The sequence below is a fragment of the Gelidibacter pelagius genome (genome assembly GCF_017581925.1).
Taxonomy (GTDB): Bacteria; Bacteroidota; Bacteroidia; order Flavobacteriales; family Flavobacteriaceae; genus Gelidibacter; species Gelidibacter pelagius.
Window position 1 is genome coordinate 1 of record NZ_JAGEVG010000022.1, and the last position, 57,584, is coordinate 57,584.

51 protein-coding genes, 2 tRNA genes and 1 rRNA gene are annotated in these 57,584 nt (G+C 37.6%); 25 read left to right on the forward strand and 29 right to left on the reverse strand.

Going from position 1 to position 57,584, the window contains the following annotated elements:
• Positions 1-175 precede the first annotated feature (175 nt).
• The 5 genes from J4051_RS16020 to J4051_RS16040 all read left to right on the forward strand — a co-directional run bounded on the left by J4051_RS16020 (position 176) and on the right by J4051_RS16040 (position 2,998).
• A complete protein-coding gene (locus tag J4051_RS16020) occupies positions 176-679 on the forward strand; it encodes a GbsR/MarR family transcriptional regulator (protein ID WP_208234890.1) in 504 nt (167 codons plus the stop codon).
• A gap of 51 nt (positions 680-730) precedes the next feature.
• Positions 731-1,168: a hypothetical protein gene (locus J4051_RS16025; protein WP_208234891.1), complete on the forward strand. Its 438-nt coding sequence runs from the start codon at positions 731-733 to the stop codon at positions 1,166-1,168.
• A gap of 71 nt (positions 1,169-1,239) precedes the next feature.
• Positions 1,240-2,142, forward strand: coding sequence for a TIGR01777 family oxidoreductase (locus J4051_RS16030; RefSeq protein WP_208234892.1), 903 nt, complete (start codon positions 1,240-1,242; stop codon positions 2,140-2,142).
• Positions 2,143-2,183: 41 nt separating this feature from the next.
• Positions 2,184-2,741 carry a sigma-70 family RNA polymerase sigma factor gene (locus J4051_RS16035; RefSeq protein ID WP_208234893.1) on the forward strand — a complete coding sequence of 186 codons (558 nt, stop codon included), beginning with the start codon at positions 2,184-2,186 and terminating at the stop codon, positions 2,739-2,741.
• A 2-nt stretch (positions 2,742-2,743) separates the two neighbouring features.
• A complete protein-coding gene (locus tag J4051_RS16040; RefSeq protein WP_208234894.1) occupies positions 2,744-2,998 on the forward strand; it encodes a hypothetical protein in 255 nt (84 codons plus the stop codon).
• Here the strand turns inward: J4051_RS16040 and J4051_RS16045 are convergent.
• The gene (locus J4051_RS16045; protein ID WP_208234895.1) at positions 2,981-3,811 is read right to left on the reverse strand and encodes a UbiA prenyltransferase family protein; all 831 of its coding nucleotides are present in this window, start codon (positions 3,809-3,811) and stop codon (positions 2,981-2,983) included. The two genes, J4051_RS16040 and J4051_RS16045, sit on opposite strands and share 18 nt — an antisense overlap.
• Before the next feature lie 187 nt (positions 3,812-3,998).
• On the opposite strand from J4051_RS16045, the gene gcvP reads away from it, so the two are divergent.
• Both gcvP and J4051_RS16055 read left to right on the forward strand, forming a co-directional pair.
• Positions 3,999-6,848 carry an aminomethyl-transferring glycine dehydrogenase gene (gene gcvP, locus J4051_RS16050; RefSeq protein ID WP_208234896.1) on the forward strand — a complete coding sequence of 950 codons (2,850 nt, stop codon included), beginning with the start codon at positions 3,999-4,001 and terminating at the stop codon, positions 6,846-6,848.
• Positions 6,849-7,036: 188 nt separating this feature from the next.
• Positions 7,037-8,095 carry a 3-oxoacyl-ACP synthase III family protein gene (locus J4051_RS16055; protein ID WP_208234897.1) on the forward strand — a complete coding sequence of 353 codons (1,059 nt, stop codon included), beginning with the start codon at positions 7,037-7,039 and terminating at the stop codon, positions 8,093-8,095.
• A gap of 4 nt (positions 8,096-8,099) precedes the next feature.
• Here the strand turns inward: J4051_RS16055 and J4051_RS16060 are convergent, their stop codons facing one another.
• The gene (locus J4051_RS16060; protein ID WP_208234898.1) at positions 8,100-10,760 is read right to left on the reverse strand and encodes a T9SS type B sorting domain-containing protein; all 2,661 of its coding nucleotides are present in this window, start codon (positions 10,758-10,760) and stop codon (positions 8,100-8,102) included.
• A gap of 76 nt (positions 10,761-10,836) precedes the next feature.
• Here J4051_RS16060 and J4051_RS16065 point away from each other — a divergent pair, with 76 nt between their 5' ends.
• Together J4051_RS16065 and J4051_RS16070 are read left to right on the forward strand one after the other, a co-directional pair.
• Positions 10,837-11,358, forward strand: a complete 522-nt coding sequence (locus tag J4051_RS16065) for a methyltransferase domain-containing protein (RefSeq protein WP_208234899.1) — start codon at positions 10,837-10,839, stop codon at positions 11,356-11,358.
• 24 nt (positions 11,359-11,382) lie between these two features.
• Complete coding sequence (locus J4051_RS16070) at positions 11,383-12,231, forward strand: glycosyltransferase (RefSeq protein WP_208234900.1); 849 nt, start codon at positions 11,383-11,385, stop codon at positions 12,229-12,231.
• Here the strand turns inward: J4051_RS16070 and J4051_RS16075 are convergent.
• On the reverse strand, positions 12,224-13,027 hold the full coding sequence (locus J4051_RS16075) for a DNA/RNA non-specific endonuclease (protein WP_208234901.1): 804 nt from the start codon (positions 13,025-13,027) through the stop codon (positions 12,224-12,226). The two genes, J4051_RS16070 and J4051_RS16075, sit on opposite strands and share 8 nt — an antisense overlap.
• A 4-nt stretch (positions 13,028-13,031) precedes the next feature.
• Positions 13,032-14,699, reverse strand: a complete 1,668-nt coding sequence (gene pafA / locus J4051_RS16080) for an alkaline phosphatase PafA (RefSeq protein ID WP_208234902.1) — start codon at positions 14,697-14,699, stop codon at positions 13,032-13,034.
• 111 nt (positions 14,700-14,810) lie between these two features.
• Here pafA and J4051_RS16085 point away from each other — a divergent pair, with 111 nt between their 5' ends.
• Positions 14,811-15,548, forward strand: coding sequence for an MlaE family ABC transporter permease (locus J4051_RS16085; RefSeq protein ID WP_129018826.1), 738 nt, complete (start codon positions 14,811-14,813; stop codon positions 15,546-15,548).
• Positions 15,548-16,315 (forward strand): ABC transporter ATP-binding protein, encoded by a 768-nt coding sequence (locus J4051_RS16090; protein ID WP_208234903.1) that lies wholly within the window; start codon positions 15,548-15,550, stop codon positions 16,313-16,315. The genes J4051_RS16085 and J4051_RS16090 overlap by 1 nt, the downstream gene beginning before the upstream one ends.
• A 119-nt stretch (positions 16,316-16,434) precedes the next feature.
• Here the strand turns inward: J4051_RS16090 and J4051_RS16095 are convergent, their stop codons facing one another.
• The 3 genes from J4051_RS16095 to J4051_RS16105 all read right to left on the reverse strand — a co-directional run bounded on the left by J4051_RS16095 (position 16,435) and on the right by J4051_RS16105 (position 19,695).
• Complete coding sequence (locus J4051_RS16095; protein ID WP_208234904.1) at positions 16,435-17,916, reverse strand: DUF389 domain-containing protein; 1,482 nt, start codon at positions 17,914-17,916, stop codon at positions 16,435-16,437.
• Positions 17,909-18,988, reverse strand: a complete 1,080-nt coding sequence (locus J4051_RS16100) for a mannose-1-phosphate guanylyltransferase (protein WP_208234905.1) — start codon at positions 18,986-18,988, stop codon at positions 17,909-17,911. The genes J4051_RS16095 and J4051_RS16100 overlap by 8 nt, the downstream gene beginning before the upstream one ends.
• Before the next feature lie 104 nt (positions 18,989-19,092).
• Positions 19,093-19,695: a SprT-like domain-containing protein gene (locus J4051_RS16105; RefSeq protein WP_208234906.1), complete on the reverse strand. Its 603-nt coding sequence runs from the start codon at positions 19,693-19,695 to the stop codon at positions 19,093-19,095.
• Positions 19,696-19,872: 177 nt separating this feature from the next.
• On the opposite strand from J4051_RS16105, the gene J4051_RS16110 reads away from it, so the two are divergent.
• Positions 19,873-20,781 carry a DnaJ C-terminal domain-containing protein gene (locus J4051_RS16110; protein ID WP_208234907.1) on the forward strand — a complete coding sequence of 303 codons (909 nt, stop codon included), beginning with the start codon at positions 19,873-19,875 and terminating at the stop codon, positions 20,779-20,781.
• Positions 20,778-21,071 carry a chaperone modulator CbpM gene (locus J4051_RS16115; protein WP_208234908.1) on the forward strand — a complete coding sequence of 98 codons (294 nt, stop codon included), beginning with the start codon at positions 20,778-20,780 and terminating at the stop codon, positions 21,069-21,071. Before J4051_RS16110 ends, J4051_RS16115 begins: the two co-directional genes overlap by 4 nt.
• A gap of 125 nt (positions 21,072-21,196) precedes the next feature.
• Here J4051_RS16115 and J4051_RS16120 read toward each other — a convergent pair whose 3' ends face one another.
• Complete coding sequence (locus tag J4051_RS16120) at positions 21,197-21,649, reverse strand: RES family NAD+ phosphorylase (RefSeq protein ID WP_208234909.1); 453 nt, start codon at positions 21,647-21,649, stop codon at positions 21,197-21,199.
• Positions 21,649-22,140, reverse strand: a complete 492-nt coding sequence (gene parS, locus J4051_RS16125; protein ID WP_236027558.1) for a type II RES/Xre toxin-antitoxin system antitoxin — start codon at positions 22,138-22,140, stop codon at positions 21,649-21,651. The genes J4051_RS16120 and parS overlap by 1 nt, the downstream gene beginning before the upstream one ends.
• Before the next feature lie 357 nt (positions 22,141-22,497).
• Here parS and J4051_RS16130 point away from each other — a divergent pair, with 357 nt between their 5' ends.
• From J4051_RS16130 to J4051_RS16140, 3 genes are all read left to right on the forward strand, one after another.
• Positions 22,498-23,085 carry a YceI family protein gene (locus J4051_RS16130; RefSeq protein ID WP_208234911.1) on the forward strand — a complete coding sequence of 196 codons (588 nt, stop codon included), beginning with the start codon at positions 22,498-22,500 and terminating at the stop codon, positions 23,083-23,085.
• A gap of 24 nt (positions 23,086-23,109) precedes the next feature.
• On the forward strand, positions 23,110-24,378 hold the full coding sequence (locus tag J4051_RS16135; protein WP_208234912.1) for a hypothetical protein: 1,269 nt from the start codon (positions 23,110-23,112) through the stop codon (positions 24,376-24,378).
• A gap of 107 nt (positions 24,379-24,485) precedes the next feature.
• Positions 24,486-25,070: a YceI family protein gene (locus tag J4051_RS16140; RefSeq protein ID WP_208234913.1), complete on the forward strand. Its 585-nt coding sequence runs from the start codon at positions 24,486-24,488 to the stop codon at positions 25,068-25,070.
• Between the two features lie 136 nt (positions 25,071-25,206).
• On the opposite strand, the gene J4051_RS16145 is transcribed toward J4051_RS16140, so the two are convergent.
• Entirely contained in the window at positions 25,207-25,581 is a 375-nt protein-coding gene (locus J4051_RS16145) for a DoxX family membrane protein (RefSeq protein WP_208234914.1), read from the reverse strand.
• Between the two features lie 114 nt (positions 25,582-25,695).
• Between J4051_RS16145 and J4051_RS16150 the strand changes: the two genes are divergently transcribed.
• A complete protein-coding gene (locus J4051_RS16150) occupies positions 25,696-26,382 on the forward strand; it encodes an RNA polymerase sigma factor (RefSeq protein WP_208234915.1) in 687 nt (228 codons plus the stop codon).
• A 15-nt stretch (positions 26,383-26,397) separates the two neighbouring features.
• The gene (locus J4051_RS16155; RefSeq protein ID WP_208234916.1) at positions 26,398-26,607 is read left to right on the forward strand and encodes a hypervirulence associated TUDOR domain-containing protein; all 210 of its coding nucleotides are present in this window, start codon (positions 26,398-26,400) and stop codon (positions 26,605-26,607) included.
• A 71-nt stretch (positions 26,608-26,678) separates the two neighbouring features.
• Here J4051_RS16155 and J4051_RS16160 read toward each other — a convergent pair whose 3' ends face one another.
• From J4051_RS16160 to porU, 8 genes are all read right to left on the reverse strand, one after another.
• On the reverse strand, positions 26,679-27,317 hold the full coding sequence (locus J4051_RS16160; RefSeq protein ID WP_208234917.1) for an HAD family hydrolase: 639 nt from the start codon (positions 27,315-27,317) through the stop codon (positions 26,679-26,681).
• A gap of 2 nt (positions 27,318-27,319) precedes the next feature.
• On the reverse strand, positions 27,320-28,003 hold the full coding sequence (locus J4051_RS16165; RefSeq protein WP_208234918.1) for an SDR family NAD(P)-dependent oxidoreductase: 684 nt from the start codon (positions 28,001-28,003) through the stop codon (positions 27,320-27,322).
• The gene (locus J4051_RS16170; RefSeq protein WP_208234919.1) at positions 27,996-28,994 is read right to left on the reverse strand and encodes a M20/M25/M40 family metallo-hydrolase; all 999 of its coding nucleotides are present in this window, start codon (positions 28,992-28,994) and stop codon (positions 27,996-27,998) included. Before J4051_RS16170 ends, J4051_RS16165 begins: the two co-directional genes overlap by 8 nt.
• A 440-nt stretch (positions 28,995-29,434) precedes the next feature.
• Positions 29,435-31,114 carry a pyruvate dehydrogenase complex dihydrolipoamide acetyltransferase gene (locus J4051_RS16175; RefSeq protein WP_208234920.1) on the reverse strand — a complete coding sequence of 560 codons (1,680 nt, stop codon included), beginning with the start codon at positions 31,112-31,114 and terminating at the stop codon, positions 29,435-29,437.
• A 3-nt stretch (positions 31,115-31,117) separates the two neighbouring features.
• Positions 31,118-32,116 (reverse strand): pyruvate dehydrogenase (acetyl-transferring) E1 component subunit alpha, encoded by a 999-nt coding sequence (gene pdhA / locus J4051_RS16180; protein WP_208234921.1) that lies wholly within the window; start codon positions 32,114-32,116, stop codon positions 31,118-31,120.
• A gap of 205 nt (positions 32,117-32,321) precedes the next feature.
• A complete protein-coding gene (cdd, locus tag J4051_RS16185; protein WP_208234922.1) occupies positions 32,322-32,804 on the reverse strand; it encodes a cytidine deaminase in 483 nt (160 codons plus the stop codon).
• A gap of 100 nt (positions 32,805-32,904) precedes the next feature.
• Complete coding sequence (gene porV / locus J4051_RS16190; RefSeq protein ID WP_208234923.1) at positions 32,905-34,107, reverse strand: type IX secretion system outer membrane channel protein PorV; 1,203 nt, start codon at positions 34,105-34,107, stop codon at positions 32,905-32,907.
• A 74-nt stretch (positions 34,108-34,181) separates the two neighbouring features.
• On the reverse strand, positions 34,182-38,042 hold the full coding sequence (gene porU, locus J4051_RS16195) for a type IX secretion system sortase PorU (RefSeq protein ID WP_208234924.1): 3,861 nt from the start codon (positions 38,040-38,042) through the stop codon (positions 34,182-34,184).
• 327 nt (positions 38,043-38,369) lie between these two features.
• Here porU and gldJ point away from each other — a divergent pair, with 327 nt between their 5' ends.
• Positions 38,370-40,040, forward strand: a complete 1,671-nt coding sequence (gene gldJ / locus J4051_RS16200; RefSeq protein ID WP_208234925.1) for a gliding motility lipoprotein GldJ — start codon at positions 38,370-38,372, stop codon at positions 40,038-40,040.
• A 69-nt stretch (positions 40,041-40,109) separates the two neighbouring features.
• A complete protein-coding gene (locus tag J4051_RS16205) occupies positions 40,110-41,393 on the forward strand; it encodes a UDP-N-acetylmuramoyl-tripeptide--D-alanyl-D-alanine ligase (protein WP_208234926.1) in 1,284 nt (427 codons plus the stop codon).
• Between the two features lie 85 nt (positions 41,394-41,478).
• Here the strand turns inward: J4051_RS16205 and J4051_RS16210 are convergent, their stop codons facing one another.
• The 9 genes from J4051_RS16210 to J4051_RS16250 all read right to left on the reverse strand — a co-directional run bounded on the left by J4051_RS16210 (position 41,479) and on the right by J4051_RS16250 (position 48,885).
• A complete protein-coding gene (locus J4051_RS16210; protein WP_208234927.1) occupies positions 41,479-41,622 on the reverse strand; it encodes a hypothetical protein in 144 nt (47 codons plus the stop codon).
• A 150-nt stretch (positions 41,623-41,772) separates the two neighbouring features.
• On the reverse strand, positions 41,773-42,951 hold the full coding sequence (locus J4051_RS16215; RefSeq protein ID WP_208234928.1) for an ATP-grasp domain-containing protein: 1,179 nt from the start codon (positions 42,949-42,951) through the stop codon (positions 41,773-41,775).
• 988 nt (positions 42,952-43,939) lie between these two features.
• Positions 43,940-44,014 (reverse strand) — tRNA-Val (locus J4051_RS16220).
• 41 nt (positions 44,015-44,055) lie between these two features.
• Positions 44,056-44,130, reverse strand: a tRNA-Val gene (locus tag J4051_RS16225).
• Between the two features lie 62 nt (positions 44,131-44,192).
• Positions 44,193-45,413 (reverse strand): bifunctional folylpolyglutamate synthase/dihydrofolate synthase, encoded by a 1,221-nt coding sequence (locus tag J4051_RS16230; protein ID WP_208234929.1) that lies wholly within the window; start codon positions 45,411-45,413, stop codon positions 44,193-44,195.
• Positions 45,414-46,301 carry an energy transducer TonB gene (locus J4051_RS16235; protein ID WP_208234930.1) on the reverse strand — a complete coding sequence of 296 codons (888 nt, stop codon included), beginning with the start codon at positions 46,299-46,301 and terminating at the stop codon, positions 45,414-45,416. It abuts the gene before it with no gap.
• 1 nt (position 46,302) lies between these two features.
• On the reverse strand, positions 46,303-46,695 hold the full coding sequence (locus tag J4051_RS16240) for an ExbD/TolR family protein (protein WP_208234931.1): 393 nt from the start codon (positions 46,693-46,695) through the stop codon (positions 46,303-46,305).
• Between the two features lie 221 nt (positions 46,696-46,916).
• Positions 46,917-47,612: a MotA/TolQ/ExbB proton channel family protein gene (locus tag J4051_RS16245; protein WP_208234932.1), complete on the reverse strand. Its 696-nt coding sequence runs from the start codon at positions 47,610-47,612 to the stop codon at positions 46,917-46,919.
• A 208-nt stretch (positions 47,613-47,820) separates the two neighbouring features.
• Complete coding sequence (locus J4051_RS16250) at positions 47,821-48,885, reverse strand: anhydro-N-acetylmuramic acid kinase (RefSeq protein ID WP_208234933.1); 1,065 nt, start codon at positions 48,883-48,885, stop codon at positions 47,821-47,823.
• A 91-nt stretch (positions 48,886-48,976) separates the two neighbouring features.
• On the opposite strand from J4051_RS16250, the gene J4051_RS16255 reads away from it, so the two are divergent.
• The 5 genes from J4051_RS16255 to J4051_RS16275 all read left to right on the forward strand — a co-directional run bounded on the left by J4051_RS16255 (position 48,977) and on the right by J4051_RS16275 (position 54,842).
• The gene (locus J4051_RS16255; protein ID WP_208234934.1) at positions 48,977-50,119 is read left to right on the forward strand and encodes an acyl-CoA dehydrogenase; all 1,143 of its coding nucleotides are present in this window, start codon (positions 48,977-48,979) and stop codon (positions 50,117-50,119) included.
• A 463-nt stretch (positions 50,120-50,582) separates the two neighbouring features.
• Complete coding sequence (locus J4051_RS16260) at positions 50,583-52,040, forward strand: SUMF1/EgtB/PvdO family nonheme iron enzyme (RefSeq protein ID WP_208234935.1); 1,458 nt, start codon at positions 50,583-50,585, stop codon at positions 52,038-52,040.
• Positions 52,041-52,052: 12 nt separating this feature from the next.
• Entirely contained in the window at positions 52,053-52,907 is an 855-nt protein-coding gene (locus J4051_RS16265; protein WP_208234936.1) for a T9SS type A sorting domain-containing protein, read from the forward strand.
• Between the two features lie 207 nt (positions 52,908-53,114).
• A complete protein-coding gene (locus tag J4051_RS16270; RefSeq protein WP_208234937.1) occupies positions 53,115-53,774 on the forward strand; it encodes a hypothetical protein in 660 nt (219 codons plus the stop codon).
• A 9-nt stretch (positions 53,775-53,783) separates the two neighbouring features.
• Positions 53,784-54,842, forward strand: coding sequence for a T9SS type A sorting domain-containing protein (locus J4051_RS16275; protein ID WP_208234938.1), 1,059 nt, complete (start codon positions 53,784-53,786; stop codon positions 54,840-54,842).
• Between the two features lie 41 nt (positions 54,843-54,883).
• Here J4051_RS16275 and J4051_RS16280 read toward each other — a convergent pair whose 3' ends face one another.
• Both J4051_RS16280 and rrf read right to left on the reverse strand, forming a co-directional pair.
• The gene (locus J4051_RS16280; RefSeq protein WP_208234939.1) at positions 54,884-57,325 is read right to left on the reverse strand and encodes a helix-turn-helix domain-containing protein; all 2,442 of its coding nucleotides are present in this window, start codon (positions 57,323-57,325) and stop codon (positions 54,884-54,886) included.
• A gap of 155 nt (positions 57,326-57,480) precedes the next feature.
• A 5S ribosomal RNA gene (gene rrf, locus J4051_RS16285) occupies positions 57,481-57,584 on the reverse strand; the annotation flags it as partial.

A 57,584-nucleotide genomic window follows, 5' to 3' on the forward strand; every position in this document is an offset into this window, starting at 1 on the left:
CAGAGGAATCCAACGTTTATAGAAAGAATTAACATCCGTGCAGCGACCCTGGAAGGGTCGAACGTTTCAATTTTTATTCATTGCAAGTGCCAATTGTCAATAATCTTTTCACATCAATTATAAAATAAGCTTTCAATAATTATTGAAAGTTTAAAAATTATCATATATTTGTGTCATGGAATATCAAGAAGCAAAAGAAAAATTCATTAGTACCTGGGGAAGCCTCGGTACACTTTGGGGCATTAATAAAGCGATGGCCCAGATTCAAGCCTTACTTTTTATTTCAACAAAGCCTTTGTCCATGGAAGATATTATGGAGCAACTTCAAATATCTCGCGGTAATACCAGTATGAATTTACGTCAACTGATGGATTGGGGAATTGTCACCAAAGAATTAATTCCAGGAGAGCGTAAAGAATATTTTACCACAGAAAAAGATGTACAGGAATTGGCGCGCATTATCGCCAAAGAAAGAAGCAGACGGGAAATCCAGCCCGTCGTAAAAGTGTTAAAGGAGGTCTCGTCGATCAAAGATGATGGCACTGAAAAAACAAAAGAATTGATCAAACAAACCAAGGCCCTTTATGACCTTACCGAAACTGCTGATGCCATGTTAAACAAAATCGTGAACCAACAACAAAACTGGATTACAAAATCTTTGATAAAATTGATCAAATAAAAAAATTTACAATATACTTTCAATAATTTCTGAAAGTTTCAAATAATCGATATGAAGTTAATATTCCGTTTAAATATTCTTGCGATAGGTTTACCAATTCTACTCGGATTAGTGGGAACTATTTTCAATATTTTTCTATTCTACGCACTGCTTTCAACTATGCTTACAGGCTTAATTCAAGTTGTTTTAGGAATTTACCTGTTGTTTATTCAGCCAAAAGACAAACATGTAAAAATATATCTTGCCAGTGTCATCGTCTTCTTTTTATTCTGGATAGTTGTTGGTAACAGTCATTTAGACATGGGCAATTTTATTTTAGCTTTTGTCGCAATCCCTGCTCTATTGGCAATTTATCTTACAATAATCATCTCTAAAAAAATGGATTTACGAGCTCCCCAAAGCAAAGTGGAACAACCTCACTCAACAAAACATATAGAAATAGGTGATAAAAATCAAGAACCTCAGAACAACTCCTCTAAGTATAAATAAAAAATAACCCTTTAGATCAAGAAAAATATCGACGTATTAAAACCCATTGATGGGAATAAAAAGCAGATAAAATGAAAAGCTTAATAATTGCAGGCGGAAGTGGCTTTTTAGGTCAAGTTCTCGAAAACTATTTCATAGAAAAAGGCTATTCGGTAACCATACTAACAAGACATCCTAAAAGAGAAAACAACATCTATTGGAATGCTAAAGACTTAGGAGAATGGACAAAGGTCTTGGAGCATGCAGATATCCTTATTAATTTGACAGGACAATCGGTGGATTGTAGATATACTGAAGCCAATAAAAAACTAATATATGACTCAAGAATAGACGCCACCAATATCTTGGGACAGGCTATCAATTTATGCGAACATCCTCCAAAACTTTGGATGAATGCCTCCACATCCACCATTTATGATCATTCGCTAATAAGAGAAAACGATGAAGAAACGGGTATCATTGGCGATGATTTCTCTATGAATATAGCCAAATCATGGGAACACGCATTTTACGCCATCACCAATACGAGGACTCGAAAAATAGCGCTTCGTACAGCTATCGTAATTGGCAAACATGGCGGTGCGCTTATCCCACTTAAAACATTGACCAAATTTAGATTGGGTGGCACACAAGGCTCAGGCAATCAGAAAGTGAGTTGGATCCATGAAGAGGATTTTGTAAGCGCTGTCGACTTTTTAACTAATCACTCTGAACTTTCAGGAAATTTCAACCTCTGTGTCCCAAAACCAACGGACAATAAGACCCTGATGCTGACCTTAAGAAAAACCATGAGGATCTCTATTGGAATTTCACATCCTGAATGGCTCTTAACTTTCGGAGCAAAACTTATAGGGACTGAAACTGAACTAATTCTCAAAAGCAGAAATGTGATTCCCAAACGTCTATTGGAAAATGGTTTCAAATTTAATTACGAAAACATCCAAAACGCTTTAGTTAATTTGATCAACTATTAAGATTTATTTACTTAATTTTGATATAAATTGCTATAAAACAGATGCCAAATCATCAAATCAACCCTAATAGGTGGATTGAACTTTATTCGGATTATCTCTTTAATTACACGATCAGCCGGGTCAATGACCGCGAAATTGCTAAAGATATCATCCAGGATACTTTTTTCGCCGGCTTAAAGTCTATGAAAAATTTCAAAGGCGAAGCCAGCGAACGTACTTGGCTTATTTCTATCTTAAAACGAAAAATTATCGATTATTATAGAAAAATTAATTCCAAGAAAGGTCAAGCCGAAGTTCGAATGACGTACAATACCGATGAAAACGAAGGGGATTGGCTTGAAGAACGCGTGGAAGACATGACTTATTTAAATGCTCAGGACATTCTTGAAAATACAGAGCTTGGTGATGCCATTTACGATTGTATGAGTAAACTATCAGAAAGACAGGCCACCGTGTTCAAAATGAAGACCATTTTAAATTATGAAACAGAAACGATTTGTAATGAACTCAACATCACTCCGTCTAACTTATGGGTCATTATTCATCGTGCACGTATAGCTTTGGCAGAATGCATGGAGAAAAATTGGTTTAAATCATAGCAATGTTAAGATTATTTATTATTTCAAAAGAAGAAGCATTTCATATTTGTGACAAGTCACAATATCGTGAATCGACCATATGGGAAAAACTCAAACTAAGCTTCAGGTATCTTTGGTGCCGTGCCACACGATTATACGTCAACAGAAACACCAAATTGACAAAGACGCTAAAATCTTCCAACTTAGAATGTTTAGAGTACAGCGAACGTAAACTTATGGAAGACCGTTTAAACGAACAGTTAAAAAACCAAGTGTAAGACCAACCAAACTATCGGTACACTTTCTACCCAAAAAGAACTGTAATAATCGCTCCTTTTTTTATCGGCAAATACTATAAACAGACAGGTTATCAATGTAACCGTCAAGGTTAACACCATCAGTTTCTGGCTCAATTCGTCCTTTAAAAACTCCAGTATCAAAAAAACCATGCCCACCAAAACTCCCATAATCTTTGTGTTTTTGATTCCTATTTTCTGAGGAATCGTAGCCAACTTCAAACTGTCATATTTCAAATCTCTTATTTCAAAAGGCAACATCAAAAGCATGACCAATAAAAATCGTTGAATTGAGGTAAGCCAAACATCCCAACTAAACACCCCATTTTTATCCAATACGGGAAGCAAAACAGTGACTCCAGCCCAGACCATGGCAATCACATACACTTTCAAACCGCCAATGTTTCTAAGGTTTTTTTGCTGATCCACAAAATACCGTTTCGGCAAAAAAGGAATGGCATACAAAAATGTAACCACTCCAAAAACAGCGATATAAACAATCGTTTTAGGCTTTAATTGCCACATAAACCAAAGCATCAAAAGGAAACACACCAATGAAAATACTTGAACAACTTTCAACCATCTTGCCAGTCTCCGATGGTGAAACTTTGCCATTCCAAAATACTTCACAAAATTATAACCCGTAATCGTAGAAAAAAAGACAAAGCAGAACAAAGGCCAATCTGCTGGCAAATGAAGTTCCAACATGGTCACATAAGTCATGGAAAACACAGCCAAGGCCACGTGAATGCTACTATTGATATAAAAATCAAACAAAGGCTTAACCCTCTTCATCTTACAAAAATAAGCATTGTGTTAATAAGACCTTCAATTGGTTAAAAACTTTAGATTTCGTTAACTAAAAATGGCCAATTTTTGCGTAAATTCGCGGTTGTAAAAAAGCACCTCATTTCCATAGAATCACAGGAGCTTATTAATTGAATTTCACGCGCAGGTGTGAATCTAACACAACACTATCTTAATGAATACAAACAGTTTTGCTCTTCGCCATATTGGTCCAGACGAAAGTGACCAAAATTTAATGCTCAAAGCCATTGGAGTGGACAGCTTAGATCAATTGATCTACGAAACAGTTCCCGACAATATCCGATTGAAAAACGGACTGAAGCTCGATCCACCAATGTCTGAGTATGAATACAACAATCATATTCATGAGCTTTCAAAAAAGAATAAAATCTTCAAATCATATATCGGCTTAGGCTACCATCCTACCATTGTTCCTGCGGTTATTCAGCGCAACGTTTTGGAAAATCCAGGTTGGTATACAGCCTATACGCCTTATCAAGCTGAAATTGCACAAGGACGATTGGAAGCGCTCTTAAACTTTCAAACCATGGTCACCGATTTGACCGGTATGGAAATTGCCAATGCCTCTTTACTTGATGAAAGTACAGCGGCCGCAGAAGCCATGAGCCTCCTATTTGCCGTTCGTGAGCGAGATCAAAAGAAAGATAACGTTAATAAGTTTTTTGTTTCTGACGCTATTTTACCACAAACCTTGTCCTTATTACAAACCAGATCTGCACCTATTGGCATTGAGCTGGTCATTGGAAATGAAGATGAATTTAGTTTTTCATCTGAATTTTTCGGTGCGATTTTACAGTATCCGGGAAAAGATGGCTTGGTAAGCGACATCAAATCATTCATAGAAAAAGCAAATGCAAATCAAATAAAAGTAGCGGTCGCTGCGGATATTTTAAGCTTGGTAAAATTGGAAGCTCCAGGTAAATTTGGTGCTGACGTCGTTGTTGGAACGACTCAACGCTTCGGAATTCCTATGGGATATGGAGGTCCACATGCTGCCTATTTTGCCACTAAGGACGAATACAAACGTGATTTGCCAGGTCGTATTATTGGGGTGACCAAAGATATGAATGGGAATAGAGCCTTACGTATGGCCTTACAAACACGTGAGCAACATATTAAACGCGATAGAGCAACGTCTAATATTTGTACCGCACAAGTATTATTAGCGGTTATGGCAGCAATGTACGCGGTTTATCACGGCCCGAAAGGCTTACAGTTTATTGCTTCTAAAGTTCACAATACAGCGTCAAGCGTAGCAAAGGCATTGAACCAATTGGGCTACAAACAAAAAAATGCATCATTTTTTGATACGATTAACATTGAGGCCAATGCCGATGCAATAAAAACCATAGCGGAGCGTCATGAAGTAAATTTCAACTATCCAAATGCAGATACCGTAACGATTTCCATCAACGAAACAACCTCATTAAAAGATGCCAACGAAATCATCGCTATTTTCGCTGAGAACCGCCAAAAAGATACAATTGTCCTAACAGAAATTGAAGCTGCCAATAATATAGATAAAAATTTACAGCGTGAGTCGGAATTTATGACCATGGAGGTGTTCAACAAACACCATTCTGAAACGGAGTTGATGCGATACATCAAAATGTTGGAGCGCAAAGATTTATCATTAAACCATTCCATGATTCCTTTGGGCTCTTGTACAATGAAACTAAACGCTGCCGCAGAAATGCTGCCATTGAGTTGGCCTAATTGGGGCACCGTTCATCCGTTTTGTCCAGTTGAGCAAGCAGAAGGTTATCACATCGTTTTAAAAGCTTTGGAGGACCAACTGACTGAAATCACAGGTTTTGCTGGCACATCCTTGCAACCAAATTCTGGTGCCCAAGGTGAGTTTGCAGGTTTAATGGTAATCAAAGCGTATCATGAATCCCGCAATGAAGGCCATCGTAACATTTGTTTGATACCATCTTCCGCACATGGTACCAATCCTGCAAGCGCAGTGATGGCAGGAATGAAAGTGGTCGTGACTAAATCTACAGAAGAAGGCAATATTGACGTTGACGATTTACGCGAAAAAGCGCTTAAGCATAAAGATAATTTATCGTGTTTGATGGTAACCTATCCATCAACCCATGGTGTTTATGAGTCTGCCATTAAGGAAATCACCCAAATTATTCATGATAACGGCGGTCAAGTCTATATGGATGGCGCCAATATGAACGCTCAAGTCGGCTTGACAAATCCAGGAAACATTGGCGCGGACGTATGTCATCTCAATTTGCACAAAACATTTGCCATTCCACACGGTGGTGGTGGACCAGGTGTTGGTCCAATTTGCGTAGCCGAACAATTAGTGCCGTTTTTACCAGGAAACCCAATCATCAAAACAGGTGGAGAGAAAGCGATCACGGCTATTTCTGGTGCACCTTTTGGTTCTTCATTGGTGTGCTTGATTTCCTATGGTTATATCAAGATGTTAGGTGCTGAAGGATTGACCAAAGCAACCCAAACAGCCATTTTAAATGCCAACTATATCAAGCAACGCTTGCAAGGGCAGTTTGATACTTTATATTCTGGAGAACGCGGACGCGCAGCCCACGAAATGATTGTGGATTGCCGACCTTTTAAAGACAATGGTATTGAAGTTAGCGACATTGCAAAACGCTTGATGGACTATGGATTCCATGCACCAACAGTTTCCTTCCCAGTAGCAGGGACATTGATGATAGAGCCTACCGAAAGTGAAAGCAAGGACGAAATGGATCGCTTTTGTGACGCCATGATTTCGATTAGAAAAGAAATTGACCAAGCCTCCAAAGATGATCCAAATAACGTGCTTAAAAATGCACCCCATACTTTGGCGATGTTGACTTCAGATCAGTGGGATTTTCCATACTCAAGAGAAGCGGCAGCATTTCCGTTGGATTATATCCGAGACAATAAGTTTTGGCCGTCCGTAAGACGTGTAGATGACGCTTATGGCGACAGGAACCTTATATGTACTTGTGCACCAATTGAAGAATATATGGAAGCTTAAATCTAAAATCGGTTAAATCATGACCTAAAGCGCTCCTTTAATTATTAAATGAGCGCTTTTTTATTGATTTTTATTTGTAGCTGCCATATTTTTGATAATTTGGCAAAAATTAACAATAAAGGCCACTATTGGCGACAAACAAAACGAATATTAAGTACATTAGTAAATTGAATAAAATTTCAAATCAAATGGCGATAAAGATTACAGGCACGGGTAGCTACATACCAAGTACGGTTGAGAAGAATGAAAGTTTCGGGCAACACCATTTTCTAAATGCTGATGGCTCCAGTTTGCCCCATCCCAATTCGGTAATCATTGAAAAATTCAAAGCGATTACTGGTATTGACGAACGCCGTTATGCCTATGACCATTTGACCTCTTCGGATCTTGCTTTTTTTGCGGCTGAAAAAGCCATCGCTGATGCCAAAATCGATCCTGAAACTTTGGATTATATCATCATGGCCCATAACTTTGGTGACGTCAAACACAATACCATCCAAACCGATGTGTTGCCATGCTTAGCATCTCGTGTTAAACACAGCTTACGAATCAAAAGCTCCAAATGCGTCGCCTATGACATCCTTTTTGGTTGTCCGGGATGGATTGAAGGGGTTATACAAGCCAATGCCTTTATCAAGGCAGGAATTGCTAAAAAATGTCTGGTTATTGGTTCTGAAACGCTTTCCAGAGTGGTGGACAAGCACGATCGTGATTCCATGATTTATAGCGATGGCGCTGGCGCCACAATAGTCGAGGCGACAGATGATGAAGGTGGGATCTTAGCCCATGAAACCGGGAGCTTTACCTATGATGAAGCTTATTTTTTATATTTTGGAAATTCAAATAACAAAGATTTGTGCGCCGATACCCGATACATCAAAATGGACGGTAGAAAAATCTATGAATTTGCACTTAACAATGTGCCTTTGGCCATGAAAACCTGTTTGGACAAAAGTGGCAAGGACATTAAGGAAGTGAAAAAGATTTTCATCCATCAGGCCAACGAGAAAATGGATGAAGCCATATTAAAGCGTTTTTATAAACTTTATGATACTGAAATTCCTGAAGGCATCATGCCCATGAGCATTCACGAATTGGGAAACAGCTCAGTGGCCACCATTCCCACCTTATTTGATCTGGTCAGAAATAACAAATTAGAAAACCATTCTCTCACCAAAGGCGACATCATCATGTTTGCCAGCGTCGGTGGTGGCATGCATATCAATGCGATAGTTTATCAATATTAAGAAGTCACCTTTTTAATGAAAAATTTGATTTATATTGAAAAGATTGGTCCTCGTTAAGATAATTTATGGTGTACCAATAATCCGTTGAAGGCATGTTATTGCCTTTATAGGTTCCATCCCATTTATTGTCTTCTGGAGTCAGAGTTTTTAATAATTTTCCAAATCTATCATAAATAAATACTTTATAATCACATTTATTCAAACCTGTTTCTAAAAACCAATAGTCGTTATAGCCGTCATTATTAGGAGTGAAAAAAGATTTGGTCTTGAAACAGTTTCGTTCATCTTCAACACAAGCCAATTCTGACGACAATAACGAAGTAATCTGGCAAGTACTTGATTCGGCACCAATAGTAATGTTGCTATATATGCCGGCGCTTAATCCTGAAACTTTAATTGTCCCATCAGAATCTGCTATATAATGATATGAATAGTCTACAGATTCAAAATTGTAAGTTAAGTTATAAGAACTACCTGGAGCTAAATCAGAAATGATCATCATCCCTGTGTTTGTCCCACATACACCCTCATCCCACAACTCAATTGTGGCTGTAAATAGTGGTGATAAAAGATCAACCGAACCAAATAACTTTGAACACTCAGTCAAGGATTCTTCAACTACTAAGTCTGTATAATACCCATGAACCAATCCTGAAACTATGACCTGTCCATTTGCATCAGCAATAAAGGATTTCGTAGTTGTGGATGATTCCAGAGTATAAGCTATATCGTAAGAAAAACCAGCAGACAATCCAGTGATTATTAGTGATCCATCCGTGGAACTACAAGTTGACGGACTTTCAGAGGTCATAGATGGATCAAAGTCCGTTGTCTCGAGAGTCACTTTAGCAACGCTATCTAAACAACCATTGAGGATATCTTCGACCACAATATTTTTATAAAGACCAGCACCAAGTCCGTCCAAAGTTATTTCTCCAATGGAATTTGAAGTTTGTGTAACCGCTTGCTGCACATCTTCAAAATAAGTAATTCTATATTGTCTATTGGCAATAAGTCCTGTGAAAGTTATACTTCCATCTTGGACGACACAACCTGATGGATTTATTGATATCATGTTCATCATTAAATCTGGATCAATAAAATCAATTTGACCCAAATTATCTGAACACCCGGTACTGTTTTCTGTAACGGTTATATCTGAATAAATGCCCGAGCTAAATCCTGTCAGAACCAGCTCTCCTGATGCATCAGAAATCTGAACGATGGAATTCGGAGCCCCATCGTTGTAGGTTATTGTATAGGCCAAGTTATTTGTCAATCCCGAAATAGTCATAGTTCCATCTTGTGAACCACAGCTCGTGGGATTATCAAATGATTCTAAATTAAATGAAGGCTCACCAATGTTTAATACCCAAACAGCTCCTTTTTGATGTCCATTTTCGCTATCACCATAAGCTCCAGAAATAACAGAAAAGCCACAATCATTTGCCCCAATATACGCCACTGACCAACCGAAAAAATCATTATTATTCAAGTTCCCTTCAAAACCATTTAAATTGGCCCCATACTTTTCATAACTATCCACCGTGCCATCGCTATTAAGATTTAAGATATAAAAAGATCCATCATTTGAGTTGGAATAATCCCCATAACCACTGTTCCCGACTAAAATCTCCTTTTTCCCATCCTGATTAATGTCAAAAATCAAATCTATAGATTTACCAAAATGAGCGTTGTCATATAAGCTATCATTAAAACCGCCTTCGGTTTGGCTAATTTTTTGACGTGACTTAACTGTACCATCAGCATTTAAGAACAATATATAAATTGCACCTCTATTACTTCCGCCGTCGTTGTCTCTATAGGCTCCTACAGCTATATCAATTATGCCATCACCATTTAAATCTCCTAAATTGGCTATAGCGCTTCCAAAATAATCACCATTACTAAGTGATCCGAAAAAGTTTCCCGATGTAGAACTAATCTTTTGATAGCTCTTTACAGTAAAATCATGGTTTAAAAACAAAATCCAAATTGCACCTCTTTCAGTGCCGCCATCATCATCTCTTCGTGCTCCAACAGCTATATCCTGTATCCCATCTCCATCTAAGTCCCCTAGAGATTCAACAGCTGACCCAAAAACATCCCATACTCCCAAAACTCCATTAAAACCACCATGCAAACTACTTATTTTTTGATGTGAGAAAACTGTTCCATCAGTATTCAAAGACAAAATGTATACAGCACCATGATGAAAACCACCATCGCCATCATATTCAGCACCCACAGCAATTTCGATTTTACCATCACCATTCATATCGCCTAGAAGCGAAACTGACACACCAAAAATATCTGAATCCTCCAGAATTTCGTTGAATCCCCCTATGCCCTGGGCTATCTTTTGACTGCGTTTAACCGATCCATCCGGGTTTAAAAATAAAATATAAATAGCCCCTTTGTTAAATCCATTCTCATCATCTTGCATGGCCCCAACAGCCACATCCAATACACCATCTCCATCCAAATCCCCAATACCGGTTACCGAATTACCAAACCAATCCTCTGCATTTAAAGCCTCATTAAAATCACCATTGGATTCATTTATTTTTACGAACGAAGAAACTTCATAAACTTGTGAAAAACTGAATTGACCAATAAAGATTACTAATGAAAGTATGAAAAATTGCCTCAATCGGTCAGTCATAATTAGAAATTCAAAAAAACTTAGTTAGTTTGTAAATATAATATTATTGTACCTTTGGCAAGCAAATACACATGAAATGTACGAAGGAAAATTCCCATTTAAAAGATATCGACTGACCTTGGAATTTTTAAAAAACCATATCAATCCATCCGATAAAATTTTAGATTTAGGAGTTGAAAATCCATTTTCTAAAATCATGAGGGATCATGGGTATGACATTAAAAACACAGCTGGCGAAGATTTAGATATCGACACCTCAGCACTTGAAGATTCAGAGTGCGATGTAGTGACTGCCTTTGAGATATTTGAACATTTACTTTCCCCTTTTACAGTTTTACAAAAAATCAATTCAAATAAACTGGTTGCCAGCGTCCCTTTAAAATTATGGTTCGCATCTGCGTATAGAAGCAAGACAGATATGCGCGACAGGCATTACCATGAATTTGAAGACTGGCAATTTGATTGGTTGCTCGAAAAAGCAGGCTGGACCATTAAAGCGCGACAAAAATGGACCAATCCCACTAAGAAAATTGGCATTAGACCAGTACTTCGCTGGTTTACCCCAAGATATTATATCGTTTACGCTGAAAGAGTTTAACTTTAGTCTTCAAATCATCAGCTTTTGAATTTCTACATCATTATACCCGCCCATAACGAACAGGATTCCATAGGACTAACATTGGAGTCCTTGGTCAATCAAACCTTGACACCTAAAAAAATAGTGGTAGTTGATGATCATTCGTCTGACGAAACCTCAGCGATTGTAAAGCGATATGTCATTAAATATTCTTGGATTTCATTAATAAACAATGAGTCCTCTGATCAACATTTGCCAGGTTCAAAAATTATAAATGCTTTTTATAAAGGCTATGAACAACTTGATGACAACTTCGATGTGATTTGCAAATTTGATGCTGATTTAATTTTCCCATCGAATTATTTAGAACGCCTGGCGCATCATTTCACAACCAATGCCAAACTTGGCATGGCCTCAGGGTTTTGCTATATCGAACAGAACGGACATTGGGTTTTAGAAAATCTGACCAGAAAAGATCATATTCGTGGTGCTCTAAAAGCATATCGAAAGAACTGCTTCATTGAAATCGGGAAGCTAAAACCGTCCATGGGTTGGGACACGGTTGACGAACTCCTGGCTAAATTTTATGGATGGGAGATTTTAACAGATTCAGAGCTTCAGGTGAAACATTTAAAACCTACGGGGATCAGCTATAACAAAGCTTCAAAATACTTACAAGGTGAAGCCATGTATAAAATGCGATATGGGTTTTTAATCACCTTGATATCTGCTTCGAAATTAGCTTACAAAAAGAAAAGTCTTTCCTTATTTAAAGATTATATGTCTGGTTTCTTTAAAGCCAAAAAAGAGGGACAGGATTATTTAGTGACCAAGGAACAGGGTCAATTTATCCGTGCGACCCGTTGGAAGGGCATGCTTCAAAAATTTAGTTGAAACTCCAACCTTTAAAGTCAGATACTGCTTCCAATCGATCTTCTATATGGTCTTCCAATGCAGGAAAAAAATCAATTCCGGTTAGTACCTCCACTGAATCCACAGATACCACGAAATTATACAAAGGCGCGTTGGAATCTCTATTCGGCATCACAAAAGCAATCATTTTTTGATTATCCGGATCATAGACAATTTTATAGAACAATTCTGGAACTGCCACTTTCTCGTTGCCAATAGTTTTTAGATCGCCTTTTAAAACACCACCGGTCACCACAAAAACACCATCATATTTCTTTGCCCAATAACGGATTTTCTGTTCTAATGTGTTCCAAATACCCGCATTAAACTCAGGATCTTGGGGACTGATATTACTGGTCAAAAAAGTTTCATCATAGGCTCGCTTATCGTAGGTTCTATCTCCTGCGGGGAGTAGATGCCCTCGGTCATATCCGGAGTTTTTATAATTTCGCCAGCTTGCGGCACCGGTTTTGACGGCTTTGTCGATTTCAAAATAAGGCCGTTCAAAGTTGGACTTTGCGAGGTGTGACTTTTTCAGCTCATAAGCCACCCACTCCGCCTGTTCATGAGGCTCACTATAAGAAAGCGAATAGCCTTGATGATGTATCACCTGACCTGTTGTACTTGAAGGTAAAAAGAAGGCTCTCGTATCAGATTTGACACGCTCGCCTTCTTTTATAAACTCCGAAGATTCTTCTTCCTTTAAGAAATGTTCATAGCCATAGACCCCCAAAACGAGAAGAATGGCAATAAGACTATAAAGATTTTTTTTACTCACACTACTATTCTAAAACAAATTCCAAAGGTTGACCGGTAGCAGCATTCGGGAAGCTAATACCCAATATGGCCGACATGGTAGGAGCAATATCGGTGATATGTGTTTTTTTCAAGCTCTCTCCATGTTTGATACCACTCCCGTAAAGTAAAAGTGGCACGTGTGTATCATAGTTAAACGAAGACCCATGGGAAGATCCTGTTAAACTATAAGAAAGAACCGCAGGATCATAGACATAAATAACATCTCCTGATCGCTTTTGGTTGTAGCCGTTTTGGATCAATTCTTCAATACCTTTAGTAAAGGACGATTGCGTCATTGACATTCCCGTATAGGCTTTATCGATATGCTCGTAGGTGATAATTTCATTGATGATGGCTTGCTGAACGTCTTCAAGTTTCAGGCCCATCTCATAGATCATAGATCTATTCAGAAATATTTGATTGTTACTGATATTTTCTACAAGCTCATCAGCTTTAAAAGTGGTTTTCATAAAAGCATATACTTTTTCCCTGAATGCTCTACTGTTAACATATCCAGCCGGAATTTTTAAGCTTTGCAAATAAGAAGGTACCTCAACCGCTGCATGATCTGCAGTTAAGAAAACCGTATAATTTCCTTTTCCAACCTTGGCATCCAAACCTTTGAACAAACGCTCTAAATCTTTATCAAGTCGTAAATAAGTGTCTTGAACTTCTTTAGAACTCACTCCAAAATTATGGCCTACATAATCTGGACTTGAATAACTTATTGCCAATACATCGGTAAATTCATCTTGTCCCAAGGTTTCACCATCAATGGCCGCCAGTGCAAAGTCGGTGGTTATATTATTACCAAACGGGGTCGCTTTAAGAATTTCATACCCATCATTCTGGTCTTTCAACGCCATCAAATCATAAGGGAAAGTTGCGGTTTCCTTACCTTTAAACCCACCTTCGAAAGTGTTGTGGTCAGGTGCACTTTCGGTATAGGTTGAAATATCATATAAGGTATTCCACTCTTTAAAATATGAGTTTGCAATATTTGAGTTATTGAAATTTTGTACCCATTTCGGCAATTCGCTCATATAAAATGTACTTGAAATCCATCGGCCTTCATCAGCACCATGAAACCAATAGGCGGCATTTGCGGTATGGCCAGCAGGAAGAATTGCACCTCTATCCTTAAGAGCAATTCCAATCGTTTTTCCGCGCATTTGCGTAAATAGTCTGTTTTCATCAGCAAAAGTGGTGGTCTTCATACGGTGTGGCGACATTTTCCCCGCTTTATGTGCAGTACCGATCGATTCCACACTATCATCACCGGCACAATACACTGAAGACTTAACTTCTTTGTCATACCAATTATTACCTATAATACCATGATATTTCGGAGATGTACCTGTATACACAGAGGCATGTCCAGGCCCAGTATATGTTGGCACATAATTGAAATGATGGTTTTTGCAATTGAAACCTTCATTCATCATACGTTTAAAACCGCCATCACCATATTTGTCATAAAAACGCGTCAAATAATCATAGCGCATTTGATCTACAACAATGCCAACAATTAATTTTGGTTGCGTTTGAATAGTATTATCTTTGTTGGTCTTGTTTTTGGAATTCTGTTGTTGTGCTTGAAATGTAGAGATAAAAAACAACGAGATAAGAATGCTGTAAATAAATTTTTTCATTTATATTAAATTGAGTTCAATATCAAACATACGGCTTTTTCAAATATCTAAATTCAAATAAAGGATAAAAACGTCGCGGTTTTTTTTACATTAGCAGTAACAAAGTATCATATGAGCTACCTACATAATATTGGTCAATATTTTTTGATGATAAAAGAAATGTTCCGCAAGCCTACCAAATGGTCAGTTATGCGGCATTTAATTTTTAAGGATATTGATGATTTGATCATTAATTCTTTAGGCATTGTAGCGTTTATTGCGTTTTTTGTTGGAGGCGTTGTGACCATCCAAACCGCGTTGAACATGACAAGTCCGCTCATTCCGAAAACGCTGGTTGGTTTTGCAACCCGACAGTCGGTCATTTTAGAGTTTGCACCAACGTTCATTTCCATTATTATGGCAGGAAAGGTGGGATCTTTTATCACCTCTAGTATTGGTACCATGCGCGTTACTGAGCAAATTGATGCTTTAGAAGTGATGGGCATCAATGCCATAAACTACTTGGTGTTTCCAAAATTTGTTGCACTGATGTTATATCCATTTTTGATTTCTATTGCTATGTTTTTAGGAATCTTAGGCGGATTGGCGGCTTCTGTTATTGGAGGTTTCGTTTCTTTAGATGATTATATCGCGGGTATTCAAATGGACTTTATTCCGTTTCATATGACCTATGCATTTATTAAGACTTTCGTTTTTGCTTTTTTATTGGCCACCATCCCATCCTACTACGGCTATTATATGAAAGGTGGCGCTTTGGAGGTTGGTAAAGCGAGTACTACCTCTTTCGTATGGACGAGTGTGGCAATTATTCTACTCAACTATATATTAACCCAAATGATGTTAAGCTAATGATTGAAGTCAATGATATCCATAAATCTTTTGGTGATTCCAAAATTCTAAAAGGCATCAGCACCACGTTTGAAAAAGGAAAAACCAATCTGGTCATAGGACAAAGTGGATCTGGAAAAACCGTTTTTTTAAAGACGTTATTAGGCTTATTCGAGCCTGATCAGGGCTCAATTATTTATGATGGCACAGATTATTCAGATTTAACCCCCGACGAAAAAAGCGACTTAAGATCGAAAATGGGGATGGTGTTTCAAGGTAGTGCACTTTTTGACTCGATGACTATTGCCGAAAACGTAAAATTTCCGTTGCGAATGTTTACAAAACAGGGTAAAAGTGAAATGAATGACCGGGTAGATCTCGTCCTAAAAAGAGTGAACCTTGATGATGCACACAACAAATTACCAAGTGAAGCTTCAGGAGGGATGCAAAAACGTGTGGCCATTGCAAGGGCTATTGTCAACCAACCTCGCTATTTGTTTTGTGATGAACCCAATTCAGGATTAGATCCTAGAACGGCTACAGTTATTGATAACCTAATTCAAGAAATCACACACGAGTACGATATCACCACGATCATCAACACCCATGACATGAACTCTGTAATGGAAATTGGTCAAAAAATCATCTTTTTAAAAGACGGAATTAAAGAATGGGAAGGTTCTAACAAAAACATCTTCAAAACTGATAATGAAGCGGTCACCGATTTTGTGTATTCTTCAGATCTGTTCAAACGGGTACAAAAGATGTATTTAGAGGAAGATATGTAGTTCAGTCTGCAGTTGGCAGTATTCAGTGATCAGTCAACTCCTAAACTTCTAAACTGATAAACTCATTACTCATTCTGAACACATGTCATCAATCCTAAATCAACACTCCTCTTACACTCCTATTGACGTCTCACGACCAAAGTATCCAATTTATACTTTTGTTTGAGCCATCGTTTCAACTTTTCCTGCTCTTTATCAATAACATCTTCTTTTACCTTATCCTTCCATCTCACGGTAAATTCAGCAATGGTGTCCAACTTTTCGAAATTGGAAGAAATCACGCTCGAATAGGATAATCTCTCAATATCCTCATAGTTGATCTTCACCTCTTTGGTCAATTCTTCAAAAGGGATTTGTAGGGCTTCATATTTTCCCAATTTCCTAACCATATCTTCAAGAAAAACGATTCTATCAGCTTGGGACAGTAAATCTAAAGAGTCACGCAAACGCAACTGCGACATATATCGCATATTGTCCAAATTTCTAGAACGATTTTGATTAAATATTAGTTTCGTGTTAGCCAGAGCTGGATAATCTTTCATACGCGCTCTAATGACCGAAATTGTATTATCGGGAATTTGATCCAGTCCAAAACTATTCAATTCTAAAGTAGATGGTTCGCCTTTTCTATTTGAATAAGTAGGTATGGCATTTGACTTTATGAAATCGGAATGTGGCAATTCTTCAAGTTCTTTATTGATAAAAGCCCGAGCCTCATTTTCAAATTTACTCTGTCCCCATACATCAATAAAGGTGATTATCGCAGGAATCATAACAATCACAGCAACCGCTGTCGCAATTCTGGAAATTCGTTTTCTCTTGGCTGAATTGGCATATTTAAGCATTGGAAAACCTAATATTTTCACCACTATAAATGTTGCCAAAGCTATAAAAATCGTGTTGATAGTAAACAAGTACATCGCTCCTAAAAAATACTCCCAATTACCTTTTGCCAATCCATAACCAGCGGTACATAATGGCGGCATCAATGCGGTTGCAATAGCTACACCAAAGATTACTGAAGCTATTGTTCCTTTTTTTGTTCGGGCAATAATCAATGCCAAACCACCAAAAAACGCAATCAATACGTCACGAATATCCGGTTTTACACGTCCTAATAATTCTGACGTATCCTCACTCAAAGGGAAAAACTTAAAGAACAAAAAAGCTGTTGCCAAACTCAATACTATCATAATGACCAAATTGATCAATGATCGTTTCAAGGTGTCGATATCATTAATGGCTATAGACAGACCAACCCCTAAAATAGGTCCCATTAAGGGTGAAATTAACATGGCACCAATGACTACCGCCGCAGAATTGGCATTTAATCCAACAGAGGCCACAAAAATAGAACAGATAAGAATCCAAGCCGTCGCGCCTTTAAATGGGATGTCACCTTGAATGGCCGCCACAGTCGCATCCCTATCGGTATCTTCACGAAAGTCCAACAGATCACTAAAGAAGATCTTGATGCTCTCCCAAAAGCTTTTGGCCTCTTTCTTTACGGCTTCTTTAGAAGCTTCTACAGCCTTATCCTGGCGACTCGTTTTTTCTTCTTCTTCAGAAAAATTGAATTTATTTTCTTGATCGTTATCCATAGTTTTCTCCAAACTTATCTTTCACCCTTTGCAGAGTCTGTTTGATATCCTGTTCTTTTGATTTGGGAAATATAAGCAAAACTTCGTCTTTATCAACAATAATATAATCTTTCAATCCATCTATTACCACGATCTTTTCAGCTTTCGTCCTAATCATATTTCCTGTAGCATCTTCAGTTAATGTTCTTGCATTGACCACTGCATTCTGGTGTTGGTCTTTGTCAAGTTTATCATATAAACTTCCCCAGGTTCCTAAATCGTTCCAATCAAATTCTGCCGGCAGGACATATACATTTTCTGAAACTTCCATAATGGCGTAGTCCACTGAAATATTTTCTGATTTTCCATAGTTTTCTGCTATGAAGAGATCTTCATCGTCTGTATTGTAAAGATTGATTCCTTTTTCGAATAACTCAAATAATTGCGGTTGATGAAACTGAAATGCCTTTACAACACTTTTGGCGCTCCACATGAATATACCTGCATTCCATAAAAAATTCCCTTGGCTGATAAAGGATTTCGCGGTTTCATAATCTGGCTTCTCCCTAAATTGATGAACAGGTTTTATGGCTTTATTTGATGATTGGTCATATTCTATATACCCAAAACCTGTATTTGGAAAGGTGGGCTGAATGCCGAGGGTCATTAGTGCATCATTAGTTTCGCAAAAATCAAATGCTTGTTGAACATTTTGAGTAAATTTGGTTTCGTCTTCAATCCAATGGTCACTGGGTGCAACAATCATAACAGCATTTGGATTTTCCTTTTGGATTTTTAACGCCGCATATAAAATACAAGGTGCGGTATTGCGCATGGCAGGCTCCAACAACACTTGTCGTTGCGTTAAACCTGGCAATTGTTGGAAAACCAAATCCTTATAGATAGCATTAGTCAGAATAAAAATATTTTCTTTCGGAATCAATTTTGAAAGCCTCTTAAAGGTTTTTTGAATGAGCGTATCCCCAGTTCCCAGCATATCATGGAATTGCTTCGGAAAATCTTGTGTGCTCACTGGCCAAAATCGTGACCCTACTCCTCCTGCCATTAATATGGCGTAGTAATTATTATTCATTATTTTTTATTTTATTGTATGTAAAAATGAATTTTGCCTCTTTTTTTACAACGAATGATTCCATGGCTTATAAAACGATTTCAATCAACGACTGCGTACTGCAACTACAAACTGTCCACTAATTCCACCTCAGCATTCGGGTTGAAAAGATACAACTTTCCTGATGACACTTCTACACCTTCATGACGTGTACGTCTTTTAACACCTTTTCTAAAAACACGCCCATTATAAAGTCTGAATTCACTCCCCAGTGGCACTTCAAAAATATAGGTTTTATCGTTTGGTGGATCAAATTGCTTTAAGGCCAATGCCAATTTAACATCAGTGTCACTACTCGCCTTCGGATTCCTAAAATGTCTTGCCAAGAGTGGCAGCAATTCATTTGGAAACACGTTTGGATTCAAAAACGGCAACATCAATTGCTGAAAGGTATACTTCCATTCTTTACCATGTGGTTTTATATATCTCCCATAGTTCTTATAAGCTTCGAAATGGGCAATCTCATGAATTAAGGTCATCAAAAACCGATAGTGGTTCAAATTTGAATTGATAGTGATTTGATGCTTGTTATTTGGTAGTTTCCGATAATCACCATGGCGGGTTTTGCGCTCATTCTTGATTTTGACAACCAAATTATCATGATCTAAAAGTTCGATCACATTAGGAATCGCCTGATGGGGAATGTATTCTTGAAGCGTATCGTGCATAGACGCAAAAATAAGAGATTTGGTGAGATTGTTTAAAGATTTTTGTAAATTTAGGAAACAAAACTTTACGGATTAGCAGATGTTGTAAGAGCTATGTCTTATATTACAATAAATGGGCTAAGCCAATAGTCGAAACAAAAAAACAATTCAAATCTCTTAAAAAAGAACGTACAACAAATGGCATTTATAGACTATTACAAAGTATTGGGCCTTAACAAATCAGCCACAGCCGCAGACATCAAAAAAGCGTATCGCAAGTTGGCAAGAAAACACCATCCTGACGTCAACCCGAATGACAAAACTGCCGAACAGAAATTCAAGGAAATCAATGAGGCCAATGAAGTATTGGGCGATCCTGAAAAGCGAAAAAAATACGATAAGTATGGTAAAGATTGGCAGCATGGTGAAGCTTATGAGCAAGCCCAACGTCAACAACAATCACAACGTCAGTACCAGCAACAAGGGGCAGGTGGCTTTGGAGGTGGCAATTTTTCAGAAGGTGATTTCTCTGATTTTTTTGAATCGATGTTTGGTGGTGGAGGTGCTTCAAGAGGTCGTGGTAGATCAGCAGGATTTAGAGGACAGGATTTTAATGCGGAATTGCAATTAGATCTGAGAGATGTATATGAAACCCATAAAAGAGTCCTGACCGTCAATGGAAAAAACATACGTCTTACCATTCCTGCCGGTGTGGAAAATGGTCAAGTCATCAAGATTACAGGCAAGGGTGGTCCTGGAGCCAATGGCGGCCCAAACGGGGACTTGTTGATTCAATTTAATATCAGCAACAGTACAAAATTCAAACGTGATGGTTCAGATTTATATACTACCGAAACCATTGATCTGTATACGGCCATTTTAGGAGGAGAAATTACTGTAGATACCTTTGACGGCAAAGTGAAGCTAAAAATAAAACCTGAAACCCAGAACGGCACTAAAGTGAAGTTAACAGGAAAAGGCTTTCCCGTTTATAAAAAGGAAGGGCGTTTTGGGGATTTCTATATTACCTACGACATTCAGATGCCCACCAAGCTTTCTTCTAAAGAAAAAGAACTGTTCAATGAACTTAAAAATTTAAAATCATGAGTACAGAACCCTATATCCCAATAGAAACCTTGTGCACCTATTATAAAGTGGAGACTTCATTTTTTCAGGGTTTGAACGATTATGGACTAATTGAGATAACCACCATTGAAAAATCGCCATGCATACATCAAAAACAGATTAAAAATCTGGAATCGATAGTGCGATTGCATCAAGATTTACATATCAATTTTGAAGGTATTGACACGGTATTGAATCTGTTGGAAAAAATTCAAGATTTACAAAATGAATTAGTAGCTGCTAAAAATAGACTACGGGTTTTTGAGGATTAGATTTTGATGGAATACGGATGAGGCAGATGGAGCAGATTTATTCCTGAGCATCTATAAAATCAAACTCAAGATCGTAGGCCATCTTAGTAAATAGGCCTTAGTTTTTCTATTTCCATTCTCAATAATTAATTAAATATTCTTTTGTCAAATGGAAAATCCTTTACATCAATTATTTTTATTTTATTGAATTGTTTATGATATGGGTTTATCAAATAGTTGTGGTCTCCTTGCACCACGGCAGAAGGGACTTTTAAAACACAAATAGCGATGGAGTCAATGAATTCATCTCCAATTTTCTGAGTACTAATATTTGGTGGATGACTATTCCAATGATCCGGAAGTTCTTCTAATTCTTTTATTTGAATGTCGTCAGGTATATCTATTTCAATCATTACATAATCACTCGGTAAAGTAGCAATAGTCAAATGCACTGCTACTTCTGCCATGGCTAAAGCCCTACTTTCTGCTGAATCAATAATTTCAGTTCCTTTTGAGTTCCATCTACTACCTGATTTGGAGGCCCCTTTTCCATTAAGTTCTTTAGAATATTTTTTCTTTGATAACCTAAAAACTCTCATTATGCAAAAATCCCTTGGTCAATACGGTTCAATTCATCCATTACAAGTTCTTTGCCATAAGAGTCCTTTAAAAGTTCAACAGGTTTTAAATTTTCCAATGCAAAAGATGGTGTATTAAGCCATAAATAAAATTGTGTTGTCGAATCAAATACCTCTTTACCAAAATTCGTCACTTCTGCCAATTCTATTATTTTCTCCGTGTGTATTGGTTTAAATAGATAATCAGCATCAGTGCTGTATCTCTGTAAAGTTTTTTTAGATAAGCTTAAGAACTCTGCCCAATCATCTTCTGAAAAAGGTGTAATATCCTTTATTTTACTGAATAACTTATAAGGCATTCCATGTCTTATTGCGCGAATTATCAGCAATTTATCTTCGAAAAATTCAGAATATGAAATTTCTTTAGTTTTAATCTTATTTTCTGAAGACTTATCGATTTTTCGGATATAAATCTGAATAGCCTCATTAACTACAGTTAAATCTGTTGTCATCCTTTTTTGTTTTTCCGGAACCATAGCTTAGACATTTGTACCTATTAATAAAATGCTGAAGGATTTTTCCAAAATATAGATATCAACATTATCAGTACCTTCTTGTTTCTAATTTTTTTTTAAGTTCTTATCCGCTTGTATCGATAAAGACATCCTTCCTATATTGAATAAAAATAGTCTCCTTCCTAAAGATATGAAAACCAGACATATCTGATTTTCCGTATCCCAGTCTTTAGATTTCGATCAACTTCTCCACATTTTAAACATTAACAACATCAATTTTCAACCATGATATTTATCATAATCTAAGGGTTAAATAATTCTCAACTTTGCATCATAATACTAAAACATACTGTTATGATTACTATTAAAAACATTACCAAAACCTTTTTGAGCCTATTGTTTATGCTCATTGTATCAACACCACAAGTTTTCTCGCAAACATACAACTTGAACAATCAAGCTTCAAAACTTACGGTTTCAGGTACCTCAAGCTTACATGATTGGGATATTGATGCCGAACAACAGAAAGGTCAGATTGTCTTAAATACCACAGATGGGATGAAGATCGAAAAACTGACTCTTGATGTGACTTCAGAAAGCCTTAAAAGTGGTAAAGGCGGAATGGACAAAAACACCTATAAAGCCTTAAATACAAAAAAACACAAATCCATCACTTTTCAGCTTACTGAGATGAAAGAAGTTAAATCCTCAGGAAATGATAATTACAAAATTGATGTTGTTGGAAATTTGACAATAGCTGGGGTAACTAAGAAACAAAATATAAGTTTAGATATGCTCGTAACCTCTAATAAGGTAACGTTAAATGGTAAAAAAGCCTTTAAAATGACTGATTTTGGCATAGATCCTCCTAAAGCTCTTTTGGGGACTATTACTACCGGAGATGAAGTAACTATTACATTCAGTACAGTTCTAAATAAATAAAAAAATAAAATTAAACTTACACTAATGAAAAAAGTAATTAAAAATTCAGTAATCGCATTATTACTCCTTGTTGGAGTGAATATGAATGCGCAAAAAAATAACAGAAGTCTCGATAATTATAGAGAGCCAGACAAAGGAGGCATTAATGTCTTTGAGGCTCCTAAAGACACAATCTCCACATTTGATGGCGTAAAAGTAAGAATTGGTGGCTCATCTACTCTACAGTTTCAATCCATAGAGCATGAAAACTCAGGTGCTGTCGAACTTAATAAAATTGGTTCTAACTTTAACTTGGCAACTGCCAATCTTGATTTGGATGTGGCATTGTTTGATGGTGTAAGAATGCATCTACGTACGTATCTTTCTTCTCGTCACCACCCAGAGCCATATGTAAAAGGAGGTTACTTCCAAATAGATAAGCTTGAGTTTATAAAACCAGGATTTATGGAAGACATAATGAAATACACCACCATTAAAATCGGGCATATGGAAAACAACTATGGTGATGCCCATTTTAGAAGAAGTGACAACGCTCAAGCAATCTACAACCCATTTGTTGGAAACTTGATCATGGATGCCTTTACAACAGAAGTAGGTGCTGAAGTATACTATCGTCGTAGTGGCTTTATTGGCATGGTAGGTATAAGCAACGGAAAACTGAATCAATCGGTAAGCAATCCTAATTCAAGTGGTGCTTCATTTTTAGCAAAACTAGGATATGACAAACAGTTAAATGATGATCTTCGTGTGAGATTGACTGGATCTGTATACAACACTGGTCAAGTCCCAACGTCATATCTTTATAGCGCAGATAGAGCAGGCTCTAGATATTACTTCGTAATGGAACCAGTAGGTGCTTCTTCAGCAGGAAACTTTACTTCTGGCCGTTACAACCCAGCATTAGGCAACCAGATTACTGCATTCATGTTCAACCCTTTCGTGAAATATAAAGGATTGGAGTTCTTTGGAACGATTGAGCAATCAAAAGGAAAAGGAAATGCTGAACTTGAAAAAAGAACAGCAAAACAGTTTGCAAGTGAGTTGATTTACAGATTTGGCAATGACGAAAACTTCTTTTTAGGAGCACGTTACAACAAAGTAGATGCAGAAGACAGAAGTGGAAGTGACATCGATATTGAAAGAGTTCAAGTAGGAGCTGGTTGGTTTATGACCCGTAACATCCTTGTAAAGGCTGAATATGTCAACCAAAAATACAATGGTTACGATACTACAAGCATCTTCAATGCAGGTAAATTCAATGGACTAATGGCTGAGGCTGTAATTAGTTTCTAACAAACAGAATATTGTTAATAGTAGCTAACCTCATTTATTTAGTAGTCCACTAAATGAATGGGGTTTGTTTTTTTTAAATATATTGTGGTCGTATAATAAATAGAACAATGAAAAGATTACTTTTTATTTTACCGTTTCTCATTTTGGTTTCCTTTTCCAAAATAAATACTGTAATAAACAGTAAAACCGTACGCATTACTCCACAAAGCGAATTGCAGATCAATGGCACAAGTAATGTTAAGGATTTTACATGTCAATACGAAATACAAAACCTTAATGAGCCTATTCGAATTCATTTTGAAAAAGAACAGGATGTTATCAGATTTGAAAAGTCTGTGCTCATTTTAGAAAACACAGGGTTTGACTGCGGAGGGAAAGGTATCAACAAGGACTTTCATGGCTTACTACAATCAGATATTTACCCGAGAATTACGCTGACATTAAAAGAAATCAAACTAAACCCACATAAAAAGAATATAGCGGATGCTCTGATTGATATCGAAATAGCTGGATTAACGAATTCTTATCAGATGAAAACAGAATTCTATTATAAGCAAGATTGGTTGATTTTAGGAAAACTTAAATTGAACATTAAGAATTTCGACCTTGAAGCTCCAAAAAAAGTGTTTGGGCTTGTAGTCGTTTCAGATGAGATTGAAATTAATTTCAAACTAGTGGTTCAAGAGAGTTAGGTTTTCTTTTGCCCTTATCTAATCTGCACTAAACTATTTGTAAGCTGAAAAACATATCATATATATAATCTTCCAAATAAAACCCCAATCCTAAAACCAAGTTGGAGTCATATAATAGAACTCAGAATCTATTATTTTAAGCTTTAAGCTTATTTTCAGACAATTTCGCCAATGAAAACGCAGCAATCGCCATAACAATATCTCTTACTGCCACATCGAGATAGGTGCCGCTAAATATCAGGGTCAGCGCGATAAGCACTAACCAAATTGACACGAGATAGGCACCAAATCGAGTTTTTGCGAATACCAAAATCCCTGCTATAATTTCAATAACACCTACAATCATCATAAAGACTGAAGGCTCAAAAGGAAGCATATCCACTAAGCCACTTGGGAGATACTGCGTCCAATCGGTCAGAATATTGGTGAACTTATCCAATCCTGCCACAACTGGTACCAAGCCAAAAGTGTATTTTAAAATGTTTCTTACTAACTGTACATTTGAATCCATGATTTAACTTTTTTTAAAATTTGTTACAATCTTTTGATGGCGAATGATAGAAAAGGATACAAAATTTTGTAACTTTTTATCGATTTCTCTATCTAAAACAAAAATCATGTTACGATGGAAGCAATAAACATTAACAATTTTAAACGCCATAAAATATCAGAAGAAGATATCATAAGACGTATCCTTTCTGGGGAAAAAGAACTTTATGAGATTTTAGTAAGACGTAACAACCAAAAATTGTATCGTGTTATAAGAAGCTATCACAATGATGAAGCCGAAATTGAGGACATAATGCAAAACAGTTATATCAAAGGTTTTACCAAGCTATATCAATTCAAACTGGAAGCGTCGTTCTCCACCTGGCTGATTCGAATAGCCATCAACGAAGCGTTAGCGAGACTAAAAGAGAAAGGAAAGCTATATTATATTAGTGAGTCGGTAGAACGACTCAATAAAAACTCCATTTTAGAAATACCAGATAAGAAGCAATTCAATCCTCAGGAAAAAATGATACATCACGAAGCAAAACAATTATTGGAAAAGGCCATTGATCAACTAGAACCAAAGTATAAAATAGTTTATATGATGAAAGAGGTAGAAGGTATGAGCTTAAAAGAAACCGCCATAGCTTTAGATTTGACGCTGTCTAATGTTAAGGTGCGGTTGCATCGTTCAAAAGAAATGCTAAAGGAAAGGCTTTTTGAAATCTCCATGGATAAAAATGTTTTTGAGTTCGGTTTTGGCAGATGTGACAGGATTACGAAAAATGTAATGAATAACATATCGACATTAAAGGACTAAAAATGCAAAATCATCATGACAAAATTTAAAGTAGGAGATCATGTTAAATGGAATTCGGAAGCGGGACATGTCTCCGGAAAAATCATAAAAGTCCACCATTCCGATTTTGACTATAAGGGCTATACGCACCATGCCAGTAAGGACGAACCGCAGTATGAAATTAAAAGTGACAAAACCGATCATATTGCTGCGCATAAAGGGTCGGCACTGACAAAAATCAAATGAAGATTAAACGCTGACCGTTTCGTAAGCGGATGCAAGAAAAAAATATTTCGTATAAGAAGTTCTAGCTGGCTCTATCCTATCAACTTTAAGAGTTGCGACATGTCGTTAAAGGTTAATGTCGCGTTTCCTTCAAGTTCGTTATGGTAATCGTGTGCTGTAAATCCAAAGACATCAAACCCCCCGTTTAAAGCAGCATTTACGCCGCTCATGCTATCTTCAATGACTAAGCATTCTTTTGGATCGAACCCCATAGTATCGGCTGCCCAAAGAAAAACGGCTGGATCTGGCTTCCATTTTCTAATTGTAAAACAACTGAAAATATTTTCTTCAAAATGGGGTAATAACCCTGTCAATTCTAAATTGAGCCTAATTTTATTTTCAGGACCACTTGATGCCACGCAAAATGGAATGTCTAAACTCTCTACAACCTCAGTGACCCCTTCTACAGGTTGAATGTTTCTCTTAAACGATTCAAAACTTCTTTCTCTAAAGTTCGGCATAAAATCATCCGGCAATCTTTGAGTGGCCAGTTCAGCAACTTGCGCATAACACTCCTGCATTGAATTGCCTTTAAAGTTTTTTAAAGCATAATTCAAATCGATATTGGCGCCATATTCATTGGCCATATCTACCAAAACTTGACCAGCGATAGGCTCACTGTCAACGAGAACGCCATCACAATCAAATATTACACACTTATACTTAGACATAATTATGGGGTTGAATTAGAAACTTGAAGCAATTTTCCATTATAAAATTTTTGTCCTTTCAACGAAAAATCAACAATATAATCCGCTATTTCTTCTGGAGTTATTGGTGCTTTATATCCTGGAAAAGCCTCTTCCAACATTTCAGTTTGGACAGCGCCCAATGCCAATACGTTAAATGAAATACCGGAATCTTTATATTCTTCTGCAAGCAATTCCGTTAAGGTAATTACAGCAGCTTTACTCGAACTATAGGCTGAAAGTCCCGGAAACTTCATACTTCCTTGAACACCTCCCATCGAACTCATCGTAATCACATGGCTATTTTTAGCCATAAACGGAATTAAGGTTCGCGTCAATTCCGCCATACCAAAAACATTGGTGCGGTACACTTCTTCAAAATCACTGACCGTAGTTTGGGCAAAGGGCTTATTGAGAACCTGGCCCGCATTGTTGATCAACACATCCACACGCCCCCACTGTTCTGAAATGAAGTCTTCCACTTTTCTATAAGCTTCCGCATCTCCCAAATCAAAACAAAACGCCTTTACATTATTCAATTTCAAGGCTTTTATCGGGCCATCGTTTCTGGACAATGCCAGAACCTGATGTCCTTGTTTGGCAAATAATTTCACCAATTCATAGCCAATGCCCCTACTCGTTCCTGTGATAACAATATGCTTACTCATTCATTTTTATTTCTTGGGTTATTGTATTACTCATGGTTTCATAGGCGGGAATTAATTTATTCACCAAATCAGCCATAAATTCATAGTCCATTAATTCTGCTTCATCTCCAACTTTATGATAATGGTCAAAATTAGTGAAATCAAAAGAGGAAATCGCATGGCTCGGTTTGTTGAAAACCTTGAAAAACGGATAATTGTCTGAACGGTAGAAGAGTTGAAATTCTTTAGCCTTTGGCAATTGATTCAAAAGCTTGAAATTCACATAGTCATTCATTTTAGTTGCCATATTAGACAGATCAAATCCAGTAAAGTAAGCCTCATAATCCTTATCAACCATAGGCACACCCATCATTTCAAAGTTGGTCATGGTGTAGAGGTTAATGTTCTGTTCTTTTAAACGTTCAGCTAAATGTTTCGACCCCAACAAGCCGATCTCTTCACCGGAGTAAAGGGTGAATAGCATGCTGCGCTTGTTATTCTTCGTGGCGGCAAAATAGCGTGCCATGGCCAAAACGGCGGCAACACCAGAGGCGTCATCATTGGCACCATTAGCAATGGAATCGCCATCAACCGCTTTAACAACACCAATGTGGTCATAGTGTGCACCTAAAATGATGAATTCCTTTTTCAGTTCAGGATCATTACCTTCAACATACCCCACAACATTGGACGCATCCATCCCTTTTGCTTCATAATAATCGCGGTAGGTTTCAAAATATGGAGCAACATTATAAGCTTTGAACTTATTCTCAATATAAACTGCCGCTTTTTCAATACCTTCTGAACCCGTTGCACGACCTTTCAACTCATCTGACGCCAAATAAAATACGGTTTCTTTAAGCTCAGCACTTGTTACGAAATTTAACGGTTTTATTGGCGACTTTATTTCAGCTATTGCGAGGTCGCTATTACTGTTTTGGGAAGATTCCTGCGACTGATTCTTACAGGAAACCATGGCTAAGAGGACACCAATTAAAAAAATGTTTTTCATGCTTAATGCTGTTTAATTTTAAATATTCTGCTAAAATAGCAAGATAATTCAATAGTTTCATATCACCTCATGTGACGCTAGCCAATTGTGTTGATTTCGATTTTAGAATTTGGCTATCATATAAATGTGTGAGTATTTCGATAAATATAAGGCGGAGTGGTTCAACCAACATATTTCAATGTGCCTTCGGCTTTTGGAATATGGGTTTAGATCCCGCCAATCCCGATAGCAATCTGCAGGGATTATCCCGATAGCTATCGGACAACCAACATACTCCAATGCGCCTTCGGCTTTTGGAATATGGGTTTCACTAAAAAAACCTGCTTCTTAATAGGGAAACAGGTTTATTTATTTTTTTAATGACTCATGGATATACTTCTCAACTAAACTTGTCTCGAATTTATAAAACGATCAATCCAACAAGTCCAGTTACTTTACAATTAAACCAACATCGAAATTGGATTTTCAACAAACCCTTTTAAGGTTTGTAAAAACTCCGCTCCTGTAGCACCATCTACCGTTCTATGATCACAGGCTAAAGATAGCATCATAGTATGGCCTACAACAATCTGACCATCTCTAACCACTGGTTTTTCAACAATGGCACCTACAGACAAGATTGCCGAATTAGGCTGATTGATAATAGACGTGAAGCTCTCAATACCAAACATCCCTAAATTGGAAATGGTAAAAGTACTGCCTTCCATTTCTTGAGGTGTCAATTTCTTGGTTCTGGAACGCCCTGCATAGTCCTTGACCTTTGCGCCAATTTCCGACAGACTTAGCCCATCTGCAAATCGGACCACTGGCACTACCAATCCATCTTCAACGGCCACCGCTACACCAATATGTACGTGATTGTTTAATCGGATCTTGTCGTCAAACCATTGCGAATTGACTTGTGGGAATTGTTTCAATGCTAAGGCACAGGCCTTAACTATCATATCATTGAACGAAATTCTTGTATCTGGAATAGCATTGACCTGCTCTCTAAAAGCAATGGCCTTATCCATATCAAACTCGACGTTAAGATAATAATGAGGCGCTGTAAACTTAGATTCTCCCAAACGTTTTGCAATCACTTTACGCATTTGCGAGTTTGGTTTTTCATCAAAACTTTCAGTTCCTGATGTGACCGCTTGTCCAACTGCTGCTGGCGCAGCACTTACCTCAGGTGTATAATTTTCAATATCGCGTTTGATAACACGTCCATTCTCTCCAGAACCTTTTACTTGAGACAAGTTGATTCCTTTTTCTTCAGCCATTTTCCTAGCCAAAGGCGATACAAATACGCGACTACCATCTGAACTTGAAGTTGAAGAACCTGAAGCTTCTTTTTTTTCTTCTTTTACAGTGGGTTTAGAGCTTTCCTTTTTATCAGAATCAGCACTTTTCTTCTTAGGAGCATCTTCCTTTTTAGCAGAACCTTCCGATTTGTGGCTTTTAGCTATAGCAGCCGCATCGGTTCCTTCAGGACCAATGATGGCCAATAAAGAATCCACTTTGGCCGTTTCGCCTTCTTCTAATCCTAAATAAAGTAGGGTCCCTGATTGGAATGATTCAAATTCCATCGTAGCCTTATCCGTTTCAATTTCTGCAAGAATTTCCCCTTCTTCAACTTTATCGCCAACTTTTTTAAGCCATGTTGCAACAGTACCTTCCTCCATAGTGTCACTCAATCGAGGCATGGTGACTACTGTAACGCCTTCCGGCAACTCACCAGAAGTATCTTTCTCTTCAGAAGCTTCTTCCTTATCAGATTTACTTTCTGAATCTTTCTTTTCCTTCGTATCCTTTGATTCTTTTTCAGAAGATTTGTCCTCTGACTTTTCTTCTTTCTTATCCGAAGCATCGCCATCAATCAAATCGGAAATATCTTCACCTTCTTCTCCAATAATGGCCAACAATTCGTCAACCTTAGTGGTTTCTCCTTCTTGAATACCAATATAAAGCAATGTACCTTCATGAAAAGATTCAAACTCCATCGTCGCCTTATCGGTTTCGATTTCAGCCAAAATATCACCTTCCACTATCTTATCTCCTACTTTTTTTAACCACGCTGCCACGGTTCCTTCTTCCATGGTGTCACTCAAACGCGGCATATTTATTACTTCTGCCATAGCTTATATTTTGTGTTGTATAAATGGATAATCTTCTTGCTCGTAAACGGCATCATACATGACGCTTTTATCTGGATACGGCGATTCATCAGCAAATTTCTCACATTCTGCTACCCGCTCCTTGACGCTTTTATCAATTTTTTTAAGATCCTCTTCAGTGGCGTATTTTTTCTCAAGAATAACCTCTTTCACTTGTGTGATCGGGTCGATTTTCTGATATTCCTTGACCTCATCTTTGGTTCTATAACTTTGGGCATCACTCATGGAGTGGCCTCTGTATCGATATGTTTTCAACTCCAAAAATGTTGGTCCATCACCACGACGCGCACGTTGAATGGCTTCATCAAAAGCTTCTGCTACTTTTACCGGGTTCATTCCGTCAACAGGTCCGCAAGGCATTTCATATCCTAAGCCCAATTTCCATATTTCTGTATGATTGGCAGTTCGTGCTACTGATGTTCCCATGGCATAGCCGTTGTTTTCACAAACAAATACCACTGGTAATTTCCATAACATCGCCATGTTAAAAGTTTCATGCAAAGAGCCTTGACGCGCTGCACCATCACCAAAACAGCAAAGGGTAACGGCGTCAATACCGTGATATTTATCACCAAAAGCGATCCCGGCACCTAATGGAATTTGACCTCCCACAATCCCGTGACCACCATAAAAACGGTGTTCTTTAGAGAAAATATGCATGGATCCTCCAAGACCTTGAGAAGTTCCTGTCGCTTTACCATATAATTCTGCCATGACGCGTTTAGGATCCTCACCCATGCCAATAGGCTGAACGTGGTTACGATAAGCAGTAATCATTTTATCCTTTGTCAAGTCCATAGCGTGCAATGCTCCAGCTAAAACAGCTTCTTGCCCGTTATATAAATGAAGAAAACCTCTTACTTTCTGTTGAATATAAACTGCAGCAAGCTTGTCTTCAAACTTTCTCCAGAACAACATGTCTTCATACCATTTGAGGTAAACCTCTTTTGTTATCTTTTGCATCCGAAATAATTTCTAAAAAATTAAATACATAAATAGTCTCGAGTTTAGAGTGCTGAGCATCCCGAACAAAGTAGGAATGGTTCAACTATCAATTTCTGGTTCTTTTTTTAAACTCCCAAAAGCTGTACTTCACTAAACGGATAACAAAAGTAACACATTAACCATTAATGAAAAAGCTGAAAATCGTAAAACTTCTACGAAATCGTTATAGAACAGTTTTATCAAACACTAACGGGAGTAGATTTTCCAACGAATGTGATTGTACCACTTTTCCCTTTTCACCCATATAATAGATTTCAATTGGTGCATCTTGCTTTACCTCATATTCTGCAATAGATTGTCGGCATGCTCCACAAGGCGGAATGGGTGTATCTGTTGTTTTTAGTTTTGAACCGGCAATAATGGCCATTCTTTTTATTTTAACATCAGGAAATTGTGCACCTGCATAAAAAATGGCTGTTCTTTCAGCACAAAGACCGGATGGATAAGAAGCATTTTCTTGATTGCTCCCTGTGATCACCTCATCATTTTCAAGCAAAATTGCTGTACCTACGCTAAAGTTTGAATAAGGCGAATAGGATTTGTCTCTTGCTTCTGAAGCTTTTTTCATTAAGGAGATCACATCTTTAGGAAGCTCATCCAATGAATCATAAACGTTAAGCACGGTTTCAATTTTAATTTCCTTCATAGGTTCTTTATCTATTTTTAAAAATACGACACTTTTTTAGACAAAAAAACTATTGCTTTATAATAGCAATAGTTTTTTTTATAATTTATTTGAATGTTTCTTAGTATTCTCTATACGTCTCATCTCCAAAATTGAAGGTCAGGGAAAAACGCAAGGTTCCTTCCAACGGACTCTGAACCTTTGAGGCAGAAAACAAATAAGACATATCAATATTGATAGTTGTGTATTTGAATCCCGCTCCTAAAGCGAAAAACTTACGTCCACCTTTATCATCACTTTCATTGAAGTAACCGCCTCTAAAAGCAAAAGAATCTTGATATCTATACTCTGCACCTAAAGCCCAAGTAAACTCCTTCAACTCTTCGCTGAAACCTCCCGGCGCATCACTAAAAGATTGGAACATCCCTTTAAGAAAATTAACATCTTGCGATTTGCCTTCTACAATAATAGTTGGCTCATTTCCGTCTTGCCTTCCATTGGCATTTTCATCAACATAGCCGATTACTGGTGGTGTTGGCACCAATAATTTGGTGACCTCTGCAGTGACCGCCAAAGTGTTGTATTCATCGAAAATAAAATCAAAACCACCACCAAGTCTCAAGTTTGTTGGTAAAAAATTTTCTCTCCCACCATCATCATATTTGATCTTTGGTCCGATATTTTGAATGGCAAAACCTAAACGGGTCCTTCCATTAAAGCTATCATAAGCTTCCTCTTCACTTTGATAAAATCCAGATATATCTGCTGCAACTGAACTCGCAGCATTTGCGGAATTGTCCAAGGCTTGAATTTTTAGATCAGATCTCAAATAACGCAAACCAACGGCCATTGAAAACTGAGTGCCCAATCTTAAAGCATAAGAGGCATCAATAGTAAGCTCATTCGGTTTTGCAATCATTGCTTCTGAAAATTCATCTTGCACCAATTCTATTTCGCCCAAACTAAAGTATTTGAAACTTGCAGCAAAGGCACTTCCTTCGTTGATTCTATTGAAGTAAGTGACATTTCCCAAAAAAATATCATTGACCAATTTACTTAAATAAGGGGTGTAACTCATCGCTATTCCTGATTTAGCCTCCGAAAAAGCGTATTTTGATTGGTTCCAATGTTGGGAAAATGCATCCACAGAAGTGGCAACACCCATATCTCCCATGGCCGCAGCACGAGCATCTCCTGCGATTAATAAAAACGGAGTTCCCGTGGTTATGACTCTACTTGCGTCTGGCTGGATGATAACGGTTTCCTGCGCAGAAGAAAGATTATAAATGGTTAACGTGACTAAGGCTAGTGCATATTTTCTCATAAGGTTGTTTAGTATTCTACACGGTGCTTTGGCACCAATATGTATTTAGCAAATATAAATTATTATTGTTATTATTATAATATTACGAGTTTCTGGATCTTCTCAACTTGCTTATTAAGTTGATTGGATCTTACTTTTAGTTTATAGACATAGACACCTTTTCCGATTTTATCTCCAAAATCATCGCGGCCGTCCCAAACAATATCTCTTGACAGTGTCGAGGCACCTTCATTACAACATCCACCTGCATTGGTTTGACTATTTATAGTTTTGACAAGTTTACCTGAGATGGTGAATATTTGTATAGAAACGTCTAAAGGTTGCGAACTATTGTGATTGAACCAAAATTCTGTGTAATTAATGAATGGATTAGGATAATTTAGAACATTTTCAATCTTCAGTTCTTGATCTTTATCATGCACCACAAACTGAATTTCGGCAATCCCTGAGTTATTATAAACGTCCCAAGCTTTTAGGGTCAACGTATGAAGCCCTGGCTCTAAATCACGAAATGGATAAGTGACCTCTCCCTTAGTATAGTCATCTACTTGCGCTCTATAATAATCATTCAACACGAATGGATTGGTTTCATCACCATCAATAATGGCAACAATATCATGTCCAATACCACTTGCGGTATTGATCCCATTACTGTCTTCCAGTTTTGCCAAAAGCGTGGGCGCTTCATTGGTAATACCACCTGAAACAAAACTTTCGTCATTCATATAAAGCTTCACAATAGGCCCTGTAGTATCGGTTTCGGCATTTTCATTGATGCCTCCCACTAAAATATCAAAACTTGCCCCTGCTTGATCTTGCAAAGGTGTTTCTGATTTGGCATAAAAACTCACTTTTCCATTTCCCACTGGTACTCCAATATCTCTGGGAACTACAAATTCAAAATCAAAAGCACCATTGGTTACGGAAACTTGACCTATAAATATTTTCTCGCCCAAAGTCGTAAAATCCATTTTGATCAATTGCCCATTCTGAGCTATATTGTTATTGGCCAATGTTTGGCGTTCTATATTTTTGTCAAAAATAGTTGCGGTAAGAACGCCGTTGTAACCCGTCATTAAGTTTCCTGAAGGATCCAAAACCTCTCCGGACATTTTAATTTTACTCAATGCTTTTAAAGTATCATTGGTTTGGCCTAAGGGAACGTCATTAATTTTGGTGAGCTGAATATTAGGTTTTGCGAAAGCCAATTTCATGGCTGGATCACCGATAAAAAACACCAAGCGTCGTTGTTGAATACCAGAAATGGAAGGGTCCGTTTTAGTTAGTCGCAAAGCTTCGGCCATTGTTGGATAGTCGTTTGATCCAAATCCAAATAGATATTTTTCTAACTTTATATTGAAGGTAACCCCAACACTTACAAAAATTTGACGTGTGGTAGTTATCAAGGCAATGGCACCACCTTGGGTATTCCAATACGTGTATTCTCCTGCAGTGGGACGGAACGGGTTATCAAATCGCGTATATTCGCAAGTCACCGTTACAAAACAATTAAACTTACAGGTATTTCTTATTTCCTGTGAATCGTTTTTATCAAAAATACGTTCAGAGGCCAACCCGTCTTCACCACCATGTCCAAAATAATTGACGACCAACGCCCCCACTTCAATCGCATCCTTAATCGCTTTATTTACTGCTGGATAACGTTCACCACTCGCTGAAGACTCTTGCTGAAAGGCGTCTGAGTGGATCTTGACCACGTTTAAAAATGGTTTTTCGGCTGTAATGGATTGTCCTATCTCATCGGTTGTTTCCTGTAGAATACTTTCCCAAGCAAAATCAACATCATCAGACATGACCACAACGTTATTTCTCCAACTTCCGTAGGATTCATCTTGGTAATACAAGTCAATCTTATCTACCATTTCCTTAGCACGTTGAGGCGTTTCTGCCAAAATTCTTCCAACAGCAATATCCAGCTTATTTGAAGCTCCCATATCACCTTCATTAAAATCCATCATCCCAAAAAAATCATCAGAAACGAAAGCATTGGTCAAACTAAAACTATCCAATGAATGCCAAGATGGGACGATATTGGTATTGTTTGGAATTCTATCCTTATAATCAAAAGAGGCATCTCCAAAAAGACACAAATATTTTAGGCGTTTATCCGGAGCACTAGCATTGTGGTACACATAACGAACTAAGTTTCTGATAGCAGAAACATCCTGATTTCCCGAACTGAACTCTGTATAGATTTCATTTAAGGTCACAACTTTCACATTGAGATTGTTTTGCGTTCTATTGATTTGCGCCAATCGCTCCGCCTGAGAAACTAAATTATTTGGGGAGATGATAAGATAATCAATATCCTTAAATTGACCTTGTTCATCATTAAAAATGGTGCCCTTAATATTTTGATTGCTGACACTTGTTTTGCTCTCTCGTAAAGGCTCGTAATAATCTGATGGCGTTACTGCCAAGTAGGTTTTGGAAATTCCAGAAATTGATTTAAAATTCATTACCGAACTCCCTTCAGTGTTCGCAACAGCGGTGACATCATATTTATTAGTGACATCCCAAATTTCTGAAACTGAAGCAGCGTTAGTCATGCTATACTCGACAATCCCTGGTGTACTTGCCACCTGATTGTTCTTGAATATGAATTGTTCGCCTTCAAAAATGAGTCCGCGAGTAGCTTCAATAGATATATAGTCTAAATACCCGTGAGATGTTGGGTTTCCTGAATTGTTGTAGTTAAGATTGACAACAACATCCGGTGAGTTAAGTATGACCCTATTATTAAAGAACTTTCCATCTGCCAAAATTGGCGAACCAATTGGATTAAATCCAAAATTCGCTACGACATTTGAATTGACCTTAACCTCCATACTCGTAGCCACTTCAGCAGTTGAGGCAGCAAAAACTTTAATGTGGGCCGGTTCGGAAAGCACAAGATTAGGAAAATTAAACTTAAACTCCTGTTCATTTTCAATATCAAACCTCTCGCCAAACCAACGTCTTCCAACACGTACAATATTAATTTCATCAATTTCATGAAACTGATAATCCTGGAAAGTATTCACCAAATAAGTTGAAGCGCTTGCAGGCTGCGACATGTTCTGGATGCGTTTGCCAGCACCCCCACTCACATTGACATAATAATAACTCTTGTCAGTAAATATGTTGTTATTGGTATTACTTTCAACATTGTATCCGGTGGGACCTTCGGCATAAAATAAGATATAGTCATCACTATTGAATTCGCCGTCTTCTTCACCAATAAACTTTATGGCATTTTCCGTAAGATCAATTGGGTAAGGTTCAGAATTGGATAATGGTAGCATGGCACCTCCATTTCCGTAAATTTTAATAGTGCGCGGATCTACCGTGTTTGTATTCACGCCCAATGAATTCAAAAAGCCTCTGGTCAATTTAAAAACCCCAGACTTATCGACATAAAATCGGTACCAATTTCCTGAATTGAGCACGGAATTACTAACGTTATGGGTTTGATAGGGATATGCAGTGGAAGTTCTGCTGGCAGTAATATTATAAGAAATAGAAAACGACGTGATTTTTTTATAAACGCCATTGTCCTTAATAATAGGAGTTACTTCAAGATAGGCATGTGATTTATTTCTGGCCGTTGTATTTTCAAAATGCAATTTTGGAACTGTAGGAATTGATTCAATAGGAATTGATAGCAAGTCTTCGGCAGAAATATTAGTGTAAGACACATTGGTCAGCGTCACTGAATTTTTATTGATCTTTCCATCTGATACCCATTCTGCAAAGAATTTGAGGCCATTATTAGTATCAAAATTAAAATGATCTTTATCAAAATAAGGTACGGTTATGGCGGAAGATTCTGTTTCGAGTACAATGCTGCCATTCCATATAATGTCGAATCGCTTTTCTTGGGAAAAACCTAAAGATGATATTAAAATAAAAAGTAATAGTAACTTTATTCTCATTAGTCTGTATAAATCTTTTTCAAAAAACAACTGCAATCTAATACTATTATCACCAACTGAAACAGCTAATTATATAGAAAGATTAACGTTTGCTCGCATTTGTTAGTATAAAGTCTCCAATTTTTATCCAAAATTACAACAATAATTACTTTTTTACACCGTTATTGAAATACTGAAAACACCGATAAAATCGCCAAAAGTCCGACGTCATGTTCGAAAAAAGGGATGAAATGCAACATTTTTTCAATCTATTTGATAAAAACGCTTGTTACTTTCTCTTTAATTACTATATTGCGTCACTAAATTTAATCAGCTTACTTAAAAAGTATGGATATGAAAAACATCATTAATATAAGGATCGCATTTGCCCTAATGCTCTCTTTAGCAATGGTTGGATGTAAAAGATCTTCATCGTCAAACCAATCCAGAGCAACTGGATGGAAGATAAATGACAAGAATGGAGGCTTTCAATACAACACCAATTTTAAAGAACAAGAAACTTCCCCAGGTTTAGTTTTTGTTGAAGGTGGAACCTTTACCATGGGAAAAGTGCAGGATGACCCTATGCACGATTGGAACAATACACCTAACCAACAACACGTTCAATCCTTTTATATGGATGAAAGTGAGGTGACCAACAAAATGTATTTAGAATATCTGGATTGGATCAAACGCGTATACCCACCAGATGATCCTAATTTTAAATTGATTTATCAAGGTGCCTTGCCAGACACTCTAGTCTGGAGAAACCGTCTTGGTTATAGTGAAATGATGACCGAGAACTATTTGCGTCACCCAGGTTATGGTGAATACCCTGTGGTTGGTGTAAGCTGGATCCAAGCTGTTGATTTTGCCAGTTGGAGAACAGATAGAGTCAATGAATTGTACTTAGAACAAGCTGGTTATTTAAAGAGAGATGCTCGCGTAACTGACGTGAATGCTGACGCTAATTTCAACACAGACACTTATATCAATTCTCCGAGTTCTACGTATGGTGGGAATGCAGAAATTCTTGAAGGTGGAAAAAGAAGACAGCAAACTGACGTCGATGGCAACCCTGTTAATGTGTATGCCAAAAGAGAGTCAGGAATTATATCTCCAGAGTATCGTTTACCTTCTGAGGTCGAATGGGAATATGCAGCGCTTGGCTTGAATGAACTAAGAAACTATAACTCTATCCGTGGTAGAAAAAAATACCCTTGGAGTGGTCAATATACCCGTTCAGGTAAAAGAAAGACTAGAGGGGATCAATTAGCAAACTTTAAGCAAGGCAAAGGGGATTACGGTGGTATTGCAGGATGGTCTGATGATGGCGCTGATATTACGAACAAAGTAAAATCATACTTGCCAAACGATTTCGGAATTTATGATATGGCCGGTAACGTTGCTGAGTGGGTAGCTGATGTCTATAGACCTATTGTTGATGATGAATTTAATGACTTCAACTACTACCGTGGTAACGTTTATACCAAAAATGCTATCAATGAAGATGGTACAGTAAAAGTTGTAACTTCTGAAGATATTGTTTATGACACTCTGAGTACCGGACAAATTGTTCCTAGAAACTTACCTGGTACAATATTACAAGTGCCTATCAACGGTGAAGACACCTATTTAAAAACAAACTTTGACGCCAGCGATAATCGAAACTTCAGAGATGGGGACAGAAGATCATCACGCTATTATAGTGATAACTTTAATGAAGATGAGAATGGAACTGAGACAAAACAGATGTACAATTCTCCAAGACATGAAGTAACACTTGATTCAACTGGTGCAATTGTAAGAACAATTGACAAGTCAAATAACAGGACTTCTTTAATCAATGATGATGTAAGAGTTTACAAAGGTGGCTCATGGAAAGACAGAGCATATTGGATCGATCCAGCTCAACGTCGTTATTTCCCACAAGACATGGCGACTGATTATATTGGTTTTAGATGTGCAATGTCAAGAGTTGGTTCCAAATCAAAAGGAAGCCATAAGACAAGACACTAAGTTTTAATTCAATAAAAAAATCATAAAAGTCCTAACCTTGAGTTAGGACTTTTTTATTACATTTATTTCATGAATATCGAACAACTCTATCAGCATTTTAAGGAGTGTACAACTGCGTGTACCGACACCCGAAAAATCGATAAAAACAGTCTCTTTTTTGCATTAAAAGGAGATAACTTTAACGGAAACGAATTTGCGAGCATTGCTTTGGAAGCAGGTGCTAAATATTGCGTAGTTGATGAAAAGCGATATGCAATAGATCAACGTTATTTATTGGTGGAAAACGTTTTAGAGACATTACAAAACCTTGCGACATTCCATCGAGACAAATTAGCTATTCCAGTAATTGCACTTACTGGAAGTAATGGAAAAACCACCACTAAAGAATTGATCAACGCCGTGTTGTCAAAGAAATATAAGACTACAGCCACCATAGGTAATTTAAACAATCATATAGGGGTCCCATTAACCCTCTTGCGAATGAATGAAGCGACAGAAATTGGAATTGTGGAAATGGGCGCCAACCATCCCAAGGAAATTGGTTTATTGGCTGCGATTGCTCATCCAGATTATGGGCTGATCACCAATTTCGGCAAGGCACATCTTGAAGGTTTTGGAAGTATTGAAGGCGTTATCAAAGCAAAATCAGAGTTGTACGATTATTTAATGGCCAATCTGAAAACAATTTTTGTCAATGAAAATGATCCTCTCCAAGTCCAACAAACACAAAATTACGACAAGGTCTTTAAATTCGGATTGCGCACCTCCACAGATACGATGCTGGAAATTATCAATACGCAACCTTATGTTACCCTCAGTTATAATGGATCTGTGATTAAAAGTCAACTTACAGGCACTTACAATTTTAATAATATAGCTGTGGCAATTGCAGTTGGATCGTATTTTAAAATTGAGCCAAATCATATCAAAAATGCCATTGAAGATTACACCCCAACCAATAATCGATCACAAATCCTAAAAAAGGGAAGCAATACTATAATCATGGATGCCTATAATGCCAATCCAACAAGTATGATGGCGGCTCTAGAAAATTTCAAACAATTAAATCAAGGAGGAAAGATGATTTTTTTAGGCGATATGTTCGAATTGGGTAAAACTGCAGAAAGCGAACATCAGTCCATTGTGGATTATCTCGAACAGAACGAATTAGGAAAAGTTCATTTAATCGGTAAAAATTTTTATAAAACGAATGTCACACATTCAAACATTCAGAAGTTTGAAACTTTTGAGGCTTTAAAATTAAATCTTCAACAGCATCCTATTAAAGATTCTTTTTTATTGATTAAGGGCTCAAGAGGCATGGCTTTAGAGCGGATTTTAGAGCTTTTGTGAATTGAAATTGATCAAATGTTCACTTCTTACTGATTACGATTGCTTGTGTACGGTCAGCCATAAGTTTTTTATAAAACAAAAAGATCTATGACTTCGCTTTTTTGATAATCGCCTTCAGTCGCTCCTTTCGAAGTACTTTTTCAGCTTTCTGCTTATTTATTTTTCTATTAAGCAGTTTGGTGTGTTTGGCCTTATTTTTAGTGTTTTTTTGACCTTTAGGTTTTGGCATGATGGTGTGTTTTATGAAATTTATCTTCTCAATCTTTGAAGTCTGTAACTTGGGTTCTCCTAAACATATTAATTTCATGCCATTGTTGTTGTTTCCGCTAGTAAACCAAGTATGGAATTTGGGGCTATCGGCCGGCCAGACATCCAGTTTTTAGATTGGCAATTGCAATTTTCTAATATATTTACTTAAATCAGAATTAAGTATGTTTTTTAGTTCCATTTTATTTCCTTCACTTGTTTCAGTAAACAGTATTCCAAATGCAGGATATTTGTTAAAATCCAATTTTCTAATCACTAGTATATTTTCTAAATCCAATTTAAGAATCTCAAAATCAAAATGAGAGATTTCTGATGGTTTAAATCCTGAATTATTGTTTAATAAAATGATGCTATGAATTTCATCTTTTTTAGTCTTGAAAATCTCATCCCAATTTGGTTTTTTGTTTTCAATAAAATATTGGTATGAATTAAACTTAAAGGCATACCACGCGAGATCGCCAGTGGTACACCACCCACCAAATCGTTGAGGGTTTATTTCAATTGGCCGTATTACCCCTTCCTTGTCAATTCTAACCTCTATATGTAAAGGAAAATTTTTCAAATCTGCCTTTTTCCCTATGGGTTTTAAAAACTCCTCGACGCTGTCTTTGTACTTACGAATTATACTTTCGGACGTAGAATAAACCCTGTCACTAACATCGGAACTTGAAGAAAACATATGATGTAATATATTTAAAATCACTACTTCTCCCTCATTATTAAAATAGGCATCAATCGCGAATTCCTCGCCTTCTATATATTCTTCAATAAGAAAAACAGAAGCATCCATGACGTCTTTTGGATAAATACTCTTTAGATTGTCATAATTCAATTCCTTCTGAACCCTAGTCCAATCAGCCTTATTATGAACCACATGTACGCCAATACTAAAAAAACCTACGGAAGGTTTAATAACAAACGGCTTCTTTAATTCATCAATATCTAAAGTTTGAATTTCTTCCATATCAATCTTTCTAAACAGGAAGTCTGGAAATAAATCACTAATTAATTCCCTAAACTTAAACTTATCTTTGAATAATCGTATTTGCTTAGGTAGATCTGTTTCTTTTAGATTATTGAAAATCCATGTTAATGCATTCTCGGAATTCGTATATACAAGTGGATTTGAGCTATTTATAATTTTAAATTTCGCATCTTTTTCAGAAATCCAATTTAAAGAATCATCACTTATCATTGATCTGGCTTCTTTAGTAGAAATAATTTCAAAATTATGTTCTTTAATAGTTCTTAAAAGAAAATCTGAAATATAGGGATGGTCTATGAGTATCAATTTTTATTATAAATATCGTTTATCTTTAATTATAATCATTGCTAAAAGTAAATAACTTCCTGTTATAAATAGAAAGATTAAAAAAAGAGTATTAAGAATATGATCTTCTAAAACCATCTGTACGGAACCAAAATAGAACACAACGATCTGCTTGGTTTTTTGGGACCCTAAAACTCTTGGAGTATCTACCTCGGATCCGAACATTGGATTTTCCAGCCATTTTTGATCTGTGGATAAAAACCCTACGTAATCAACTTGAAACTTCAGGCATTGCTGGTATTTTCCACCAAAACCTTTTTCTACGAATTAAAGACTTTAAACTTTAAAGAGAGGGAATTTGGCAAAATTGAAGTCATTGATTTGAATGTTCTCCAATTGGATCAAGTCCGTTCATCTAGAGCAAAACCGATACTGCAAAACTGCTCGTAGCAGGCGGGTAGAATCCCGTGCGCTTGGCAGCGCACTGCGGATTTTTGTTTCCTGAAAACTCTCAAGTCTGCGACATGTAATTTCTAAAAGGGGATTAACTGCGTTGATCCAGATTTAGTCAACTCCTGCAAACCTGCCCGTAGCAGGCGGGTACAGTCCCGTGCGCTTGGCAGCATACTGCGATTTTTGTTTCCTGAAAATCCTCAAGTCTGCGACTTGGGATTTCTAAAAGGGGATTAACTGCGTTGATCCAGATATAGTCAACTCCTGCAAACCTGCCCGTAGCAGGCGGGTACAATCCCGTGCGTTTGGCAGCACACTGCGGATTTTTGTTTCCTGAAAATCCTCAAGTCTGCGACATGTAATTTCTAAAAGGGGATTAACTCCGTTGATCCAGAGCAAAACCGCTCCTGCAAACCTGCCCGTAGCAGGCGGGTACAATCCCGTGCGCTTGGCAGCGCACTGCGGATTTTTGTTTCCTGAAAACCCTAAAGTCTGCGACTTGGGATTTTCAGGAAACAAAAATCCCGATGCTCTCGCATCGGGATTGTGCTTGATGTGGTCCATACTGGATTCGAACCAGTGACTTCCACGTTGTCGACGTGACACTCTGAACCAGCTGAGTTAATGGACCTGCTGTCTATAAAAAAAGTCCATACCATGTATGAACTTTAGTGGGCGATGAGGGGTTCGAACCCCCGACCCCCTCGGTGTAAACGAGGTGCTCTGAACCAGCTGAGCTAATCGCCCTGTTACGGGATTGCAAATATAGATTAGTTTTTGATATCGCAAAAGCTTTTTTTGAAAAATATTTAAATTATTTCGGCCACAACAAAAGTACTGCCACCTACATAAATAACATCAGCTTTTGTAGCATGCTGTTTAGCGCTACTTAAGGCCTCTTGCACACTGTTATACGCATTTCCTTTAAACCCGTTCGCTACGAAAATATCTCGTAGCACATCTGCTTCTAAACCGCGCGGAATATTGGGCTTACATAAATAATACAAGGCATTCTTGGGCAATAAAGACAATATAGATGCTACATCTTTATCATTGACAACTCCGAAGACCATGTGAAGCACTTTATAAGGTTCCTTTAATAGTTGCGCCATCGCATAATGTAATCCTTCTTTGTTGTGCGCAGTATCACAAATAATCTTAGGCTCCTCTTGCAAGATTTGCCATCTTCCATTTAAACCCGTATTCTTAACCACCTTCACAAAACCACTCTTGATGGCATCTTCTGAGACTTCAAATCCGTTTTCGCGTATGACTTGCGTTGCACAAAGAACGGTAGCTTTGTTTTTTTTCTGATAATCTCCTTTGAGATCACTTTCATAATCATTTATGACTTCCACCTGATCCGCAAAGTGAATCTCAGCATGACGTGTAGCTGCGATTTCCTTAAATACATTTTTGGTTTCCGGTTGGGTCTCTCCTATGACCACAGGGACATTAGATTTAATAATCCCAGCCTTTTCAAAAGCAATGGTCTCTAAGATGTTTCCTAAAAACTGGGTATGATCCAAACCTATATTGGTAATTATGGATAGCTCTGGAGTAATAATATTGGTCGAATCCAAACGACCTCCCATGCCGACTTCAATTATCGCAATATCTACTTTCTCTATTGAGAAATAATCAAATGCCATTCCCACAGTCATTTCAAAGAATGACAGTGAATGACTTTCAAAAAATGACTTATGCTTTTCAATAAATTCAACAACGAAGGCTTCACTTATTTCCTTCCCATTGATTTTAATGCGCTCTCTAAAGTCCTTTAGGTGTGGTGATGTATAAAGTCCCACCTTGTAGCCGGCTTCCTGTAAAATGGAGGCTAACATGTGGCTCGTGGAACCTTTTCCGTTGGTTCCAGCAACGTGGATACTTTTAAAATTATGTTCTGGGTGATGGAGATGTTCTGCGAATTGGAGTGTATTGTCCAAGTTGGCTTTATATGCAGTCTTACCTTGGTTTTGATACATTGGTAACTGCTTAAACATCCAGTTGACAGTATCTTGATAGGTCATTTATTGAGTAACGCTAAAATCGATTTTCACAAAGCCTACTTGAGTCGCTGGTGCTTTTGGATCGGCAGGCCATTTATAGGTAAGCGCCGTCTTTCTCGCGGCTTCATACAAGCAGATATTTCCTGTAGTTCCTTTTTTTCCAGGAATAGCATTCACAACACGACCATCTCTGTTGACATGAATTTCAACTACAACCCTACCTTCTTCATCACAATCAGGAACAACCTTACTATTAGAAGGCTTCCCTCTCCCTCTCAAACCATAGCCGCTTCCGCTACCGCCACTTCCTGTACCAGGTTGTCCAAAATAACTTGGCGCATACGGATCTCCATCCAATTGTCCTTTATCTCCCGGTTTGCCGTCGTCACCTTCTCCACCAGTAGTTGTACCCTCTGATTTTTTAACCCCGCCTATCAATGCATCCAACTTCGCTCTTTTATCGGCCTCTTCTTGACGTTGTTTAGCTTCAGCTGCTTCCTTGGCTTTCTTTGCACGCTCAACCTCGGCCTTTGCTTTTGCCTCAGCTTTCGCCTTAGCATCTGCTGCCTCTTTTTGCTTTTTCATGGCAATGGCTTCAGAATTATCTTCGGTTAACACCTTTTCAGCAGGTTGCTCTGATTTTGTTGGTTCTGTTTTTTCTTCCTCGACCTTAGTTTCCTTAACAACAGGCTCACTTACTACCTCTTTTGGCTCAGATTTAACAGGCTTAAGCGGTTGCACATCGCCACTACCTACATCTGAATCACCAAAATTAACAGCTACTCCGTATTCTAAAGGAGGATCCATATAAGGAGGACCAACCACAAATAACAACAACAGCAGAATAACCACAATAAGTGTGGTAATTTTTGCAGAATTGCGTTCATGTTTGGTTTTTAGGTATTTCATATTAATTAGGCTTTACAGCCAAAATTACTTTAAATTTATTTCTATTGGCAATGTCCATGACTTTGACAACATTATCTACAGGTACTGATTTTTCTGCTCTTAAAACAATGGTTGGTTGATCTTGATCAGTAAGTACATTTTTCAATTCAAGCTCCAGAACACTTTCCCCAACCAGTTTTTGATCGATATAATAATTCAAATCTTTTGTAATACTGACCGCTACAGATTTTTTGTTCTCTGTTTTCCCATCTGCTTTTGGCAACAGAATATCAATCGCATTAGTGGTCACCAAAGTTGATGCCAACATAAAAAATATCAATAACAAAAAGACAATATCCGTCATTGACGACATATTGAACTCTGGTGTTACTTTATTTCTTCCTCTTATATTCATAGTTAAGTATTACTCAAAATTATCATTATTCTAACGGCTTCTCATGTGATCCCGATAACAAGTGCCGTCATATTTAAGCTCTCAGCTGCATCCTATGCAACTACTTCCGAAAACCGTCAACTGCCTGCCCCTTCCATAGCATTTTGCGGTGGCGGGAAGACCGTTCACTGCTGACTTCCGACTGCCTACTGAAAACTGTCAACTGAAGACTGCAGACTAAATTAAATCGGCTCGTTCAAGTGATCTAAAAACTCTAAAGAATTGGCTTCCATTTGATGGACTACTTTATCAGTTTTAACCACCAAATGATTATACGCCATATAAGCGACAATACCAACAATCAAACCTCCAACGGTTGTCGTCATTGCGGTATAAAGTCCGTCGGCCAACAATTTGATATCAATTTGTCCACCGGCGTTAGCAATTTCAAAGATGGATAGAATCATCCCAATGACAGTTCCTAAGAATCCAATCATTGGCCCCACACCAGAAATTGTAGCGAGAACACTCACATTTCTTTCCAATTCATACACTTCCAATCGGCCTGCACTTTCGAGAGCTGTACTAATATCTTCCAACGGCTTGCCAATACGACTGATCCCTTTATTGATCAAGCGCGATACCGGCGTATTGACTTGGGCACATAATATCTGTGCCGAATCTGTTTTACCATTGGTTACATGATCCTTTATTTGATTCATGAAATTTGAATCTATTTTTGATGCTGCCTTTATAGCAAATAATCTTTCGAAATAAATATAGATCGCAAAAACCATCAACACAAACAAAATGGCGATGATGACCATTCCGGCAGTTCCTCCACTTCCGATCAATTCAATAATTGATAATGTCTTTTCAACTGATTCTGCTTCCGGAACTAGTTCCACTCCATCTTGAATAGTACTCTGTAATATCATATTAAAACTTATTAAAATTGATGTAATTAGTGTGTAAACGTACAAAACTTAACTTAAGTATATTTTAAAATCATGTTCTTGTAAACATAAATACTTCGGTACCTCGACTGAATAATATAGCCTGTTAAAAAAGTGGGCCTTTCGAGCCCGATTTTCCATCGCAAATATAAAAAACTAAGCATCGCTTTGAATCAATTTGGCAATATTTTTAAGGATAATAAATTTGACCGGAACTATGGTCATTGAAAGCCCCTGTAACACTACTCAAGCAGTTGTTTTCATTGCGAAGTCTAAGCACTCCTAAAAAGCCAAATATAAGAGCTTCTTTGTTGTCTATAATTGACCTTTCGGGGACAATAATGACATTTTGGGTTTTATCGGATAAACATGCGATCAAAAACTCATTAAATGCCCCGCCACCAGTGGTAAGAACAGATGCCTTACTTTTACAATTTATTTCATTAGAGATTTGAACGGCAATGTGCTCAACGAAAGTTCGTAAGACATCTTTTACACTTAAAGAAAATGAATCAATTAATGGGAAAATTTCTGTTTTGACCCATTCCAACCCCAAAGATTTTGGATACGGAGTTTTATAAAAGCTCAACGCATTCAATTGTTGTAATAATGTTTGATTTATAGTGCCTGACGCTGCAATTTTCCCTCCATCGTCATAATCTAATCCCAGTTCATTGACATAACGGTTAAGTACAATATTAACCGGGCAAATATCATACGCAATCCGCTGTCCGTTTATTTCGGAAGAAATATTCGCAAACCCTCCCAAATTCAAACAAAAATCATATTTCGAAAACAAAAGCTGATCACCAATAGGGACTAATGGCGCACCCTGGCCACCTAAAGCAACATCTGCAACTCTGAAATCGCACACGACAGTTTCATTTAAAATTGAGGCAAGCTTAGGCAAATTACCTATTTGATAGGTCAATTTATTTTGCGGTTGGTGCAGTGCAGTATGCCCATGGGAACACACGGCATCCAAATTGGAAAGCTTGTTTTTGCTTATAAATTGATGAATTGCATTTCCCAAAAATTTGGTGTAATCTTCATCCAATTGCAATAATTCTGTCTTGGTCAAAGTCACCAAATTTTTCAGCTTTTCAACCCAAACAGATGGATAGCCATAGGTTTCTGCCTGCAATATTTCGAAATCCCATCGGTCGTGATGCGTAAAAGAACAATGTGCAATATCTATCCCATCCAAGGATGTGCCTGACATCACGCCTATAACGTTGTAGTAATTTTTAATCATAGATGTAAAAATAGTTATTCAAATTGATAAAATAGTAGTAAAACCTTATCTTTGCGTTCGTTTTTTAATGAACCAACAATTATCTTACAACATGGATTTTACACTAACCGAAGAACATAAATTAATACGCGAAGCCGCTCGCGATTTTGCGAATACCGAACTCCTTCCTGGTGTCATTGAACGTGACAACAAACAAAAATTCCCAAAAGAATTGGTCAAAAAAATGGGAGACCTCGGTTTTCTTGGACTCATGGTAGACCCTAAATATGGCGGCAGCGGGATGGATGCTATTTCTTATGTGTTGGTTATGGAAGAATTGTCTAAGATAGATGCTTCTGCTTCCGTGATTGTTTCTGTAAACAACTCCTTGGTCTGTTATGGATTGGAGGCTTTTGCCAGCGAAGAACAAAAGCAAAAATACTTGACCAAACTTGCTACTGGTGAGTTTATAGGAGCTTTTTGTTTAAGCGAACCTGAAGCTGGAAGTGATGCGACGTCTCAAAAAACAACCGCGATTGATAAAGGCGATCATTATGTGATTAACGGCACTAAAAACTGGATTACAAGTGGAGGACGTGCTGATGTTTACATTGTTATCGCCCAAACGGATAAGCATAAAGGATCTCATGGGATCAATGCATTTATTGTTGAAAAAGGCACCCCTGGATTTGATATTGGCCCTAAAGAAGATAAATTAGGAATTAGAGGAAGTGATACGCACACCCTTCAATTTAACGATGTGAAAGTTCCAAAAGAAAATAGAATTGGTGATGACGGCTCAGGGTTCCGTTTTGCAATGAAAACACTTTCTGGCGGACGCATCGGCATTGCCGCTCAAGCTTTGGGGATTGCTGCTGGTGCTTATGAATTGGCATTGAAATATTCAAAAGAACGTAAAGCATTTGGAACAGAAATCTGCAACCATCAAGCCATTGCGTTTAAGCTTGCAGATATGTATGTAGATATTGAAGCAGCTCGTCATTTGGTAATGAAAGCAGCTTGGGATAAAGACCAAGGCAATAATTACGATGTATCGAGTGCTGTAGCAAAGTTATTTGCCTCTAAAGCAGCAATGGAGCATACGGTTGAAGCCGTCCAAATCCATGGCGGGAACGGTTTTGTTAAAGAATACCACGTAGAACGCTTGATGCGTGATGCGAAGATTACCCAGATTTATGAAGGTACGTCAGAGATTCAAAAAATAGTGATTTCGAGAAATCTAATTAAGGAATAACACTTTTTATAAATAGGATTATGAAAGACTCAACTGAACGTTGGGTCTTTTTTTTTTAAATAGATTAAAAACTCATCTAATTATATAAGATAAGTACGCAAATATTCAGTTTGCTTCTAATTTTCAGCTAATTCAAAATCAAACCTTTCAAGATTTCGCACTTAGCTTAAACCTTTAAAGAACCCGTCCACTTTCGACTTGAAACTTATGGTTCGCTTTTACCAACTGCACATAATTTCTGACCAAATTCAGTTCAATTTATTCTATTGATACATTTCAATAATTTTCATAGAGTTTCTAAGCCTTCTTTATTAGACACAAAATGCTGATTACCAACACGCTAATCACGACTTATAGTATCATCTTACGTTACATATATTGCACACTTTGGTACAATAGTGCTATCCCTTCTAACAGACAATAGGTAATTTTAAATAGAATATTAACTCATAAATTAATACAAATGAAAAAAATAGTTACGCTTTTTTTAGCAAGCCTGTTTTACTTTACTTCCTATGCTAATAATATTACGGTTAGTAATATCTCTTTGGAAAACTTAAATGCACCCAATTGGGTACAGGTTGAATTTGATTTAAGTTGGGAAAACTCCTGGCGATTAAGTGCTGGACCATCCAATTGGGATGCGGCATGGGTGTTTATTAAATTTAGGGTGAATAGTGGGGAGTGGATGCATGCACAATTGTCGCAAACCGACTTTGTCGCTGCCGCCGGAAGTACTATAGATGTATCAAGTGACGGTGTTGGTGCTTTTGTTTATAGAGATAGTGACGGAAGTGGCGACCTGAATTTACAGAATATGCGTTTACGCTGGGACTATGGATCTATTGGGAACAATGATATAATAGATGTACAGGTGTTTGCTATAGAAATGGTAAACGTACCCGAAGGCGCATTTTCAGTGGGGAGTCCCGGGACTGAAGTGGGAAAATTTTATTCAAATCTTCCCTCAATACCCTATCAAATAAATTCTGAAAACGCCATAACCGTTTCAACTGGCACGGGTAATCTTTACTATAGCACTGCTACGGCCGGTTCAAGACCAGGTGACCAATTAGGACCAATACCTGCAGAATTCCCAAAAGGTTTCAATGCCTTTTATTGTATGAAATATGAAATGACCCAAGGGCAGTGGGTAAGTTTTTTCAATACCCTTACTGCGCTTCAAAAATCTTCGAATGACATTACTGGTCCTGATGGAAAGAATCAAGATACTGCACTTAATAGAAATACAATTTCATGGGAAGAAGGTAGTGCTTCCGCAACAACAACATCACCCGATGTGCCTCTTAATTATGTGTCAAACAAACTTTTATTGGCATATTTGGATTGGGCTGGGCTTAGGCCTATGACCGAACTGGAATATGAAAAAGCATGTAGAGGTCCCGTTGCTCCAAAAGCAAACGAATTTGCTTGGGGCAGTGCAAATATTGCTTCAAGACCATATAATTTAGTCAATGATTCTCAACCAAATGAATTGATTTCAAATCCAGAGCTTGGTACAGGAAATGCGCTTTATAGTCCTACCAATGGCACTCCTTCCGGTCCTAAAAGAGTGGGTATTTTAGCAGCTAGTGCAATTAACAAAACCAGAGAAGAAACAGGTGGTAGCTATTATGGAGTCATGGAATTAACTGGAAACATGTACGAACGTTGCATATCAGTTGGCAATCCAGAAGGTCGCACGTTTACAGCAATTCATGGAGATGGGTTGTTAACAAATACAGGCTTACCAAATGTAAGCTCTTGGCCAGTTACTTATAATACAGGCATAGGCTACCGAGGCGGGTCGTTTTTTAATGGTTCAGACTTTATACGGGTTTCGGACAGATATGATGCAGCAAGTGTACTGGCCGGTGCAAATAATAGACTTGGCTTTCGTGGCGTGCGTTCAGCCAACTAAAACTATAAGGTTATGATTCGCAAAATTTTTTCAATAATAATTGTCGCCATAATTACTTGTGATTTTGTCCACGCACAATACACAGGAGGCAGAGATGATGGCAGTGCAAAATCCTCACTACATGGCAGTCGACTTTCTGGTGAAATAGCATCATTCACTGTACTCTATCAAGGAAGTTCTGGAGATGGTTTTGACGCACTTTCGAATCAAGTATTGTTATCAAATCCGTATTTCAAAATATATGGCGGAAGTATTGGTGACGGATTCTCACAAAACAGTTCAGTAGTAACAATAAATGGGAAAAACATCAACAGTCTGTATGCTGGAGCTTCTGGAGATGGGCATTCACAAAATGACGTCCAAAGTTTAATCGATGGAGAACGTTTAAGCATGTTGTTTACGGGGAATATTGGTGATGGTTCAGACTTTGCAATGTTAAGCTCAGTGTTTTTGGAAGGTTTCTTGGTAGATATTTTTCAAGGCGGCAGTGGCGATGGGTTTTCAAGCCTACTAAAATCAGAGAATTATTTGACAGGACTTATGCTGACCTTATATGATGGTGGAAATGGTGATGGCTTTTCAGCAAATGCTTTTACATCAACTTTAACTTTGGACATAATTGAGCAATTAAAGGAAATGAACGTCCTACTTTATCCAAATCCCGCCAGCCATATCGTACATATTAAACCAAACGACGGCATCATAATTACTTCCATTCAATTATATGATATCTCTGGCAAAAAGATAAATGTGACATTATCTGATGAAAAAACCTTGGACGTAACCAGTTTATCGAATGGCATTTATCTTTTGAATATTTTCTCAGAAGACGGAAGCGTTTCAAAAAAATTAGTTATTAAAAAATGATTTAATGGACTGCTATTTTTAACTACACAACAAAATTGTTAGTTATTAAGCATTGTCCATTAGTCGTGTTTTAAGCAGGCTATCAACATATAAGTTTTAATAATGGATAATAAAATTTATACCATAATAATAAAGGCTCGATTAGATTTAAACTAATCTTGGTGGGAGACCCTTAAAAATTGAAAATAATTATAAAACCATAATTTTATGAAAACACTACTAACTCCAATTTTCGGACTAATAATGATATTGTCAACAAATGCCCAAGTAGGCGTCAACAACCCCAACCCAGAACAGGCACTCGACGTTAACGGAAAAGTAAAAATTACAGATGATGCCACTGCGCCAACTGCAGGCACCATTCGTTACACTACCGTTTCTGATGACTTTGAGGGTTACAACGGAACGCAATGGAAATCGCTAACTGAACAAAAAAGCAGCGGCACGCCCAGTGACCCAGTCCCGTACTTCGGGCGCTCCAATCCCGTACCTGTTGGCAACGCGCTAGGTAGCCCTGGTGTAGTAACACTCCAATCCTGGGAGAATTATGCCGCCACCTTTAGCACCGTCCCTTCCGGCAAATTCTTCTTGGTTACCCGTATCCAGGTGCAAGACAACAACCTGACCACAATGTTTGAACGGATGGACTGTTACGTATACGCCCAAGGCTCCTCTGTCAGGACCAATACGCAGGTTCGCATGGTTGGTTCTAACCGGGAATTGGTCACCTTAACAGGAGATCAATCGAACCCACTCCTAATTCTGAGGCCAGGGGATCGGATCGCTATTTTTAATAACTCCCAGGCTTCAGAGACGACCCTTAACGTCCTTATCCACGGTTTTCTGGTAAATGCACTGGACTTTTAACCAAGCGTCATGAAAAATATAATTCTATTTTTAATCTTTACGGTATGCCAGTTTTCATTTGGGCAACAAGGACTTTACATTTCCTCGGAGGGATTCCTCAATAATGAAAACAGTGTCATTACCGTTGTTAATGGCGACTTTGTAAATGAAAGCAGCACCGAATTTAATGGTGGCACGCTCCAAATGAAGGGTTTGGATGGCAACTCCCATCGCATCGAACTAAACAATGAAAACACCATTGATTATTTGGAACTTTATGGCACCTCTTCCTTTGAACTCAACGGTCAATTAATACTGAACAAGGAAATTTTCTTGAATGACACTTCCAGTTTCATGATGAATACTGGTAGTTTTGTAACCCTTGGACCAACAGCAGAAATTGTTGGCGAAACCAATACCAACGCGATTACTGGAGCAGACGGCACTTATATTAAGACGACAAGAGACCATACGGCAGGCGTAACCAATGATTTTGGTCTTATAGGTATGGTAACTTATACCGGAAGTACCTCCATGGGAAACACGGAAGTTTTTAGACGCTATGGAACTTTTGACATTGATGGAAACCCAACCGTGAATCGGTATTATGAAATTAACCCAACCGTTAATTCTGGTTTGGATGTAATGGCGCATTTCTATCTTTCTGATGTTGATTTAAATGGATTAGAACGCTCAAGTCTTGCCGGCTTTAGAAGTATTGATAACGGAGTGACGTTTACCAATGAAGGCGGCACCTCGGAAACTTTTTATCATTCCGTTTCCAATATTGATGCTTTTTCAATTTGGACTTTTGCCGATGCTTCCACTTTATATATCGAAGACTATGATGCGAGTGCTTTTTTAATATTTCCAAATCCTGCAAATCATATCGTGACCTTGTATTCAAATAACAATCAGGCCATCACTGCCGTGGAGCTCTATGATGTTACTGGCAAAAATATAGGTATAGAGCTAGGCCCAAATGAAAACTCATTAAATGTGTCCCATTTATCAGATGGGATCTATATCTTAAGGCTATTATCGGAAACTGGGAGTGTTACAAAAAAATTAGTCGTTAAAAAAGAATAGAAAAAAGAGTCATAGAATAGGCTTTAATCTAGGTGGCTATTCTATTTCTTTAAAAAATTAAGAACCAATCTTATGTCACTATAACTGTATTTTGGATCCAGCTTATTTTTTAATTCTGAAAGACTCTCGAAAGATTGTTTTGGAATAAGTTCAGACAACTCATTAAAATGTTCTTCAGAAATCAAATCGGTAGCTTTAACTTCTCCAGTAGTAACAAATTTGGATAAATGTCCAAAGATTGTTGTTTCAACGAGTTCACGTTCTGCTGCTATTTCTGAAAGCGTTTTCCCAGATTGGTATAACTCTAAGGATATTTTATCTGATTCACCCTTTTTTTGTGTCTTTTTGGGTTCTGGGCGCTTTTCAAAGACGATGGTATCATCAGTTTCAATATCATTTTCCTCACAATAGGCTTTTATGACTTCAAGAATTTGGGTCCCGTATTTTTCGACGCGTACTTTACCAAAACCATTGATCTCCAAAAGTTGTTTTTTGGTTACGGGAAGCACTTCACAGATCTCATAAAGGGCTTTTTGAGTAAAAATTTGATAGTGGATCAGGTCATTTTCATGCGCGATTTCGTTTCTTAATTCTCGTAACATCTCAAATAACTCAATATTGACGGTACCATCAATAACGGATGCTCTTGATTTCTTCGGTTTATCTTTGGTCAAGAATATCGATTTGGCTCGCAGTTCCAAAAATTTATGTGTAGAAAATCCTTCTGCCAATCCATTAAAATAAGAGAGTTTGGCGGCGAGAAGTTCTTCGATAGTATCCAAGCTCTTAATGAGATCATTTTCGATCGCCTTATTATCTGTAGAATAATTGAAGGATTTTAAACTTTCGACAATACATTTTTCGGTTTCCGTTTTGAAATAGACGATCGCCTTTTTAAATCGCTCTTGAATCGTACTATTGGTTTCAGGCAAATTCTCATCATCCGAAATTTGTTTCAATTGATTATTGAAACTATTACTTAGCTTCAAAAAATTGGTGATCCCATCCTTCATGGTGGTTAATGGTGATTCCACATTTCCTTGGATACTGCCTCTGTTTTTATAAAATATATCCAACAACCGATTGATAGGATACAAGAATTCATAGAAATCAAATATCTCATGAATAGATTCGAGTTGAAATGCTTTTTTAGCAAACTCTAAAACTTCCTCGTCAGGTTGATTTTCAGCCGATGATTTGGTAAATGCACTGACTTGTTGGTCATTGATAATTTGACTCGAATCAATTTTACTTTTTAAGACAAGGCCCTCCAAAGATTTACATCGACTCAAAGCGACATAGGTTTGCCCATGAGCAAAAGCGCCCTGGGCGTCCACTATAGCCTTTTCAAAGGTCAAGCCTTGACTTTTATGAATGGTAATGGCCCATGCCAAACGCAACGGGATTTGAGTGAAGGAACCAATTTTGTCTTCGGTAATTGCTTTTGTTTCTGCATTAACAGAGTAGTTGATATTTTCCCATTCTTCTCGTGTGGTGTTAATGTTATAATCGTCATCAGGACATTTGACGACCACCTTATCTTTATCCAATAAAATGACCTTACCTATCTTTCCATTAAAATAGCGCTTATCAGGTGAGCTGTCATTCTTAATGAACATCACTTGTGCTCCCACTTTTAAATGGAGTTCCTCGTTATTAGGAAACGCATGATCTGGAAACTTTCCTGAGATTTTCGCAGTATATTTATATGCTTTTGTAGTTAACGCATCCAATTCTTTCGCGTTGACCTGCTCCGCCCTATTATTATGAGTGGTCAGTGCTATATAACCTTCTTTTGGATCGGGTTTAAAATCCTTTATATAACGTTTATTCAATTCGTTTGCCGAAGCAAGTGAAAGTGTATTGGTTCTGATTTCGTTCAGAATCTCAATAAACTTAGGGTTCTCTTGCCTGTAAATATGTCTAAGCTCAATGGTTATAGCATTGCAATTTTGATAAGCCAGACTGCTAAAGAAATAACCCGTTTGATAATATGGTTTTAGGAGTTGCCATTCGTTTTCTCTAATGACTGGAGATAGTTGCTGTAGATCGCCAATCATCAAAACTTGAACGCCTCCAAAGACTTTATTTCTATTTCTGAACCGCTTTAAAGTCTTATCAATCCCATCCAATACATCAGCGCGTACCATACTGATCTCGTCAATAATCAGTAAATCCATAGACTTAATAATATCGATTTTAGTTTTGCTGAATTTTCTATTAAAACCCGATGGATTATGGAAGTCTGCATCCGGTAAGATGGGACCAAAAGGCAGTTGAAAAAAGGAGTGGATGGTAACTCCTTTTGCATTAATTGCCGCGACACCAGTTGGCGCAACAACGACAATACGCTTTAAAGAATTGTGCTTTAAATTATGTAAGAATGTTGTCTTTCCAGTTCCCGCTTTTCCCGTTAGGAAAATACTTTGATTGGTAGTGTTGACAAAACTCCATGCCAATTCAATATCTTTATTAGTCTCCATTATAAGGTATTAGATCACAACAATTGAAAATACGACAATTGCATAATATTTGAATGTCTTATGGAGTAAAATTAAGCTATTTATGAAGAGTTAAGCTAATGAATATGACCTATATAAACAAAAAATCCCCAACATTTCTGTTGGGGACTCTCTAAAAAAGGCGACGACCTACTCTCCCACGAGATGCAGTACCATCGGCGCAAACGGGCTTAACTTCTCTGTTCGGAATGGTAAGAGGTGAGCCCCGTCGCTATAACCA

Bases quoted from the DNA above. Each gene is read 5' to 3' on its own strand.
- J4051_RS16235 (WP_208234930.1), bottom strand. From the start codon at position 46,301: ATGAAATACCTAAAAACCAAACATGAACGCAATTCTGCAAAAATTACC.
- J4051_RS16250 (WP_208234933.1), bottom strand. From the start codon at position 48,885: ATGATTAAAAATTACTACAACGTTATAGGCGTGATGTCAGGCACATCC.
- J4051_RS16135 (WP_208234912.1), top strand. From the start codon at position 23,110: ATGAAAAAAGTAATTAAAAATTCAGTAATCGCATTATTACTCCTTGTT.
- J4051_RS16115 (WP_208234908.1), top strand. From the start codon at position 20,778: ATGAGTACAGAACCCTATATCCCAATAGAAACCTTGTGCACCTATTAT.
- J4051_RS16100 (WP_208234905.1), bottom strand. From the start codon at position 18,988: ATGAATAATAATTACTACGCCATATTAATGGCAGGAGGAGTAGGGTCA.
- gcvP (WP_208234896.1), top strand. From the start codon at position 3,999: ATGAATACAAACAGTTTTGCTCTTCGCCATATTGGTCCAGACGAAAGT.
- porU (WP_208234924.1), bottom strand. From the start codon at position 38,042: ATGAGAATAAAGTTACTATTACTTTTTATTTTAATATCATCTTTAGGT.
- J4051_RS16065 (WP_208234899.1), top strand. From the start codon at position 10,837: ATGTACGAAGGAAAATTCCCATTTAAAAGATATCGACTGACCTTGGAA.
- J4051_RS16240 (WP_208234931.1), bottom strand. From the start codon at position 46,695: ATGAATATAAGAGGAAGAAATAAAGTAACACCAGAGTTCAATATGTCG.
- J4051_RS16035 (WP_208234893.1), top strand. From the start codon at position 2,184: ATGCCAAATCATCAAATCAACCCTAATAGGTGGATTGAACTTTATTCG.
- J4051_RS16280 (WP_208234939.1), bottom strand. From the start codon at position 57,325: ATGGAGACTAATAAAGATATTGAATTGGCATGGAGTTTTGTCAACACT.
- J4051_RS16120 (WP_208234909.1), bottom strand. From the start codon at position 21,649: ATGAGAGTTTTTAGGTTATCAAAGAAAAAATATTCTAAAGAACTTAAT.
- J4051_RS16170 (WP_208234919.1), bottom strand. From the start codon at position 28,994: ATGAAAAACATTTTTTTAATTGGTGTCCTCTTAGCCATGGTTTCCTGT.
- J4051_RS16025 (WP_208234891.1), top strand. From the start codon at position 731: ATGAAGTTAATATTCCGTTTAAATATTCTTGCGATAGGTTTACCAATT.
- J4051_RS16095 (WP_208234904.1), bottom strand. From the start codon at position 17,916: ATGGATAACGATCAAGAAAATAAATTCAATTTTTCTGAAGAAGAAGAA.
- J4051_RS16265 (WP_208234936.1), top strand. From the start codon at position 52,053: ATGATTCGCAAAATTTTTTCAATAATAATTGTCGCCATAATTACTTGT.
- J4051_RS16140 (WP_208234913.1), top strand. From the start codon at position 24,486: ATGAAAAGATTACTTTTTATTTTACCGTTTCTCATTTTGGTTTCCTTT.
- J4051_RS16270 (WP_208234937.1), top strand. From the start codon at position 53,115: ATGAAAACACTACTAACTCCAATTTTCGGACTAATAATGATATTGTCA.
- pafA (WP_208234902.1), bottom strand. From the start codon at position 14,699: ATGAAAAAATTTATTTACAGCATTCTTATCTCGTTGTTTTTTATCTCT.
- pdhA (WP_208234921.1), bottom strand. From the start codon at position 32,116: ATGCAAAAGATAACAAAAGAGGTTTACCTCAAATGGTATGAAGACATG.
- gldJ (WP_208234925.1), top strand. From the start codon at position 38,370: ATGGATATGAAAAACATCATTAATATAAGGATCGCATTTGCCCTAATG.
- J4051_RS16040 (WP_208234894.1), top strand. From the start codon at position 2,744: ATGTTAAGATTATTTATTATTTCAAAAGAAGAAGCATTTCATATTTGT.
- J4051_RS16230 (WP_208234929.1), bottom strand. From the start codon at position 45,413: ATGACCTATCAAGATACTGTCAACTGGATGTTTAAGCAGTTACCAATG.
- J4051_RS16210 (WP_208234927.1), bottom strand. From the start codon at position 41,622: ATGCCAAAACCTAAAGGTCAAAAAAACACTAAAAATAAGGCCAAACAC.
- J4051_RS16045 (WP_208234895.1), bottom strand. From the start codon at position 3,811: ATGAAGAGGGTTAAGCCTTTGTTTGATTTTTATATCAATAGTAGCATT.
- J4051_RS16205 (WP_208234926.1), top strand. From the start codon at position 40,110: ATGAATATCGAACAACTCTATCAGCATTTTAAGGAGTGTACAACTGCG.
- J4051_RS16150 (WP_208234915.1), top strand. From the start codon at position 25,696: ATGGAAGCAATAAACATTAACAATTTTAAACGCCATAAAATATCAGAA.
- J4051_RS16085 (WP_129018826.1), top strand. From the start codon at position 14,811: ATGAGCTACCTACATAATATTGGTCAATATTTTTTGATGATAAAAGAA.
- J4051_RS16130 (WP_208234911.1), top strand. From the start codon at position 22,498: ATGATTACTATTAAAAACATTACCAAAACCTTTTTGAGCCTATTGTTT.
- J4051_RS16145 (WP_208234914.1), bottom strand. From the start codon at position 25,581: ATGGATTCAAATGTACAGTTAGTAAGAAACATTTTAAAATACACTTTT.
- J4051_RS16255 (WP_208234934.1), top strand. From the start codon at position 48,977: ATGGATTTTACACTAACCGAAGAACATAAATTAATACGCGAAGCCGCT.
- J4051_RS16275 (WP_208234938.1), top strand. From the start codon at position 53,784: ATGAAAAATATAATTCTATTTTTAATCTTTACGGTATGCCAGTTTTCA.
- J4051_RS16110 (WP_208234907.1), top strand. From the start codon at position 19,873: ATGGCATTTATAGACTATTACAAAGTATTGGGCCTTAACAAATCAGCC.
- J4051_RS16165 (WP_208234918.1), bottom strand. From the start codon at position 28,003: ATGAGTAAGCATATTGTTATCACAGGAACGAGTAGGGGCATTGGCTAT.
- J4051_RS16160 (WP_208234917.1), bottom strand. From the start codon at position 27,317: ATGTCTAAGTATAAGTGTGTAATATTTGATTGTGATGGCGTTCTCGTT.
- parS (WP_236027558.1), bottom strand. From the start codon at position 22,140: ATGACAACAGATTTAACTGTAGTTAATGAGGCTATTCAGATTTATATC.
- J4051_RS16055 (WP_208234897.1), top strand. From the start codon at position 7,037: ATGGCGATAAAGATTACAGGCACGGGTAGCTACATACCAAGTACGGTT.
- porV (WP_208234923.1), bottom strand. From the start codon at position 34,107: ATGAGAAAATATGCACTAGCCTTAGTCACGTTAACCATTTATAATCTT.
- J4051_RS16105 (WP_208234906.1), bottom strand. From the start codon at position 19,695: ATGCACGATACGCTTCAAGAATACATTCCCCATCAGGCGATTCCTAAT.
- cdd (WP_208234922.1), bottom strand. From the start codon at position 32,804: ATGAAGGAAATTAAAATTGAAACCGTGCTTAACGTTTATGATTCATTG.
- J4051_RS16090 (WP_208234903.1), top strand. From the start codon at position 15,548: ATGATTGAAGTCAATGATATCCATAAATCTTTTGGTGATTCCAAAATT.
- J4051_RS16155 (WP_208234916.1), top strand. From the start codon at position 26,398: ATGACAAAATTTAAAGTAGGAGATCATGTTAAATGGAATTCGGAAGCG.
- J4051_RS16175 (WP_208234920.1), bottom strand. From the start codon at position 31,114: ATGGCAGAAGTAATAAATATGCCGCGTTTGAGTGACACCATGGAAGAA.
- J4051_RS16245 (WP_208234932.1), bottom strand. From the start codon at position 47,612: ATGATATTACAGAGTACTATTCAAGATGGAGTGGAACTAGTTCCGGAA.
- J4051_RS16020 (WP_208234890.1), top strand. From the start codon at position 176: ATGGAATATCAAGAAGCAAAAGAAAAATTCATTAGTACCTGGGGAAGC.
- J4051_RS16260 (WP_208234935.1), top strand. From the start codon at position 50,583: ATGAAAAAAATAGTTACGCTTTTTTTAGCAAGCCTGTTTTACTTTACT.
- J4051_RS16030 (WP_208234892.1), top strand. From the start codon at position 1,240: ATGAAAAGCTTAATAATTGCAGGCGGAAGTGGCTTTTTAGGTCAAGTT.
- J4051_RS16060 (WP_208234898.1), bottom strand. From the start codon at position 10,760: ATGACTGACCGATTGAGGCAATTTTTCATACTTTCATTAGTAATCTTT.